Raw genomic sequence first — 57,671 nt, 5'->3', positions numbered from 1 at the left:
CCACAAAGGGTTGGGCGAAGCCAAATTTGTTCAATTACAAGCGGTATTGGAGATGACGCAGCGTTATCTCGCTGAAACCCTAAAGCGCGGTGATGCGCTCACTAGTCCGCAGCAAACCAAACTCTATTTATCGAGCGTGCTGCGCGATCGCCAGCGAGAAGCCTTCTATATATTGTTTTTGGATAACCAACATCGTGTGATTCGCGATGAGATTTTATTTGAAGGGACGATTGATGCGGCGAGCGTTTACCCACGAGAAGTGGTTAAGCGGGCGCTACACCATAATGCCGCTGCGGTAATACTGGCGCACAACCATCCTTCTGGGGTTGCTGAACCGAGTCAAGCCGATCGAAGGATCACCGATCGCCTACGTGATGCACTCGGTTTGGTTGAGATTCGCGTGCTGGATCATTTTGTTGTCGGTGATGGCGAAGTGGTCTCTTTTGCTGAACGCGGCTGGATATAGTCAACACTTATGGTTTGCGGCATTTTTAAGCTTGTGAGTTAGCGAGAATCTGCTAATATGCCCCGACATTTTTTAACCCTGATTCAGCTCGCACCGTAAAAAGATCAGCAAATCCTGCGAAAAGGATCTGTTCGGGTCTTGAGCAATGTGCGGCAAGTTAGTATAATGCGCGACCTTTGATAGCCTTGTATGGATATTCCATAACGGTTTTTAACCTCAACTTCTGATTTTGGAAAGAGAGAGGTTCGGCCACCAAGGTTGATATCGAGCTGAAACGATTTGGAGAAGACATTCATGTCACGAGTATGCCAAGTAACTGGTAAGCGTCCTGCAGTTGGTAACAACCGCTCACACGCAAAAAATGCTACTAAGCGTCGTTTTCTGCCGAACCTACAAACTCATCGTTTCTGGGTAGAGAGCGAAAAACGTTTTGTTAAACTACGTCTAACTGCTAAAGGTATGCGTATTATCGATAAGAAAGGCATCGATGCTGTTCTTGTAGATATGCGTGCACGTGGCGAAAACGTTTAAGAGGAATTGAGCAATGGCTAAAGGCATTCGCGAAAAAATCCGCCTAGTATCATCTGCAGGTACAGGTCACTTCTACACCACTGATAAGAACAAGCGCAATATGCCTGGCAAGTTCGAGATCAAGAAATATGATCCTGTAGTTCGCCAGCACGTTGTGTACAAAGAAGCAAAAATCAAGTAATTGATTTAGCTCTTGTTTACAGTGTTGTAAAAAAACCCAGCCTTTGGTTGGGTTTTTTTCTGCCTGTTATTTGGGTTTTGGCTGCCAATAACAGAAAGGCCAAGGTATAGAGCTCCTCTTATACTCAAACTACTTGGTGTTGCAGCTTCAAGTAGCAAGGGGATGACTAGGATCTCACTAAGCACTTTGTTAATCTCAAAACGTTTGCTTATCGCAAGGAGTGATTATGCGCGTTTCTCCCAATCGACGTCGCCGTTGGAACAACATTCTGATTTTGTCTGTAATTGCTTTTATCGCGGTGATTAATCTGCCGACCGTGATTAAAAGCTATTTATTGCCCGATCCGGCGAGCCAGTTTCCAAGCTTACTGAGAGCGGACGCCACCTTACAGGCGTTGCATTTCCCTGCGTTTTCATTAGAAAAAAGCCGCGAAGAGTGGCAGTCGGAGCCTGAGTTGAGTGTTGATGGGCAAGAATTAGTGCAGCGTTGGCATGCACTCACTGGGACAGAAGTGGATGAGGCGACGTATCGCGCCCTGCAACCAACGTTGCCAAACGCACAAACGATAGAAGTGTGGTATGCCGATCGCGAAGAGCCACAAAGGATCACCTTCTATCAAACCCCACAATTTTGGTTGCTAAAAAACTGGCAAGATCGTTGGATTGCGGTCTCGGCCGAAGCGAGTTATCTATTCCCTGCGCCATTGTAAGAGGTTGTCATGCCTGAATTACCTGAAGTTGAAGTCAGCCGTTTAGGGATCTCCCCACATTTGGTCGGCGGCACCATTCAATCCTTAGTGTTACGTACGCCCAAGTTGCGCTGGCCGATCCCTCAAGAGCTGAAACAGCTTGAAGGGCAGACTATTCTCGCGATTCATCGCCGCGCTAAATATCTGATTATTGAAACCGCCGTCGGCAGTGCGATTGTGCATTTAGGTATGTCTGGCTCACTGCGTATTTTGGATGGCGATTTTCCTGCTGCGAAACACGATCATGTGGATCTGGTGATGACCAGCGGCAAACGGCTGCGCTATAACGATCCGCGTCGCTTCGGGGCTTGGTTATGGTGTGCGCCTGATGAGAGCCATGAAGTGCTCGGGCGTTTGGGGCCTGAGCCTCTGACCGAAGCTTTTAACGCTGAATATATGATGGACAAAGCGCGCAACAAACGCATTGCAGTCAAAGCTTTCATCATGGACAACGCCGCAGTCGTGGGGGTGGGGAATATCTATGCCAATGAATCGCTGTTTACATCACGCCTCCATCCACTGCGCCCCGCTCATTCGCTGAGCTTAGAGGAGTGGCAAACCTTAGTGGCGAACATCAAACAAGTATTGCAAGTGGCGATTAAGCAAGGCGGCACCACGCTGAAAGATTTTACCCAAAGCGATGGTAAGCCGGGTTATTTCGCGCAAGAGCTGCAAGTGTATGGCAAAGCCAAACAGCCTTGCCCCCATTGTGGAGAGCCGATTTGCGAGCAGAAAATTGCTCAGCGCAATACCTTTTTCTGCCCGCAGTGCCAGCATTGATATACCCAAACGACTTAGAGTTGCAGGTAGCCAACACAGCTGCAGCTTCAAGTAGGAAGGAGATTGAGGGGTGCGAGCTTGCATCCCTTTGAAGCGCTAGATTTTTTTCTTTTGATGTAGAGCGTTAGCGACAATAGTGGGCACAAACTCATCCACATTGCCGCCGTGGATCGCCACTTCCCGGACTAAGGTTGATGAGATAAACGCGTGCTCTTCGGCGGGCGTTAAAAACACACTCTCTAAGCCCGGCATTAAACGGCGATACATATTGGTGAGACCAAATTCGTATTCAAAATCGACTGTGGTACGCAAGCCGCGGATCAAGACATTCGCTTTTTCGGCTTTGGCAAAATCAACTAACAATCCGGAAAAGCCTTTCGCGCTGACGTTATCCAGATGAGAGGTGACATGGCGCGCGAACTCGACCCGTTCTTCGAGCGTGAACAGAGTGTTTTTACTCGGACTGGCGGCCACGGCGATGATCACTTCATCAAACATTTGCGCGGCGCGCTCAATCAGATCCAGATGACCGTTAGTGATGGGGTCAAAAGTGCCGGGGTAAATCACTCGGGAAAGACGTTTTTGGCTCACAATCCGTTACTCATCAATCAGGGAAGTGGCCTCATCCTAACAAAAAGCCTCACATTTACCTATGAAGTCGGTATGATGAGCACGCAAAATTTCACACCTTATCGAGCACAATGAAAAAGTTACTGGTTATTCGCAACGATAAAATTGGCGATTTTATGCTGGCTTGGCCAAGTTTCGCTATGCTGAAAGCTTCTCTGCCGGATTGTCATATCACCGCGCTGGTGCCGAAATACACCGCCGCACTGGCAGAACTTTGTCCATGGATTGACGCGGTGATTATCGACCCCGGCCAACAGGCGGATAAAGCGCAGCATAAGCAGTTGGTGCAAAGCTTAAAAGCGCAGCAGTTTGATGCTTCTATTAACCTGTTTTCGACCATGTATAACGCGCTCTTAGTGTGGAAAGCACGCATTCCTTACCGTTTAGCGCCCGCGACCAAATTGGCGCAGATTTTCTATCAGCACCGCATTAAGCAAAAGCGCTCGCAATCAGCCAAGCCGGAATACGAATACAATCTTGATTTGGTACGTGCCTTTTTGCGTGATATCGGCCAGCCGATTATTGAACCAAACGCACCGTATCTGACCTTTCCTGCTGAGCAGTTGGCGGCGCAGCGTATCAAACTCGCTGAGCAGCTAGAGCTTAATCCGGCTAAGGCGTGGCTTTTTGTTCATGCTGGCAGTGGCGGCTCCGCGAATAATCTCTCTTTGGCGCAATACTGTGAGTTAGTGACAGGCGTGATGGATGAGCACAAACAAGTGGTACTCACCGCAGGACCTGGCGAAGAAGAGAAAGCGGCGCAATTGCAAAGCTTACTTGCTGAGCAAGGAGTGCCTGCAGCCTTGTACGCCAAAAATGACGGGCTGGTGGATTTCACTCGCTCGCTGGCGTGCGCGCAGCTTTTCATTGCGGGCTCGACAGGGCCTTTGCATATCGCAGCAGCCTTGGATGTGCCGACGGTCGGATTCTTCCCAGCCAAGCGTTCAGCAACACCACTGCGCTGGCGACCACTCAACTCGCAAGGTAAGCACATCGCTTTTTGCCCGCCACCTGCAGATGATAAAGCAAACCAAGAGAACATGAGTCGGATTGATATGAAGAGCGTATTGACTGAGCTTACGCCTTGGCTGCGTAGTGTGCAGCTTTAATCATTAAAAAGGGAGCTGCGGCTCCCTTTGTCTTTCTTACTTTACTCGATAGATATCGGCTTAGCGTTTGTAGTGCTCGTCATTATCCCGTGCCCACAAATCAGCGTATTTCACAAAGGTGGAGTGTGCAGAGAGCAGTGCAATTAAAAATCCCTGTTTTCCATCTAAAAAACCGCGCTTGAGCAGATACATTTTCAAAAAGCAGCCCACAGCATGGAGGATGCCTTGAGAAAGGGTGGCCTTTTTGCCTTTCGCTTGACGTTGATCCGCCCACGCTTTGGCGTAACCCGCGGATTTCACCAGATAATGATGCACATCGTTATAGGTGTAGTGAATCGCATCGCCCGCTAAAGTTTCGACTTTCATGCTTGGCTCAACGTGCACCTTTTCATGCACTAATGCGTCATTGTAGCGAGTCAGTTGAGTTGGGTAGAGGCGCAGTACGCGATCGGGGTACCAACCGCTATGACGGATAAAACGGCCAAACACCCAACTGAGACGTGCAAATTGATACAAGGTATCCGGCTTATTAGCGGCAACGGCTTGCAAAATGCTCTGCTTGAGATCAGGAGTCACTCGCTCATCGGCATCCAGCCACAGCACATAATCCGATTGGACATAAGATTGGGCCTGTTGGCGCTGTGGGCCAAAGCCCGGCCACTTCGCATTCACGTAAAATTTTTCAGTGTAACGGCGCGCGACCTGCTCGGTTTCATCGTTACTGCCAGAATCGAGCACCACGATCTCATCGACCCAGTCGTACACGGTTTGTAAGCACTCATCCAGATGACGCGCTTCATTTTTTACTATCAATGCGACAGCAAGCGTTGGTTTACTCACGAAAAATCCTCGTTACGAATAAATCTGGGTATAAAAGGTGTATCAATCGTTCACCTGTGTGGCCATGATGTCAGCAGATGCACGCTCAAACATCGCAATCACTTGTTGCGCAGTGATGCGCTGCATCGCATTGGGGTCTTTAACCCGCGTGCGCCAATCAACCTGCTGCGGCGTTTTACCGGTTTCCGCAAGTAAAGCTTCTTGGTAAGCGGAAACGACATAGTGGCGATAATGGTATGGACCTGTGCGCTCAGGATTATGGTGAGCGTAGAGACCAATGATTGGTGTATGCATGGCATTAGCCATATGCGCTGGGCCTGTATCGGGGGCGATCACCAAATCGGCCTTTGCGAGCAGTGCGAGCATCTGTTGCAGCGTGCTTTTTCCCACCAAGTTTAAGACGGGGTGAGCGAGTGCTTGCTCCACTTGCGCGGCCAGATCGCGCTCAACTTGTGCTGGGCTTCCGGCCAAGATCACTTGCCAGCCTTGTTGTTGGGCATGTTCAATAACTGCTGCATAGCCCTCTGCCGTCCAATTCTTATAAGCTTTGCTTGCTCCGGGCACCACAACTAAGCGAGGCTGCTCGGGCTGAAACTGCGCCTCAGCCCATGTCAGATCGTCAGGTTGGCAGGTGAGTGACCACTTAGGCTCAATATCGCGAATACCTAAGTGCTCAACGAATGCCAATAAACCATCTAAGACGTGCATTTTGTCCGGTGAGGGAACTTTGACATTGGTAAACCAAGTTTGAAAATCTTGGCTGCGCGCTGCATCAAAACCCAGTTTATAGCGCGCTTTGATCCCCAAAGTCGCAATGCTGGCGCGAAAAGCGTACTGCATGTGCAGTAGTGCATCAAAACGCTCGGACTTTAATTGCTGCCAAAGCTGAGTGTAAGCACGCCATCCGAGTTTTTTATCAAACACGATGACCTGAATATCGGGCAGATATTGGATAAGTTCTGCTTCCAGTTTACCCGTCACCCAAGTGATACGTGTTTGCGGCCATTGGCGTTGAATCGCTTGTACGGCAGCTATCGTATTACAGACATCACCAATCGCCGATAAACGCAGGATACAAAGAGAGTGTGGGGCTGATTGAAACAGTGCCATAGCCAAGCCTATTCGATAAACCTATTCGATAATTGAGCCAGAATTATGCAGAGCTGACCAGAAAATGTAAAATGCAGCACGCCAGATGCAGAGCAAAACTGCAAAACTACCGGATAACGATAGGAATCGCCCCTTGATACAGACGTTCAACGACGCGCAGCAGAAAGTTTGGTTTGACGATGCGCTTTTGCATGAAGACCCAAGTCAATGCTGCAACCCCGAGTTTTGGCAGCAAAATGGCAAAGTGCTCGGTAGCGCGACAGGGCGAGGCACCACGTGGTTTGTGCAGTTGCAACAGACACAAGGTGCTTTGCGTCATTATCGCCGCGGTGGTTTATTTGGCAAACTAGTGGCCGATTCTTACGGGTTCACCGGTTGGGAAAAGACCCGCAGCTATCAAGAATTTATGCTGCTCAATCACTTGCGCGATGCTGGCGTTAACGTGCCGCGCCCGATTGCCGCTCGCGTACAAAAACACGGGCTGCTGTATAAAGCCGATCTCTTAAGTGAAAAAGTGCCGAATGCCCGCGATCTGGTGAGTATCTTGCAAGAAAGCCCGATCAGCGATGAACTCTATTGTAAAATCGGACGTGAGATCCGCAAAATGCACGATGCGCAAGTCAACCACACCGATCTTAATATTCATAACATCTTGATTGATGACCAAGAGAAGGTATGGATTATTGATTTTGATAAGTGTTATGTGCAATCAGGTCATAGTTGGAAACAAGGAAATCTCAAACGATTGAAGAGGTCGTTTGAGAAAGAGATAGTTCAAAGTAATATCATCATCGAGTTAGGTAGTGTTGATATACTGTGTAATACAGCCCTGCAATAGAGTAAAAAAATGTTAAAAGCTTCCGTTATTGTGTCAATGTATAAAGATGTCGAGGCATTAAACTCGATACTATATGCACTTAGTAAACAGTCTATTTCTGAATTTGAGGTAATCATTGCAGAAGATGGAGATGATCCTCAGGTCGCCAACTTTTTGAATTCTATGCCTTACACTGATCTTAAAATTGTACATATTACTCAAGAGGATATCGGCTGGCGTAAGATGACCGCTGTAAATAAAGCAGTTGCACAAGCAAAATCTGATTATGTAATTTTCTTGGATGGTGACTGTATTCCACACTTTAAACATGTCGAAATTCATTTAGAGCAAAGTAATAAGGGTAGTGTACTGATTGGTCGTCGAGTCTTTTTAGGAGAAAAATACTCTAAATTAGTACGTCAAGAGCCCAATAAAATTGGCAATCTGCAAAATCCACTAAATTATCTATTTAAAATAGTCTCTTTGCATAAAGATAACATTCGTAATTATGAGGTTGGTTTAATCAATCCTTTATTGCATAAACTGTATAAAAAGAAATATCTTAACTTGGTCGGATGCAATTTTTCATGTTTTGTTCATGATTTCAAATTAGTCAATGGATATAACGAAGAACTACCAGGGGTTGGTGCCGAAGATGATGATTTAAGTCACAGAATGATGGCAATAGGATTAGAGATGCGAAATATAAAGTTTCTCTCGCCAGTATATCATCTTGACCATCCTGCTCGCCGTTCACTTGCTAATGTAAATAAAGAGATAACAAAAAAAAATATCGAAAATGGAATATATTATTGCAAGAAGGGGATCGACCAATATTTATAGGAGTGAATGGTAAAAGTAGGTGTACTTTTACCATATCCTTATAATTTAAAGTAATCCATAGCTTCTTCTATAAAATTCTTTACACACTCTTCTGAACGACGATGTTCATTTTTTACATGTTCTTTTACGAAGTGTTGAGTATCTCTTGCCCACTGTAGTTGCTCTTTACTAAAGCCATAAGCTATACCATAACGATCAGTTATGTTTGGATACCATTGTTCAATGCTAGTGTGTGGATCTGGTACTACGATAGATTCGCATCCACATAGATTTGCGAAAATAGAATAAGCAGTGTAGTCGTCATAGCTAATAAAACGTTTGGCCTTTTTAAATAAAACTGCTACTTCTTCATGGCTTAAAGAATCAATTAGAATTGAGTCTTCAGGATGAACTTTAGTCTTATTTTTTCCTTTGCGGATAGCATGACAAGTTAAAGTTCTATCTGTATATGGCAGAGCCCCTTCTTCGTTATATAGGTCTGTTGGGTAATAGATTACTTTTAACTCATTTTCAGATGTTTTTGAATTTGGTAATGAGAAATCTTTGATAGCTGAATTAAACTTAATGATTAATTCATTTTGACCATAGTTTATCTTTCCACTAAAATGGGCTGGTTGGTGAAGTAACCATCTAACAACATTTTTTGCATTTAGTGGATTGTTAGAGACTATTTCAGGATAAACAACAATCGCCTCAGATAAATTTATATCTTGCAAAGAATTTAGAACGGGAGTTTTCCACTGTGGCTTGATTGTATAATTCTTTGTTTTTCTATAATGTTTTATACTATTTTTTATACCTAATATGGAATATTTTCCAACATTAAGATTTAAGCTATTCGGCACTAAAAAGGCTTGATGTTCTGTAGTTGTATTAATTAGATGTACTAAGCGATGTAGAACAACTACCCCACCATTTTTGCTATCAAAATTCTGCGAATAAACGAGTATAATCATTTTTTATTACCAGAATAACTGTCTAAAAAATCACATGCTATATCAATTATTCGATTCATATCTTCTTCTTTAAGATTAAAGTATAGCGGGAGTCTAACTAATTTCTCACTTTCTTTTGTTGTATGGATATCTTCACCATGAAAATAGCTAAATTTTCTTCCCGCTACTGTGCTATGTAGAGGTAAATAATGAAATACCGTCAGAACACTATTATTCTTCATATGAATAATAAATTTATCTCTTATATCAACATTATGTAGTTTTATGTAAAACATATGAGCATTGTGTTGACAGTTCGCCGGGATTGATGGGAGTTCGATTACGCCAGACTCTTGATATTTAGAAAAGGCATTTAGATAGCTGTTCCAAATATTGAGGCGAGTATGATTGATTTCTACAGCCTGCTCCATTTGAGCATACAGATATGCCGCTTGTATTTCGCTTGGCAGCATGCTGCTACCTATATCAACCCATGTGTATTTATCCACCATACCTTTGAAAAATAAACTTCTGTTAGTTCCTTTCTCTCGCAAAATTTCTGCACGTTGAATAAAACGTTGGTCGTTAATCAGGAGTGCGCCTCCTTCTCCTCCAGACGTGTAGTTTTTTGTCTCATGAAAACTAAATGCGGCCATATGACCAATAGAGCCCAAAGGTTGATCTTTATATGTAGACATCATCCCTTGTGCGGCATCTTCTATAACAAATAGTTTATACTTATTCGCGATTGCCATTATTGTACCCATATCACAGCTGACTCCTGCGTAGTGGACTGGTACTATCGCTTTTGTTCTAGCGGTAATGGCTGATTCAATTTTGGTTTCATCAATGTTCATAGTGTCTGGGCGAATATCGACAAAGACAATTTTGGCTCCACGTAGGACAAATGCATTTGCAGTACTAACGAAAGTAAAGCTTGGCATAATCACTTCATCACCAGCTTGAATATCAATCAGTAAAGCAGCAAGCTCGAGTGCATGAGTGCAAGAAGGTGTGAGTAAAGCTTTTTTTGTTTGAGTATGCTTTTCAAGCCATACCTCACATTGTTTTGCGAATGGTCCATCCCCAGATAACTTATCACCAGAAACAGCTTGAGAAATATATTTTAGTTCATTGCCAGTCACTGGTGGTTTGTTAAATGGGATAAAATGCATATTGCTAGACATAGTGAACTCTTAAGTCTCGAGTGTATAGTGCGATATAATTTACCCCAAATGATTGTTGAGAAATAGTGTTTATGAATTTTGAGTTAAGACATTGGGATAGTGATTTTTTTTCAAGACAGATCGGCGATGTCAGTTGGTCAGATGAACCTAGTTGCAGTGAGAGTGGGAGACTAGACTTAATCACAACGAAGGTATCCTCTACTGAAGAGGATAAGATACGTATTTTAAATCAAGCTGGGTTTACTCTGTGTGAGGGAGAGGCTCTATTTTTAAAACCGCTTCGGCAGGTAAAAATTTTAACCGGAGTAGAACGTTTGGGTGTCAATGACTTACCAATGTTAAGAAATATTACAGATGGCTTATATCTATCGAGTCGTTTTAAAGCTCCATGGTTTACTGAAGAAGAAAAAGACAGCTTTTATAGAGAGTGGCTCAGAAAAGCGGTTTTAAGTCAGTTTGATGACCTATGCATGGTTAAACGAGTAGATACAAAGATTGCTGGTTTTGTAACAGTGAGAGTTGAAGGAGAGCATGCATCAATTGGTCTTATTGGTGTATTGCCTGAATATCAAACCCTTGGTTTAGGTAAGGCTTTAATTGAATGTGCTGAGTCTTATGCTTTTGAGCATGGATGTAAGCACCTATCTGTTGCAACGCAACTGAGTAATATTAAAGCGATGAATCTCTACATGAAATCAGGTTATTCTTTACAGAAGACAGCTTATTGGTTCTATAAGTGATGTATTATCTTATCTATAGTATTTTGGATAGAACCAGACGATTCTGAAAATACATAGTAAGCATTTTTCCCTGATACTTCACGGTAAGATATATCAGAAAAAAGAGATATTACGGATTGAGAGAGTTCTTTTGAGGACTGTATTACTAAAAGTGCATTATTTTCTTTAAGTCTTTTGGCTATCTCTAAAAAATTGTAATAGCTCGGCCCTGTTATGATTGGCTTTGATAAAGCAGCTGGTTCCAGTAAATTATGGCCTCCAACCTTATCACCTAATAAACTCCCACCTATAAAGCATACATCAGATGCCTCCATAAGGATCAGCATCTCACCCATGGTATCTCCTAAGTAAACCTGAAAGGCTTTATCTAACTGTCGATTATTTTGGTTAGTTCTGCGAGCTGTATTGAACATCCGCTGGGATAAATTAAATACATCGCTAAATCTTTCCGGATGTCGAGGGACCAATATCAGTAGTGCATTAGGGTACTCTTTTAATACTTTACGATGAGCATGAAGTATTTGTTCGTCTTCACCATTATGTGTACTTGCAGCTATCCAGATAGGACGGTTATCACCAAGTTGATTTCGTAAAGTTTGACCTTGCTCTTTTATTTTTGAGGTGATCTCTATATCGAACTTAATCGATCCTGTGATAGAAACTTTTTCTTTTTCTACCCCTAGTTTAATAAAGCGTTCAGCATCATCCGGATACTGACATAAAACTTGAGTTAAGCTTTTCGCGAGTAAATTAAATATGGGCTGAACTCTTGCGTATCGTTGGCAAGAGCGTTCAGAGAGACGAGCATTAATTACAGTAATAGGAATTCCTGCTCTGGCTACAGTATGTAGTGTATTTGGCCAAAGTTCAGTTTCCATGATAAGTAGCTGGCTAGGATTTATGGAATTGATAAAACCACGTATGGCAAATGGGAAGTCGAAAGGCATGTAGCGATGTTCAGCAATATCTTGGAGTTTAGCCGCTTGTTCGGCACCGGTCGGAGTTGTAGTGGTAATAACGATGGACTGGTCAGGATACTGTGATTTTAGGTTTTTTATCAGTGGAGAAACTGCAAGTGTTTCTCCAACAGATACAGCATGGATCCAAATAGGCGACTTCGTATCTTTAAGTGGCGGAGTGAAACCAAAGTGCTCTTTCCATCGGACGCCAACGCAAGGTTTCCCTTGCTGCTTTCTATATAACCCCCACATTAAAATGGGACAAATGATGGTCAGTAGCAAGGTATAGAGGCCACGGATTAACACGCTATTGTTCCTTTTTTTTAACCAAATCATCTGGCTTAATGTGAGTCCATTTTGAACGAGGGCGATCTATATATTGAAAATGTTCATTAGTAAAACTACCTTGAATGCAAACGTATTTTCTATCTTTTGTGCAGAGATCTGTTCTATCTTTTAATAATTCATCAAATACGCCTGGTCCTGTCGAATAATAAACCCCCATTTTAGGTTCATAGTTATCAATATTATGTATAACTTTTTCAATAGCTTTGTTTAGAACACTATTATTAGGGGCGGAGGCAATAAAATAGTTCGTAAAGCGAGTATTGTTATCAATTTTTATATAAATAGCTTTTTGCTCATCACCGATGAGTTTATCAAGTGGCCATACTAGCGTGGCATCAATATCCATATACACACCACCATAGGTATTGAGTACCACTAAACGCCATAAGTCAGCTTGGGCTGCACCGTTAGTGAGGCGAGAGTAAGCATCATAAACTTCTGGTGATGCATGTTCTTTTAAGAATTCCCCACGTGCTTCGGTACTCACATAGCGATAGTCACAGTTGAGCGACATGAGACGGTTAAACAGATAGTTAAGGTAAACCGGTAGTGAAGCTTGATCGGTAAAGTTGGTTTGCCAAATAGTGCGTGGAATGGGGGCATTGGCGCGCATTTTTAGCTTAGCTGGTGAGTAAGCGGGAATCGTAAAACGCAGCTTTGGAAACACCCAATGAAACGGGTAAGAGAGCATCTTAAATAGGTTGCCAGTCAGGCGAATTAGTCGGTTGGCAATCACTTTAGCGGTGTTGTTCATAAGTGTTTATATCTCATTAGCGAGTGCCGATTTCGCATCGGGCACGATAAATAGGTTTAGCGCTTCAATGACACGAGAAGGCAATAGAGAATTGAGGCAATCCATATGGCCCAGAGGGCATTCTCGCTTAAAGCAAGGGCGACACTCAATATCTGTATGCACCATCGCCAGTTTATTGGTCAGTGGTGGCGTGTATTTTGGGGAGCTAGAGCCGTAAATGGCGACAATATTACACCCGACGGCTGCAGAAACATGCATTAATCCTGAGTCATTGCTCACCACCGTATGACAAGCAGCAAGCAAGTCAACCGCTTCAATTAACGAGGTTTCTCCAGCAAGGTTGGCACAGTATGCTTGTTGCTCTAAGCTTAATGCTTGTTGTATTTGGGTTGTGACCGGATGATCTTTCGCTGAGCCAAACAACCACACCTGAAAACCTTTTTCAATCACATAACGAGCGACTTCGGCGTAGTAGTGATCGGGCCAGCGTTTGGCTGGGCCAAACTCAGCACCAGGACAAAGACCGATAATTGGCCGCGTTGAATCTAAGCCGAGTCGCTGACGCGCCGTCTGCTGCGCTTTATGGTCAACGGTGAGTTTTGGTCTTGGACAGTGTTCCAATGAAACGTCTGCTCGCATTGTCGCTTTTGGATGAGCTAATGCGACGTACCTTTCAACCATGTATTGAAAAACACGCTTGTCCGGACGTAAGTCATTAAGCAGCCCATAACGAAATTCACCTTTCCAGCCAGTACGGCGTGGAATTTTGGCGAATACCGGAATCAGAGCAGATTTTGCTGAATTGGGCAGCACATAAGCCTGAGAGTAGTGTTTGTCTCGTAGCTCATGGCCAATAGCGCGACGCCCAAGTAGATTGAATGCACCGTGTCCGATTGTCATTTCAATCGCCTGATTGACTTCGGGCATGCGTTCTAAAATCGGTTTGCACCAAGCTGGCGCTAAGACATCAATCTTTGCGCTAGGATGTAACTGCTTGAGCCGTTTATATAAGCTCTGTGACATCACCATATCACCGACCCAAGAAGGGCCTATTATTAAGAAAGTCATAATCCAGTCTATTTTTTGTATTTTCTAAATATTAAACCAGAGACAAGTCGAGTTTTGTTAGGCATAGGATAAACTTACTGTCTATTTTTTGTCTTCTTGAAAAGGTAATTCCCTTTCACTTTTCGCCACAGACCAAAAGTGTCGGTTCTTGGAAAAATCGCAATCCGACGTATTTGATAGGGATCTTGATGCATCAAAAGTGGACCACTGTTAGTCGCTACGGCAAATGGGTAGGCCAGCTCCTGAGCGAGTTGTTTAGAGGTTGCATCATGGTCACCATAAGGATAAGCAAAGGAGGTCAGTGGCTCTCCGATTAGTGCCTCAAGTTCGAGTTTGTTGCGCAATATTTCTTCGCGTTGTTCCGATTCACTGAGCTTACTCAAAAAGGGATGAGTCATCGTATGACCACCAATTTCTACTAATCCAGAGTCATGTAACGCTTTAACTTGATCCGGTGACATCAAAGGGACCACTTTTTCTGGGTTGTCACTCACTTCGACATCCCAGCGATTAAAATTCTCGCCAGTTACCACATATACCACGGCTTTAAATTGATACTTGTTGAGCAGCGGCAGCAACAATTCATAGTTGTCGCGATAGCCATCATCGACGGTAATTATGATAAAACGCTTACCTGGTTGTAAGCGATGAATAAATCCCTTCTCAGAGAGATCTTTGAAGGTCAGAGTTTCAAAGCCCATTTTTTGAAGCAACCGAAAATGTTTCTCAAGCTGCTGAACATGCAAATAAGTACCATGTACACCTTTTTCGCTGTCATCACGAATAAAGCGGTGGTACATGATGATGGGGACTTCTCGTTGTAACTTGTTGACATAAACCGTTTGATAAAGGCTTTCAAGCTCATTCACAATCACTTGTAAATCATAGTTAAGCTTGATCTGTTCAGTGATCTCTTGAGCGCAGTGCGGTTGACTTAGGCCTTGCTCAATCAAAGCGGGGATCTGCTGGAAATCTATCGCCAGATCTTGTGGGCCGATATCGCCAAAATTGGTTGCCATGGCTTGGTTTAGATTGTCCAGTTCGATAATGCCCACGCAGCTTGCTTCACCAATCGCAAGTGTCGGGCGGCCACACAGGAGTGCCTCCATCGCGACTCGTCCTGCACCAATCACCAAATCTGATTGAGCCATGATCTGTTCAACGTTAGTGGAGTAGCCGGGAAATGAGACTTTATCTTGCAGTGCGCTAAAACGCTCAGTTAACGGTGTACCTGTGATCACTTGTACTTGGTAGCGGTCGAGGTCTAAACACTCGGTTAGCAACCTATAGCAAAGTTCACCTTTAGGGCCACTGAGTCGGCCAATGATAGAGATAACCGGCTTAGGATTATTGGGCGCTGCGCAACGTTGAAAGGTACTTGTTTCTATCCCATTACGGCTTACGTGCAGTTGGCTCTCTGGTACACTGAGATCCGTGATTAATTGTTCTCGTATTGCTTCGCAAACAGGCAGTGCTTTATCTCCCATCGCATGGAATTTTTTGCGCGAAGCATGTACTGGTTGACGACCATGGACCGTGGTCACCATTGGAGTATTAGTCAAACGGCAGGCAATATGGCAACTCCAGCTTGACGCTCGAGAGTGAGCATGGACTAACTGGATCTGATGTTTCTTAATCAGGTAAACCAGATAGGCGACATGCCAAAAGCGCCGTGGGATGCTGCGTTTATTAAAGCGCAGTTTAAAGAACAGGCCATCGTGAGCTTTGGTGAGTGTATCGGAAACATAAAATACCTGATGGCCACGTCGAGTGAGCTCATTACCTACACTAGTGGCGTACACCTCGGCTCCCGTTACTTCGAGTTGGGATAGGGCCATTAGAATGTTCATGATTCGATAGTTCCTTATGTTATTTATTTTTCTATAAATGCTTCTTTGTAGCCATTGATTGCAACGAACTGTTTCTTGATTTTTGTTTCTTCGAAAAGATCCATCGATTGCTGTAATCGAGGAAGCTCTTGATGAATTACATGCAATATAACTGCTTGATGAAAAATGTTTTTGATACATTTCCCCGTTGCAACAAGCCGATATTCAATGTCTGTATCTTCACCTATGCAGGGGTGTTCATATCGGTTGTCGAAGCCATTTACGGATAGGAAATCTTCTTTATTGAGCGAAAAGTTACATCCAACAATACCTTTTTTTTTGTTATTTAGTATATGAAAAATATAAGGGTTTTGTATCCGAATTCCTTTTTCTATGTTTTTGCCTTTTCCTATTAAGTAGTTGATGAAAATAGAGAGGAAATTTTCTTTGAAAAATTTATGAGGGTTGTCACATGAATATAATTGCGTTCTGTAGATTTCAGCGAGATCGACTCTTCTTCCATTTAATATCGTGTTTTTAGAACTGTTATTAATATGATCTTCAACGAAGTTCTCTTGAGGGATACAGTCTCCATCGATAAAAATCAAGTACGGACTTGATGTTAAAGAAACCGCTTTGTTCAATATGCGGTTTTTTCTAAATCCGATATCATCATGTCGAATATGAATGATCGGAATTGGACTGTTATCTTGAATTTTTTTAATATCATCTGCACATTCCTCTTTCGAACCATCGTCTGCAATAATGACTTCAAAAAGGTTGTGCTTATATTGTGGAGTTAAAGCATTAAATATGCATCTCAACGCATTTGTGTTATTGTAAAATGAAATTATTAATGATGCTTTGTATTTAGTGCTCATCAGTCATACCTTTCTTTTTGATAGACATAGCGCCAACAAAGAGAATAAGACAATTGTCTGATACTCTAGGTAGCTGGTATAAAAAAATGACATTATTAAATGTGTTAATATTAAACTAATGCCCGCTTGGGTCCATGGAGTAGGTGCTTCTTTTAGTAAGTGCAATATAATTGAGGTTAGAAGTGATATATATAATGATAAATAGAACAAGCCAAGTTTATTTAACATATCTATATAAGAATTATGGGAGTCAGAAAATGAAAAATTATTCATGGTTTTTAATTTTATTTCTTCAATATCATAATTTTCACTCATGAATTTATAAAATTCATCATTAAAATGGAGTAGACCACTGCCTAAGATAATGTCCTCTGGCTGATGATTAAATTTAAATTTAAAAAACTCTAGTCCTGATTGCCACATTGTGATACGTGAAATGTTTGAAGCGTCACTCGTCGTGTTAGTTATACTTTCTAATCTGTTTTGTGCTGTGATACCAAAATCCGTTTTCTGTAGACTAAAAAATAGTAAACATAATGAAAAGAAACTAAATAACAAGACCTTTGGTCGAGTGAATAAGATAAGTATAAAGCTCGATATAACTATAGCAAGAATCGGAGCTCGACTACCGGATAATATTAAACAAATGACTGACGAGGAAATGAATAATATAAAAAGCAACTTAAATAGTTTTGATGAGTCGCGATCCAATAGAAATGGGAGAGTAAATATTATTGAATATGCTAGTATTTCTCCCCATCGACCTATATCCCAGAAGCTTCCTATTCTTTCACCATTCCAATTGTTAATGCCAATGTCAAACCAGAGTGATAGTGAATAACATATAGCAGCTAGGATACCAAAATAAAATAGTGATATATTTAATTTTACATTACTTCTTGCCAGATGGGTGATTGTCGGGAATAAAAGAAAAATAATTCCTTTTTTTAAGAAGTTGAACATTTCACCTATATCAAAGTTTGTTAAGATTGAAACTATCAGACCCGTTAAAAATAGAGAGATTGATAGTTTTTCAATAATTCCAAATGACTTTTTTAAAAGTTTAGAATGTCTGGTTAATTGATAAATAAAGATAATTAGAATTGATGTAATGCCGATGTTTATTCCAGCTTTAGAAAAGCCTAAAGATAGGAATAGTAGTGATATAGGCATAAAATATATAAGTGATAAGCTCATTAAATTAATCATCATTAAGAAGCAAAGGAAGAAAACCTCCTTTGCAATATATTAATTAATCAGCGCCATATATTCAGCGACACCTTCAGCCACTGTTTTGAACTGTACATCACAGCCAGCAGCGCGAAGTTTGGTAAGGTCAGCCTCGGTAAACTCTTGGTAAGCACCTTTAAGATGGTCTGGGAATGGAATGGTTTCGACTTCGCCACGACCATGGAATGCGATCACCGCTTTCGCTACTTCGTTGAACGATTCCGCTTTACCAGTACCACAGTTAAAAATGCCGGATACGCCATGCTCTAAAAACCACAAATTGACCGCAGCGACATCACCGACATACACGAAATCACGTTTGAAGTGCTCACTGCCAGCAAACAGTTTCGGGTTTTCACCCGCATTCATTTGATTGTTCAAATGAAAGGCAACCGAAGCCATCGAGCCTTTATGCTGCTCACGAGGGCCGTATACGTTGAAGTAACGAAACCCCGTTATTTGCGATAAGGTTTCACCGTGTTGTTCCGCATCTAACCATAGGCGGCGTACATAGTTATCAAATTGCTGCTTCGAATAACCGTAAACGTTGAGTGCACCTTCATACTGCGGCTCTTCAATAAAGGTATCGGTTTCGCCATAAGTGGCTGCTGAAGAGGCATACAGGAAGGGGATTTCACGATCTAAGCAGTAGTGCAGCAGCTCTTTAGAGTATTCATAGTTGTTGAGCATGACATATTTACCATCCCACTCTGTGGTCGCAGAGCAAGCTCCCTCATGAAAAATGGCGTCAATGGACCCAAAATCATCACCGGCCATGATCTGAGCTAGGAAGTCATCTCGATCCATATAGTCGGCGATCTGTAGGTCAACCAGATTTTTGAACTTACGACCATTTTTCAAATGATCGACGACCAGAATGTCAGTGATACCACGCTCATTAAGCGCTTTGATAATGTTGCTGCCAATCATGCCAGCGCCGCCAGTTACGATAATCATTATGAATTCCTATAGATGCGAACAGTTGCACGCATTATAGCCCGTCATTCTAATGCTGTAATCACAAAATCTATCTCGTCTCTTTCCAAAGCTCGCCCGTCACAGCGTTTTGGTTTAGACTCGTGCAATGAAAATTCGTCGATCACGCTATTGGGAGTATTACCCAAGGGCGGTAGCATTCTGTAAATGTGTATGTAGACGCATCGTAATAAGCCTCTAACAAAAAATGGACGTAGAATGAAGATATTAGTTACAGGTGGCGCCGGTTTTATTGGCTCTGCTGTTGTTCGTCATGTCATCCAGAACACTCAAGACAGTGTCGTAAACTTAGATAAATTGACTTATGCAGGCAATTTAGAATCTTTAGTGTCAGTGGCTGGTAGCGAACGTTATGCTTTTGAGCAAGTTGATATCTGTGACCGTGCTGAGCTAGATCGTGTTTTTGCAGAGTATCAACCCGATGCGGTTATGCACTTAGCGGCTGAATCTCATGTTGACCGCTCTATTGATGGTCCAGCGGCCTTTATCGAAACCAATATTATTGGCACCTATACCCTCCTCGAAGCGGCTCGTCATTACTGGAGCAATTTAGAGAGTGAACGTAAAGTTGCGTTTCGTTTTCATCACATTTCAACCGATGAAGTGTATGGCGATTTAGAAGGTACGGACGACCTCTTTACCGAAACGACCGCCTATGAACCAAGTAGTCCTTATTCTGCGTCTAAGGCATCCAGTGACCACTTGGTGCGCGCTTGGCTACGTACTTATGGTTTACCCACTATAGTCACCAACTGCTCAAACAACTACGGCCCCTATCATTTTCCAGAAAAGCTCATTCCATTGATGATTTTGAATGCACTGGAAGGCAAAGCCCTGCCTGTGTATGGCGATGGTATGCAAATTCGCGATTGGCTGTTTGTCGAAGACCACGCACGAGCATTGTATAAAGTGGTGACTGAAGGTCTGGTGGGTGAAACCTACAACATTGGTGGACACAATGAAAAAGCCAATATTGAAGTCGTAAACACACTCTGTGCATTACTTGAAGAGTTGGTACCGAATAAGCCCGCGGGTGTTGCGCACTACGCCGACCTCATTACTTACGTCAAAGACCGCCCAGGGCATGACGTTCGTTACGCGATTGATGCGTCGAAAATCGAGCGAGAGCTGGGTTGGAAGCCAGAAGAGACCTTTGAATCCGGTATTCGCAAAACCGTAGAGTGGTATTTACATCACCGTGAATGGTGGAGCCGAGTGTTGGACGGCTCATACAGTCGTGAGCGTTTAGGTACCGGACAATAACAATCAATGAAGTTGGCAATAGCATGAAAGGCATTATTTTAGCGGGTGGCTCAGGCACTCGTCTCTATCCCATTACCCGCGGCGTATCAAAGCAGCTGCTCCCCATTTACGACAAACCGATGATTTACTATCCGCTTTCGACACTAATGTTGGCGGGAATTCGTGACGTTTTGATTATTACCACACCTGAAGATAACGAAAGTTTTAAACGCTTATTGGGCGATGGCCGTGATTTTGGCATTCATCTTCAATATGCCATTCAACCGAGTCCTGATGGTTTGGCGCAAGCTTTCTTAATTGGTGAAGAGTTCATTGGTAACGACTCGGTTTGTCTTGTGCTTGGCGATAACATTTTCTATGGGCAATCGTTCAGTAAAACTCTGCGCCATGCGGCATCGCGTGAGCACGGTGCAACCGTATTTGGTTACCAAGTCAAAGACCCCGAGCGTTTTGGTGTGGTGGAGTTTGATGAGCAGATGCGCGCGATTTCAATTGAAGAAAAGCCTCTGAAGCCTAAGTCAAACTATGCGGTCACTGGACTGTATTTCTATGACAGCCGAGTGGTAGAGCTTGCCAAGCAAGTGAAGCCGTCAGCGCGTGGTGAATTAGAAATCACCACTCTTAATGAGATGTATCTGAATGATGGCTCGCTCAATGTCGAGCTACTAGGCCGTGGTTTTGCTTGGCTAGATACGGGCACCCATGAAAGCTTGCATGAAGCTTCCTCCTTTGTAGAAACGGTGCAGCACATTCAAGGGTTGAAGATTGCGTGTTTGGAAGAGATTGCTTGGCGTAATGGTTGGCTCACCTCTGAGCAGCTTCTTGAGTGCGCAAAGCCGATGCTTAAAAATGACTATGGCCAGTATTTGGAAAGATTAGTCAAAGAGGAGCGCCACGGATGATGCGTGTTCTAGTGACGGGCAGCCGTGGTCAAGTGGGGCACTGCTTAGTCCAGCAGCTCAGTACCATGAAAGAGGTTGAGTTTTTAGCGGTAGACCGCGACCAACTGGATATCACCCATTCCGCTCAAGTGGATGCGGTGGTGAATGAATTCAAGCCTAACATCATCATCAATGCGGCGGCGCATACCGCCGTTGACCGTGCAGAGCAAGAGATTGAGCTCTCTTACGCGATTAACCGAGATGGCCCTCACTACCTAGCCCAAGCGGCACAGAAGGTTGGTGCGGCGATACTGCACATTTCGACAGACTATGTCTTTTCTGGTGATAAACCGAATCCATATCTCGAAACTGACCCTACCGCACCACAGGGCGTGTATGGCGAAAGCAAATTAGCGGGAGAAATCGCGGTCGCTCAAGCCTGCCCTCGGCACATTATCTTGCGCACGGCTTGGGTGTTTGGTGAGCATGGCAATAACTTTGTGAAAACCATGCTGCGTTTAGCACAAACACGCGATGCCCTAGGCGTGGTAGCAGACCAGTATGGTGGCCCGACGTATGCGGGAGATATTGCCAACGCGCTACTGATGATGGCGAAAGCGATTGTGGAGGGGAAATCTACCGCTTTTGGTGTATATCATTTTTCTGGATTACCGCATGTCAGTTGGCATGAGTTTGCTTGCACTATTTTTGATAAAGCCCGTGACCAAGGGATATTGAATAAATCCTTGCAAGTCAATGCAATTACTACGCAAGAGTACCCAACCCCGGCGAAGAGGCCGGCTAACTCTCAGTTAGACACCCAGAAAATCCATCAACACTTCGGTGTAGTTGCCAGCGATTGGCAGGCCGCATTGAACCATCTCATCGACTATAAGAGTGAAGAATAATGAAAGTGATAGAGACAGACATTCCTGATGTCAAAATCATTGAGCCCACGGTGTTTGGTGATGAACGCGGATTTTTTATGGAAACGTGGAATCAAAAGCGTTTTGAAGAGTTGGTGACGGGTAAGCCAACCCAGTTTGTGCAAGACAATCATTCAAAATCTAAAAAAGGGATTTTACGAGGTTTGCATTACCAAACGGAAAACACGCAAGGCAAATTAGTGCGTGTGGTTTCTGGTGAAGTGTTTGATGTCGCGGTAGACATTCGTAAAGACTCGCCGACTTTTGGGAAGTGGGTGGGTGTGTATCTGTCTGCGGAAAACAAACGTCAGCTTTGGGTTCCTGAGGGTTTTGCGCATGGCTTTTATGTGACTAGTGATGAGGCGGAGTTTGTGTATAAATGCACGGATTATTACAACCCGACAGCTGAGCATTCGTTATTGTGGAATGATCCGGACATTGCAATTGTGTGGCCACTGAGTGGTACTGAACCTCAGTTATCAGTAAAAGACCAATTAGGATGTAATATTTCAAACGCAAAGATATTAGGTTAATAACGTGTTGAATTATATTATAAGACCATTTTCTGTTTTAATAAAAAACTGGGAGTTAACTAAACAATTGACTGTCCGAAATGTATCTGAACGATACAAAGGATCTGTGTTAGGTAGTATGTGGGGTATCATTAACCCGCTTCTTATGTTATCAGTATATACATTTTTCTTCAGTGTGGTATTTAACGCACGTTGGGGGGGGAGCGGTGTGACAGACTCAAAAGCAGAATTTGCTATTATTTTGTTCTCTGGATTGATGCTATTTAATTTTTTTTCTGAATGCATTAATAAAGCTCCGTCACTTGTGCTAAGTAACGTCAATTACGTGAAAAAAATTGTATTTCCACTAGAAATACTAGCTTGGGTTAATGTACTCAGTGGTATTATAAATTTTCTAGTGGCATTTGTAATATGGCTGGTCTTTTATTTGGCTATCTTTGGTGTTCCACACTTAACAATATTGTTATTTCCATTTGTATTATTACCTTTATTTTTATTATTGCTTGGTTTATCTTGGTTATTATCATCTGTCTGTGTTTATATTAGAGATGTAGGCCAATTGATACCGCCTTTAACATCTGTGCTGTTATTTATGTCACCAATTTTCTATGCTTTAAAAATGATTCCAGAAAGCTATAGGTTCATATTTATGATTAATCCAATAACCCCAATAGTTGAAGAAGCGCGACAAGTTCTTATTTATGGTGAGAGCATAAATTTAATTTCCTGGGGATGGTCTATGAGTTTAAGTTTATGTGTGCTCTACCTGGGCTATTTCTGCTTTTCAAAATTTAAAAATGGTTTTGCTGATGTCCTCTAGTAATTTGGCAATAAAGGTTGACGGATTAGGTAAGTGTTTCCATACATATCCAACGTCAAAAGATAGACTCAAGCAGTTTATTATTCCCCCTGTAAAACAATTTCTAGGCAGGGATAACACACCTTACTACTCAGAATTTTGGGCACTTAGAGATATATCATTTGAAATTGAAAAAGGTGAATCTTTTGGTATCGTAGGTAGAAATGGCTCAGGTAAAAGTACACTATTGCAGATTATTACTGGAACGCTTTTCCCAACAGAGGGTAATTTAGCTGTTAATGGCAGAATCGCTGCTCTCTTGGAGCTTGGCTCAGGGTTTAACCCTGAGTTTACTGGTCGAGAGAATGTTTATCTTAATGGAATGTTGGTTGGTTTATCAAAGCGTGAAATAGATGAGCGTTTTGATGATATTGCAGCTTTTGCTGACATTGGTGTTCATCTTGAACAACCAGTTAAAACCTACTCCAGCGGAATGTTAGTAAGACTGGCATTTGCGGTTCAAGTGCAATTAACACCAGATATTTTAATTGTCGATGAAGCCTTAGCCGTCGGTGATGCTTTATTCCAAAAACGTTGTTATCAACGTATGGAACAACTGACGAATGATGGTGTTACACTTTTGTTTGTATCACATGATCAAGAATCAGTGAGGACATTAACAGAAAAAAGCATTCTACTTAATAATGGTAAGATTGTAGATCATGGAACATCATCTGAAGTACTAATTTCATACCGTAAGCTACTGCATGAGCAAGAGCAAGATTATTATAAGAACATAGTTAATAATATTGCTTTAAAACAAAATGATAAATTTCAATTTGATAATAAATCTTTTGGAAGTGGACAAGCAGAAATAATTAAAGTCTCAACTTTTAATGATCAGGGAATTCCAAGTAAAGTGTTCTCTGTTGGAGATAAAGTTAGAATTAAAGCTGAATGTAAGGCTAATATTGAAATCGAAAATTTGAATGTTGCTTTAAGAATAAGAAATAAACAAGGAATAAAAATTACATCATGGGGGACTCTTAATCAGGATATTGACCTGTTGGAGTCTGGTTCATCAGGTGAAATATTCTGGAGTCGAAAGCTAAATAAAGATGAAATATTCGATGTTTGGTTTGAGTTTAATTGTATATTAGGTGCAAACCTATATGAAATTCAAGCATCGATAACTCATGAGGAAAAGCCTGATTACTCTATGCAAACACAATTACATTGGGTTGATGAAGCTGCTTTTTTTCAAGTAGTGAATCATGAAAGTAAAGCTTTTTTCGGTGGCTTAGTCGATCTAAATATAAAGGCGAATTGGGAAGATATAAATGGCTAACACAAATCCTGCTGACTATAATAATGCGTACAATGAATACTGGTCATCACCTGATCGAATTGGTGAGACAAGCGGTGACCTGAAAAAAATCTCTAATCAAATTATTGAAACATGTGGATTCGGCAAAGTTCTTGATATCGGTTGTGGTGAAGGAAAGTTAGTTGCTGAATTAGTCAATTCAGGAGTTGATGCTTTTGGGTTGGATATATCAGATGTTGTGATTGAGCGCGCAAATAGTCGTTTAAAAGGAAGATTTAAGCAAGGTTCAATTTTAGAACTGCCATTTCAAGATAACCATTTTGATACTGTTGTTTCAACTGATTGTATGGAGCACCTGACTCCTGATGATGTCCCAGCAGCATTAAAAGAAATTTGTCGAGTTACAGGTAAATATGTATTTCTTCAAATTGCCACGACACAAGATAGAGATGGCCACTGGCATTTAACTGTGGAAGGTCGAGAATGGTGGGAAACTAAGTGTTTAGAAGCAGGTTTTCGTAAGCACCCAGGTTACTATAGATTGAATGCTTATGAGGCCTTGAATCAAGAGCCGTGGCAAATATACGTTCTGCTAGAAAAAATCCCTCAGCAAGCCATTCGTAAGTATTCTATGGAAGAGTTGAACAAACAACGAATTTTGCACATGGATATGCTACGTGAGGTTGGGCGTAGAGGTGATGCACATTGTATTCGATATCACAAGGCTGCTGAATATGTTCGTCCAGGAGATACTGTATTAGATTTAGCATGTGGCCTTGGTTATGGAAGCCATATTATTTACCACAATAGTCATGCGAAGCGTGTCATAGGCATGGACTTAAGTGAATCAGGCATTGAATATGCTCAACAGAATTACCAAGTTGATGGCCATGTTGAATTTTCATTAGCAGACGCACAGAATATTGAGAATTTACCGGATAATTCAGTTGATTTTATTACAACGTTTGAAACGATAGAACACCTACCAGAGCCTAAGAAATATTTGGCTGAGTTAGAGCGGGTGTTGAAACCATCAGGTAGGATGCTAATTTGTGCCCCAAATAACTGGGCTGATGAAACAGGTAAGGATCCAAATCCTCATCATTTTCATGTATATACTTGGGAGCGGTTAAAAGAAGAGTGCGGCACTCACTTTATCTTAGAGAAAGGCTTTGTTCAAACTGCTGGTGGTGCAATGAAGTGCCATCACTCGCCACGTGCCTGGCATGAGGTTCCTGTTGAAGGTTTCGATTGCGAAGCTGAGTGGATTCTTCTGCTTTGCATGAAGGACCCAATGAAAGGCCACTCCTTATCATATAGTGAAACTCAGTGGGTATTACCGAAATCAGAAGATTTCAATGTTGTTAATTTTGCTAGAGATTATGAAAATCCATGGATAGTTCGAGGAACGGTGACTAGAGGTCAACGTTTATTAAATAAGGATTTGCTTGCTTCTAAACAACTTGAAATATTGTCAACTACTCCGTCTGATTCAGTTGATTATGCTGCTTCATTATGCGGCTATATATATTCTGTCATTGAAAATGAAGAGTATGTTAAGAGTAGTGTCGTTGATAGTATTTCGAAAAAAATTGATGAATACTTAGACTTGCAGAAAAAGACTCCGCACCACATCCGCTGGAATGTATCTATCGCATATGCGGCCGCTTTGCTATATAAGCACTTAGGTGACATTAATAAGTCTCTAGAGTATTTTAAACTTACGACTCAATTTGATGTGGCTGAGTTTAGTCCGTTGCTAGGAAATAAAACTGTAGATGCTTATTTTGAAATGGCTAAACTTCACCTTAGCATAAATGAAAATGAAAAGGCAAAAGTAAATCTAGAAACTATTATTCAAGAAGTAATCCGCCTTTCTCAATTAAACTGGTTGAATATTATTGGTACCTGTGAAAGTCCTTTCCCATTTGGTATGCCAGAAATGTCTCAACTGCTTGATAAAGGTGCTAGAGCGGCTTATATGCTTGATAATTTTGATAGTATTGATGCTCGTCCTGAGCTGATAGCTACTGAAGCCAAAGGTTACTTTGAACGTATTATCTCAAATCATGAATTGATTATTTCAGAACAAAACAATTCTCTTAAAAACTTGTATGCTGAAGTTGCAAGACTCAAAAGAGATAACAACGTATATATAACCGAAATACAACGTCTAAATAAGGTTAATGATAATTTTTCAAAAATTGATACTCGAATGCGCCAATCCATATTTTACCGAGGGCTTCGATATGTCTATCGAAGAGCTAAAGTTATCTTAAAATAATATGAAGGTATTTAAAGTGACGAAAGCACCCACATTTTTATTCGAATTAGGCACCTCTTTAGAAATATACAAATAATTGCTGTTGATTAAATCATTATAAATAATCATATTGGGCTTGCAGTCAATATACGTAATGATCGTTACCTTGACTAATATCGATAGCTGCGTCATCGGGTAAATAAAAATTGAAGTAAAGTATATGATTAATAATAAAGTTGGAATAGTTATTGTTTCCTACAATGCACACAAGGCTGTTGAGCTAACATTGAGCAGCTTAAGTCGTGCATATAATGAAACAAGTTATAAAGTAATACTTATAGACAACGCGTCTAAACAAGAAGAACAAATTCTTATAAAGGCCTCATTTGACAGATATGCCGATGATGCCAATAAAAACTGGTTATTTATTCAGGAAGAGGAGAATAGAGGTTTCTCTGGTGGTAATAATGTTGGTATCAAGAAGTTTTTAGAAGATTCTGAAGTTGATCGTATTTGTCTTTTAAACAGTGATGTCATTGTTACTGATCATTGGTTAGATAGATTAGCAGAGAAGAATGAAGATGTCGTCAGTGCGGTTACCAACAAGGCTGATAGCGAGCAGTGTGTCCCATGTGATTACGACTTTTCATTATCAGATGCATTAGGTACGGATGAAATAGGTGTAAAAGAAAGTGTTTATCAGGCAATAAATCAATATTCAAACAAGCGCTATAGTGATTTTCAATATTCTGTTGTTGACTCTGATATTACTTTTTTCTGTGTGTTGCTCAATAAATCAGCTATACAAAAAGTAGGTTTACTTGATGAGACATTCTTCCCTGGTGGTTATGAAGACGATGACTATTGTATCAGGTTAAAAGAAAGTGGAATAACACCTAAGCTATGTCGTGATGTTTTCATTCATCACTGGGGATCGGCTTCATTTGGCCAGCTTCAGCACACATACTTCCAAGAAAAAGCAGATAGAAATCGCAGTTACCTAGAGAAAAAGCACGATATTACTTGGGCATATAGAGCAGAAAGGCCATTCATGTCCTATTTTCAAGATATTAGTTTTTGCTTAAGAAATAGGAGTAAAATAGAGAGTTTCTCATTTTATGATCAGAGATTTGTCAAAGAGCTTGATCTTTTAGTATCAAACTATGTGAGTGAAAGTAAAGCTATTTCAAAACTAGTTGATACCGCAATTGATAAATATAATGTACAGTACAATGGAAATGCCAATATTTTTGAATCAATTCAGGCTGATTGGGATTATATTAAGAAGCATAAGACATGTTTATTTAAAAAAACTCCTTCCGAAATGGACTTAGCTAACTTTAACAAGAAGTTTGATACTTTCCTTACTAATATAAATGACTGCCAACTACAGACAATTATTAGTTACAAGTTCCTGTGTGAAAATGCACCTGATTTGGTTTCAGGAAAAAAATTGAATGAATTAAAGATAGGTTTTTTGGGCTCAATAAAAAGAGCGTTGAAGACAGTTGCTAACTTCAAGGGGGTTGTTTTCTTCGGTGGATACCCATATGAAGATAAGTTAAATGATGGTTATTTCCAACGTATTAAAGCCATCGATGAGCAAATTCAAGATCGTTGGCGCGTTTATGTAGACCACAATCAAGACGGCCATTGGTGGTCGATACCGAGCAAGCAGGTCATTTCTGTTAATATACATGGTTCCAGAAAAAATAAATTTTTAGCTCGAATGCTAACATTATTATTAACATTACGCTGTCGTAAAATTTATTTCCATAGTGTACTACGTATGCATGATAGTCGTTTTGGCTATCTGATGTATTTCCCTTTTATAAAAAAAGCAATTGATATCCATGGTGTTGTGCCAGAAGAGTTTCGTTATTATGGTGACTATTATAGTGCTTGCCTATATGAAAAATATGAAAAAATTGCGGTAAAAAATGCCAATATTGTATTAACAGTTACAGATACAATGAAGCAATATCTTGCTGATAAATATCGTATTGACCTTCAGGTAAAAGGGGTTACCTTACCTATATTCCAAAATGCAAATAATGATGAGTGTAACAAGTCATCTGACAGCGAGCAGTTAAAAGTTATTTATGCAGGTGGTTTACATAAATGGCAGCAAGTCGACAAGATGTTATCGGCGATTGAACAGGTAAGAGATAAGTTTAAAATCTATTTCTTCTGTCCTCAACCAGAGGAAATATCTCAAAGACTTTCACTAGAAGCATTCAAATCAGCTAATATTGAAATTGGATGTAAAAGTCCTGATGAGCTTCGACATTTCTACCAAATTTCAGACTTCGGATTTATTCTTCGAGAAGATATTATTGTTAATAATGTTTCCTGCCCAACCAAACTCATTGAGTACCTCGACTATGATATCATTCCAGTTATTGAGACCCCCAAAATAGGTGATTTTGATAACTATGGCATGCAATATGTTGACATACGAGAATTTGTGAAAGGAAATATTCCAAACGAAGTTCAACGTCAAGAAATGATTTTGAAAAATCGAGATGTAGTGAAAAAATTAAAACAGGCTAAAGTCTCTGGTAGTGACGAATTAGTTAGATTTTTTAATAATAAATTTGTATCAAAAGGAAATATGTTTAAATTTGCTAAGAAAGTCAAACATCATTTGAAATCCAGTCCTAGAATGACTCATTTAGCATCAAGAGTATGGCACAAGTATAAGCAAATAGCTCAAATTGACGTTCAGACTATTAGCCAATTTGATTTGTCTACAGTAATATCCTACGAAGACAAGTTCGATGTTGTTGTACAAGTAGATAATTTTGTTGCTGGTGGATTAGAAAATGTGGTCATTGATGTCAATACTGAATTTGAAAAAGCTGGACTTAAATGCTGTCTAGTAGTTTTCGGAGAAACTGGTCCAGCGCTCGACAAGGCTATTCAAAGTGGTCTTCGAGTAGTAAGTATGCCATTCGATGAGTATGTTTATGAAGACTTTCTTAGAAGAACATCCCCAAAAGTTGTCATGACGCATTACTCATTAATGGGACTTGAGATTTGTAAACAGCTTGATATTTACACTATTCAAGTCATTCATAATATGTATATGTGGTTCTCTTATCAAGAGAAGGAAGTCTTTAAGTCTGCTTCACAATATACCGATTGCTATATTTCCGTGTCTAAGATAGCTTTAGACTATGCAATTAAAAAGTTAGAATTGCCGGAAGAAAAATGCATTGTTATTCCAAATGGCGTTGATTTAAATAAATTTTCTACTCTGACTTCAGAGGAAGAGAGAGAAGCACTTTATCAGAAGCTAGGATTAAAAAAAGATGACTTTATCTTTTTGTCTGTTGGTTCTATCAATCATCAAAAAAATTCTGCATCTTTGGTTAGGTCATTTGCAAAAATAGCTGAAAAGGCTCCAAAAGCTAAGCTAGTTATGGTTGGCCCAGTATATGAGCAGAAAGTGTACCAAGAAGTCAACGAAGAGATAAGTAAGCATAACCTGAAAAATAGGGTTATTCATGTTGGTCATGATAGTCATATTCAGAAATATTATTCTATTGCTAACGTTTTTGTTCACTCTCCATTTTTTGAAGGGGCACCATTGGTTATCTTAGAAGCCATTGCTGCTATGTTACCGATAATTACAATAGAAACACTCATACCGGATGACTTAAGGGATGAATCTCATATATTAACTGTAAAACCTCACATTGATTTATTTAAGTTTAATCTAGGGATTACTGAGTTGAATTCGTCCCCTATAATTGAAAGTGAGTTCTCTCGATTGATGCTTAAATTCTATGAAGACTATCCAGGTTTAAAAGTTAATGCAGCCCTTGATGGATACGATAAAAGTAAGATGTTTAAACGTTATATTGACTTGGTGAAGAATAAACTATAGTAATGTAAGGCACATACATATCCTTGTGCCTTTAGCATTTGAGATACTATGAAGAAGAGTATATATATTTTTTTAAAAAACATCTATTGGTCAATGCCCTCATCGGCACGTAACCTACTGAATGGTTTTCGGTATAGTTTTGTTCGCTATTTGAGAACAAAACTACTTACATCTTCAAAATCAAATTTAAGTGGCTTGATTGATGAAGATGAATTTAAAAAAATGCTAGGTGAATTTGCCGAAATTTATATATTTGAACTAGCAGTTGATTGGGGTATTGATTTATATCAACGTCCTCAGCATCTAGCTACAGCACTTGGTTCTGATCAGAACTGCTTAGTTATATATAAGACCCAAGGTGATAATATTAACGGATTCAAGCAGATAGAAAAAAATGTTTGGCTCACTAACCGATTAAAATTTGTTGATTCTTTAAAGGCTGTCAAGAGAATATATTTTTCTACATCTATATTCAATCGGCAAAATCATATGATCGCGATGCGTGATCATGGAAAAGTAATATATGAATATATTGATCATATCAGTGAAGAAATTTCTGGCGGTAAAAAGGAAATTAACCATTTAATTAAAATTAGGAATTTTGCGTTTGAAGGCGGTGTTGATCATGTTGTGGCAACAGCTGATGCACTATTTAATGAAGCCTGCAGTTATTTAAGCCCTGATAAAGTAACTTTAATCCCTAATGGTGTTGATATTGAACACTATCAGCACCATATAGGGAAAAATACTGTTGCAGTTCAAGATATAAGTAATTTTTTTGATAAGTATGAAAAAGTGGTGGGATATTTCGGAGCTATTGCACCTTGGTTATGGTACGATTTGATAAAGCAGGTTGTAGACAGTCATCCTAATGTAGGATTCCTCATGATTGGGCCTGATTATGGAGGTTGTCAGTCTCTCCTTCCTAATCATAACGACAATTTTCTTTGGATTGGCCCTGTCAGCTATCAATATCTTCCCTCCGTGGCTATGAGTTTTGATGTTTGTTGGATCCCATTCCGATTAGGAGAAATTGCAAAAACAACATCACCTCTTAAACTCTTTGAATATTTTGCGATGGGTAAACCAGTCATCGTGACTTCTGACATGATTGAGTGTGTTAAGTATCGAGAAGTGTATCATGGTGCAAATATCTCTGAGATTAATCAGGTATTACCTATAGCACTACAGCGAGTAAATGACTCAGATTATTGTCAGAAATTGAAACTTCTGGCGGCTCAGAATAGCTGGAAGAATCGTGCTCTGGCTTATCATTCAATTCATTTTCATTAACACATACTTATGGATTTGATCTATTTTTCACCAGTACCTTGGAATAGTATTGCTCAGCGTCCCCATTTTTTTATCAAGCAAGCTATTATTTTCGGTTTTAAAAATATAATTTGGATTAACCCTACTCCATCAAGATTTCCTCAGTTATCTGACTTTAGACGTTTAGTTTCACCGTTTGAGGCAAATAGTTTCGAGGTTCCTGATAATATTAAAATAATAAATCCTAGACTGGTTCCAATTGAACCAGTTAATTTTATATATAGAAAATTAAATAATAGGAAAATGAACAGTATTGTTCATGAAATAAAATCCCATATAGAGTCTGACATTTGTCATGTTGTCATAGGTAAGCCCTCATTACTTGCTATCCATTTACTTGATAATTTTGAATATAAGAGTAGTGCATTAGATGTAATGGATAATTTCCCTTGTTTCTTCAAAGGTATTGCCAAACGAAGTGTTAGTAATATATTGAACAATATAATAAGTCGAGTTGATAAATGCTTGTACTCATGTTCAGCATTGAAAGAAATATATGCGCTTCCCGATGAGAGTTCATTGCTTACGTTAAATGCATGTGATAGCCAATTTTTTGAAGCTGCAAGTAAGTTTCAACGCCTAGAAAAAAAATCAGGAAAATTAATTTTTGGCTATGTTGGAACAATTGCTGCTTGGTTTGATTGGGAGGCGGTATGTGGGTTAGCAAAACGCTATCCTGAATCAGAAGTCCGTATTATTGGGCCTAATTATGTGTCCATTCCTAATGGACTGCCTAAAAATATCAAGCTATTTCCTGCAGTTGAACATTCTGCGATCGGTGGCGTAATTTCTGATTTTGATTACGGTATTATCCCATTTAAAGTTAATGAACTTACCGATTCAGTTGATCCCGTAAAGTATTATGAATACCGAGCTTATGATTTACCTGTGATTAGTACACGATTTGGACAAATGTCCTCCAGAATTGAGGCTCAAAGTGTGTATGATTTTCAAACATTTGCAATTGGGAAAACTATAAATGCTGAAAATACTGTCACTTGGCCAGAACGATTCATACCATTTTTTAGTCAGTTATCCTTATGAAACTTAAATTAATAAGTAAGCTATGATGTACTCCATCATACTAGGTTAATAATATGCAAAAATTTAAAGTATTATCTGTTTTTGGAACACGTCCAGAAGCAATTAAGATGGCGCCGGTTGTAGAAGGGCTTAAACAGGATAACCGTTTTGAAAGCAAAGTTTGTGTAACAGGTCAACATCGTCAGATGTTGGATCAAGTACTTGAACTGTTTGGTATCCAGCCAGAATATGACCTGAAAATAATGAAAGCAGGCCAGGATCTTACTGATGTGACGTCTTCTATACTACTTGGATTGCGTAGCGTTTTGCAGGAGTTTAAGCCAGACTACGTTTTAGTACATGGTGATACTGCTACGACTTTGTCGACTACTTTGGCAGCATACTTCCAACAAATTAAAGTAGGTCACGTTGAAGCAGGGCTTAGAACCAAAAATATATACTCTCCATGGCCTGAAGAAGGGAATCGTAAAGTTACTGGCAGCCTAGCAAATTTACATTTTGCTCCGACTTCTACCTCTCAGAATAATTTGCTAGCAGAGAATGTTCCTGCAGATACGATTGTTGTAACGGGAAATACGGTGATCGATGCATTATTTATGGTTCGTGACAAGTTAAATAATGATCCGGAACTGCAATCTTGCTTTGTAAAGCAGTTTGATTTTCTTAAAACAGGACGACGTGTTGTCTTGATCACTGGCCATCGCCGAGAAAGTTTCGGAGGTGGGTTTGAACGTATTTGTCAAGCTGTCTCTGAGCTTGCAACCAAATTCATTGATGTTGATTTTGTCTACCCAGTGCATCTCAATCCGAATGTACGAGAGCCTGTTAATCGCTTTCTCTCTGGCCAACCAAATATATTTTTAATTGAGCCTCAGGATTATCTACCATTTGTTTATCTTATGGATCGTTCAGATGTTATATTGACAGATTCGGGTGGCATTCAAGAAGAGGCTCCGTCACTGGGCAAGCCTGTTTTAGTTATGCGCGATACGACAGAAAGGCCTGAAGCGGTCGAGGCTGGAACTGTAAAGTTAGTTGGTACCGATGTAAGCCGTATTGTCAATGAAGTTTCTATTTTACTTACTGACAATCAAGCTTATAAGAAAATGAGTGTCGCACATAATCCATACGGTGATGGTGCGGCCTCCCAACGAATTCTTGATGCCATAGCACGAAAGTTAAACTAGATTATTGGTAACTAGTTTATTAAACCGTTATCTTTAGATGAGTATTTTTCTATAAACTTTAGCTGGTAACGAATTGAACTACACCAATACCAAATAAAATGTTTAGAAAATACGCTTCTATTTTGATGTGATGCATAGTGAGTGGCTTTAATGTTTGGAATATAAAAAACATTAAAGCCATTTTTATTGGCTCTTGTACAAATGTCTGCATCTTCAAAGTACATGAAGTAACGTTCATCAAAGCCATTTAAGGCATGATAGCAAGCAGCTTTAAATAGAAGGAATGAACCTGCCGCCCATTCAATTCTGATTGGTTTATCAATCACACTTTTATCGTATATGTCGCTTCGCTTAATACCTAAAAGAGATTTAATTGGGGCAAGCAGCTTTGGATAATGACGAATCGAATTATCATAGACAGTAAAGTGTTTATCTCTATAAAGGTTTATTGCAACAATGTCTGTAGATAATGACGCAGCTTCAATAAGTAGTCGGTCAATACTTTCTAGTGTAATTTCGACATCTGGATTCAAAACTAAGAAGAAGTCATTTTCATGCATCTCGAGTTTATTTTTTGCATAGTGATAAACTTCATTGTTATTAGCACCGAAGCCCTTAAATGATGTACCCTGTAATAAGGAAATGCGATTTTGAATACAATATGCCGTGAGTTCTGGTGAGGCTAGAGTGTTAGACTTTAAAATTACATGGTGCTTTGTTGCCAATTGCTGAAGTGTTGGATTATTTATGATCATCTGATCATGGTTGTGGTTAACAACAGAAATAAAAAGTTTCATTAACAGCAAAACTCATTTGGTTTATAACCCGTAGGTGCATCAAGTAAAAGACGCTTAATACATTCCACATCAAAATTATGACAGCATACATCAAGTTCCGTGAGTAGGTCTTCCATTGCATCCCAACTCAGTTTTTCTTCACATGCCGTCATGATCTTTTGATGGCTAGTACCTTCCACATTCTCTCCGATAAGTAGCTCTTCATAGAGCTTTTCTCCTGGGCGCAAGCCAGTAAACTTGATCTCGATATCGCCTTCATCACTTCTTCCATCGCAGAATTCTTTCATTCCCATAAGATGAATCATACGTTTGGCGAGATCGACGATTTTTACTGGTTCACCCATATCGAGGACAAAGACTTGCCCATTATGACTCATCGCCCCAGCTTGAATGACAAGCTGAGCGGCTTCTGGAATCAGCATGAAATATCGGATGATATCAGGGTGAGTTACCGTTACTGGTCCACCTTCGCGGATCTGTTTTTTGAATAGAGGTACGACCGATCCTGAAGAGCCTAAGACATTCCCGAAACGTACCATGGTAAAAATGGTTGCACTGTTTTTATCGGCTAGGGCTTGTAGAACCAGCTCTGCCATCCGTTTGCTTGCACCCATGATATTCGTTGGCCGCACGGCTTTATCCGTTGAAATCAGAGTAAAGTTTTTTACGCCAGCGTCTATAGCAGCATTGGCACAGGCTAATGTTCCAAAGACATTGTTGCGAATGCCTTCGATAACATTATCTTCAACGAGGGGAACGTGTTTATAGGCTGCAGCATGGTAAACCGTTTCAACTTGATGAGCTTGCATGAGTTTTTTGACGCGATTTTCTCGTTGTACTGAGCCAAGTGCCGCAACAATTTTCGTATTGAGTTTTAAGTTCTGTTTGATCGCTTGTAATTCCTGATCGATGGCATACAAGTTATATTCATTAAGTTCAAATAACACTAAGGTTTTAGGTTTTTGAGCCAAGATTTGTCTGCATAACTCTGAGCCAATCGAACCTCCCGCTCCAGTGACCATGACGGATTTTTCAGTAATGTTTTTTTGTAACAGCGCTAAGTCGGGTTCAACCGGTGCGCGGCCAAGCAAATCGGCGACATCGAGATCTTGTACATCAGTAGATTTTGCGCGTCCCGCAGCAATATCTTCCACTGAGGGAACAGATTGAATCTCAATAGGCCAATGAGAGAGGCGTTCAAGCAATTTTATACGTGTATTTTTACCGATATTATTTATGGCGATCAGCAGTTTTACAGGTTCGTAAAGATTTCTGAGTGATTCAAATTCGCTGCTGTGATGTACACGCACCCCAAAAATAATTTGTCCCGCTTTGGCTGGATCATCATCTAAGAAGATTACCGGGTGGTACTCATCACCTTGAATGAGAGCATAGGCAAGATCTCGCCCTGTTGAACCTGCACCATAGATAAAAACATTTGGTTTCTGACGCTTGTAATAATGGTAATAGATGGTGCGAATAAAAATTCTAGGCCCACCTAAAGTCAGCGTTGCTAGGCCGGCATAAATAAAGGGGACGCTGCGGGGAATAAAGGCCTGAAAGAAAAAGCCGCTCAGTGCTAGCGTCACCGCAGAAATGATGACAGACAAAAAGATATAGCCGATCGCAGGCAGCATCATATAACGTAGCACTGCGCGATACATACCGAGTCGGACAAAGCAGTAGAGAGTGACCCCTACCGTTGTCATCATGCTCAGAAACTCTGGGAAGCTAAACGTGAATGCTAAAGTATCTAAGCGTAGTGCGATGGCTGCATAAAGGGAAAACATCAGCGCAAATACATCATATAGCAACGTTATCATACGCTTATGATGACGCTGTGCGCTTAAGAGCAGTTGAATAGGGGTAAACATTGCTTAGCAGCTCGCCTTATAATTAGCCAACCCAACGGGTTGATATTGTTATGCGTTATATTAGTATCGCCCGAATTGTAGTTTGCTTGAGTAGCGTTTGCCAGACTCATGATGCTGATCGTTGACATAGTTTTGTAAAAAGATAGGGTAAGATGGAACCAGATAATCAAACACCATTAAAAATACTTGTGACTGGAGCATCTGGCTTTGTCGGTTTGCGAGTACTCACCCAAGCGCAAAATATAGGGTATGCACTGGTTGCGCAATCGCGCAGCCAACAACCCTATTCATTTGAGCAGGTATTGCTTGATATCACACCAAATACAGATTGGGAGAGAGCTTTAGTCGGTGTCGATTGTGTAGTTCATTGCGCCGCTAGAGTTCACCAAATGCAAGAAACAGAAGCGGATGCCCTTAAAGCGTATCGTGATGTGAATACACAAGGCACTCTGAATTTGGCGAAGCAAGCAGTATCTGCTGGAGTCAAAAGATTTATCTTTTTAAGCTCAATTAAAGTCAACGGTGAGCAAACCAAAGCTGGGTCTGCTTTTCAGCATGATGATCAACATATTCCCTCTGACCCTTATGGCTTAAGTAAATATGAGGCGGAACAACAGTTATTAGAGCTCGCAGCAGAAACTGGACTTGAAGTTGTGATCATTCGTCCCCCGTTAGTGTATGGCGAAGGGGTTAAGGCTAACTTCCTTTCTATGATGAATTGGGTCAAAAAGCAGATTCCCTTACCTCTTGGTGCGGTGGGGAATCTGCGTAGTCTGGTGTATTTAGACAATTTAGTCGATCTAATCTTAGTTTGTTGCCAGCATCCCAAAGCTGCAGGGGAGATTTTTTTAGTTTCAGATAACCACGATGTTTCTTTGACCACGCTTCTTAGAACTATCGCCCAAGCAATGCAGATTCGACCCCGATTATTACCCATTCCACAAACCGGACTGCAGTGGTTACTGAGGCTATTGGGTAAGCCAGAGCTGGGGCAGCGCTTATGCGGTAACTTACAACTGGATATCGCTCATACCCAAAAAACACTACACTGGTCGCCACCTGTGAGTTTCGAACAGGGCATAGCGCGCACGGTAAATTTCTACTTATCTCAATCATCTAAGTGATAAAGACATGGTTATTCGATTTCTTGATTTTATTTTTGCTCTAGTTGGGCTGTTGTTACTCTGGCCTGTGTTATTGATTGTGTGCATTTTGGGCTATTTTGATACTGGCTCCCCTATTTTCTGCCAACAGCGAGTCGGTAAGAATCAGCGTCCATTTACCCTCATTAAATTTCGAACCATGCCAAAAAATACGGCGTCGGTGGCAACCCATTTGGTTGGTGCTTCTTCTGTCACTAGGCTCGGTCAGTTTCTGCGCAAAACCAAGCTTGATGAGCTTCCACAATTGATCAATGTGCTTAAGGGGGAAATGAGTTTAGTTGGGCCTCGACCTTGCTTGTTTAATCAACAAGATCTGATTGTTGAACGAGAATCCCGAGGAGTGTTTACCGTTCTCCCTGGCATTACGGGACTGGCTCAAGTAAACGAAGTGGATATGTCGACACCAGTAAAGCTTGCAGAGCTTGATCAACAGATGATTCAAACGCTGAATTTAAAAAACTACTTTACGTATATCATTCAGACCGTTTTAGGCAAGGGAGCGGGTGATCGCGTTAAACCATAACAATCAAGCCGTCCAGTTGGACGGCTTGGATATTTATATGCGGTTCGGTTACTCTTGAACAGAAAGAGGCGATGGAGTGGTTTTTGCGAGTTGCTCCGTGTCATCCCCTCCCTCTAACCGCCATACCAACCTTTGGTTTTGCCCGCCGTAATATTGATTGACGGCGTTATCTAACCAACCGCGGACATAGTTAATCGAAACAAATAGACTTAGGCGTTCGTAGGGTAGGGCTTCGCCATTCAATAAACGGGTATTTTTGGTGTCGGCCATGGCGGCGATAATGCCCACCAAATCACCTCGGCTATTAAACGTGCCACCTCCGCTCATGCCAGCCTGAATGGGCGCGTCCATAATGCTTGCTGGGCACTCTTTAAAGTAGCGATAATTCACAAAGTTAAGATCCATACGATAATGACCGTATCCAGAAATCACATTACCCGTACTATTAACACCGTAAGTGGTGACGGGTTGATCTTGATAAACCAGCCCCATTTTAGGAAAGTTCTGGCCGCGGTTATCGGATTCTACCAAGGCAATATCACAGGTGGGGTGATAGGCGATCACTCGGTCATAATTCAATTTGGCGACATGAGCTGCCGTGAGGCTTAAATTCTCGGTGATCGGCACGCTTGAGCCATAGCCGAAATAGATCAGAGGGATGCCCGTCATCTCAAAGTCGATTGCTGGGGCATTGCCATTTGCCACTTTGTGCAACTGACCATTGCTGTGAGCACAACCTGTGAGAGTCAGTGCGATAGCCAAAGGGGCAACAAACAAACGAAAAAAAGTTTTCGATGAAAATGCATCAAAATTGAGAAGGTGCATAGAGCCCTCCTGAAAATTCTCATTGTGATAGTGAGATCAAGATGCGCATTCAAGATCGATTTTTACTGCTCCTTATGAGTGTAGTTGCCTCTGCAAAATTTGCTATGCGTCTCATTTTGTCATTCATTTAGTGATTTATGAGTCATTAAATGGTCAAAATGCAACCCTATGAAATAAAGATAAAATTATTAGTTACATGTCATAAAAATGACGGTTTTTGTTGCAAAAAAAATCTTAGTTTTAAGGTAATAAAAAGCCCTGCATGAAAGCAGGGCTTAAAACATCAGGGTTTAGGCTTACTCGGCAATCGGCTGAATAGGGCGGGTAAACCAAGGTGCGCGAGCATCGGTCATATCAAACAGAGTATGTTGACGTCCTAACATCTGTCCGCCATCGCGTTGCAGTGGCAGCCAAGAAATGTTCACGCGCTCGGTACTTGGACGAATAGTCATCAAATCCAATGGAATCGAAATATAGAAACCCTTGGAGAAACTCCCTTCACCAAACTCTTCAGCAGAGAGATCTGTCTTAGTCGCAAAGGCTCCAGCTACCACACCGCTGGCGAACTGCTTAGAGAAATCGATCGTAAAGCCGATATCCTCTGTCAAATACCGTCCCGCACTCAGTTTAAGCAAGGTGTTATCCAGCAATGACCAAAATTGCGGCTGCCAATAGAGGGTCGCATGTCCAGTCACCGTACCCGTTTGCACTCTGTACTCCTGTTTGCCATCTTTTTGTCGCTCTTGCTCATACAGACCAAAAGTCGAGCTAGGATCGCGCTGCTTAACATAGTTACCGTTCACTCCGATCGCCCAATTCTTACCAAGTGGACGATACAAAATCTCACTACCTACACCAGCAAACATGGTTTCCAGATAGCCGGCATACGCCTGACCATAGAATTGATTCCATTGGTCAAAGTAAGTCAGCTGCAAATTATCCACCCGTACCACTTCTTCATAGTATTGGCGCGACAACGTACGCACACGTTTCAAATCCGTACCATCGGGCGGCACCGTGTATTTGTACTTGTCGTAGTTATCGGTCAGGTTGCCATAAAGCGTGCCTGAAAATAGCCAGTGATCGCCGGCTTTATAACGGGCATTTGCATTGACCCCAATCGCGTAGAGGTAGAAATCTTCTGAACCACCGAACGACTGCTGTAACACAGGAGAAAAACCAAAACTCCAGCGCTCGATTTGCGCGGCTTTTAGGTCACCCGAAATCGGGGCCGGGTTACCGGTTTGTTTGGCATCATCCAATTTGGCATCCGGATAATCGCGATCGGCAATGCGCTTGAAGGCGGCACTGTTTAAGCGAGTCTCGGTTAATGGCTGATCTTCACCCGTTTCAATAATGCGATAAGTTCTGGCATCAATGCCCGTATTGGCAATCAAAGTGGCGGCTCTTTGCTCTGCCTCTTGGCGGTCACGGTATTTCACCTGTGCCCCTTTCACCGTAACGCTATCTGCCGCTTGATACACTTCCACCGATTGATAGCCAGCCACCGTCGCCAAATCTTGGCTTAAGCGTTGCCATTCTTCATCCGTGAGTTCGGTTTTGCTTGGTGCTGGCTGGTAAGTCGGCGCGGGAGAATCGACCCATGTGGGTGTAAGAGCGGCGACGTTAGTACCGAAAGTCACCCCCGCAGTAAACGTATTGCCGCGTTCATAACTCAGGCGTAAATCTGCCCAGTCAGTGAGCGCGTAAACCACCCCAAAGTTCCATGGTGTATCGACGGGCATCGACTGCTTGCCGCGCGTGACCGGAAAATCACTGCGGTAGTCATTGCCATCGTATTCCACCTTTAGGCGTAGCGGTTCAAAAGGCGTTTGATATTCCACGCCTCCAAACAGCGCAGTACACCCCGTAAACATTCGGCCGAGATCAAACATCCCGCCTTTGCCGCCGTAGCTACCATCACGCCCACAGTCGGGTGTCTTGGATTTATCGCCAGTGAGATTGGCGCGATTACCTAAATAACCCCAGCCAACACCCAAAGTAAAATCGAGCGAGCCAAAATTCTTGCTCGCCACCAAGTACTCGCCATCAAATAGGCCTGTACCGCCGACATCGCGCAGACCCAGCGAAATCTCAGGTAGCCAGTAGCTCTCTTCCCATAGGCGCAATTTGGCATCAATCGATTTATCCGTGTACTTAGTGTCACCGCTAAACCCTGAATCGCCACTGTACAGCAGCTCATGCACTTGGGTATAACGTACCGTTGTTTCTAGCCACGGGAACAGTTGCAGCGAAACCGCGTAGTGAATGTAATCATCATTGTTGGTCACCGCGAGGCTCAGTTCGCCTTCGGGCATCATGCGCGCACTCGGCATTTGAATCAGCCCCGCGCCGCCAAAATCCGTTTGCGAATGGCGCAGCTGCGGATAGCTGAATTCATCGGCGTTGGCATACCTTGGCACCAACAACGCACTGCTGACCACAACGGCAAGCAGTGAGAGAGAAGTATTAAGTTGAGGACAGCGGCCAGTTTTCATAGCGGTAATCTATTTCTCAGCAGTTCGATCACTAACTGATTAGCGTCAGTGCTTGGAGTATCAGGATAAAAAGAAGAGTCGTGCAGCGGCATAGGCACGTACACAATGGCCCCAGGGGCAACTTCAGCAAAGGTCATATTCCAATACGCCACCGAATGTTTTTGCACCACGCCATCGGGTTGAATCACCACAATTTCACTGATCTGCTCATCGACTAAACCGGCGGCTTGCGCATAATCCTTAGCCGATTGACGACCTCGCCACGTGACATCTCCGGGCTTTTTCACCGCCCCGTAAACGGAAACTTCCGCCACTCTCGGATTGAGCGTTAATAACCATTGGCCGTTTAGGCGTGGGTTATCTTGCGCGGCAAGCCGTGTCCAATCAGGATCGATTGGGGTAAAAATACGCTTTGCAAACGCAGAAAGGCGTAATTGATCGCGCAGCGTTTCCCATAACACTTTTTGCGTCATGGGCGCGGCAGATTGCTGATGCGCCAACACCAGTAGCACATGCTGCTTAAACGAGAACGGATGACTTAAATCGAACAGCCCTGCGCTTGACCACTCCACATCCAATGTACTGAGTTGATAATGTTCCAGCGTTTGCATGACCGCTTGATCAAGGCGAATTGGCTCCTCAAAGCGCAACTGAGTGGCGTTGCCAGCAAAGCGCGTTTCTAGCGTAGTCACCAAAGGTGCGGCAAACAGTGAGTGAGCACTGAGCCCGCCGACCAACGTAATCAAGGTTACCCAACGTTTCAGCATTAGATGCCTCCTTGATTCAAATAAGATTTACCCACCGCGAGGGCATAACGGTTCAAGCCCGGAGCCAATTGTTGCTCGGTCGCGACGACCGCCCCTGAAGTCGGGTCGATCCAGTAATAGTTGTGATACTGCTGATCCAGCGCTGCAATCGTAATCTGCTCATTGAACAGCAGCAGAGAGCGAGATTCGCCATTGGGCAACTGCTTGATTTGCTCGCCTTCACTCACAAAACGAGATTGCGCCAAATAGTGAAAGTGATAGCCGGGTTGCCAGCTCAAATAGAACTCCCAATAGCGCGGCGTACTCGCGTTATGTAGCCCTAATAGCAAAGGATCGACAGAGTGAGATTCAATATTGACTAAATTTCCGCCACCCAAATTAAGGGTTTTGGTAATTCGTCCCCCTTCGGTCACCACCATTTCCTGCCCGGCCGAGATCCATTTCAACGCGGTATGTGTATTATTTTTCGCCGGTTCAGCCCAAGCCAAAACCATTAAAGCCAGCGGGTTATCATTTTGCTGAATATAGATACTTGCGTAAGGAATACTGGCGACTTTTTCTGCGGAAATAACAGGCTGTTCTGGCCCGAAAATGGCGAGTTGCAAAGAGTCAGATAAATGCTGCGCATTCTTTGCACATCCGGAAAGAAGAAATAACTGACAAAGAAATAAATAATATATTTTGCGCATGAGAGGTTGATCTAAAAGTTTATAAGAAAACAACCGCATTACGCGGTTGTTTTAAAGGTCAGATTACTGCGCCGCTGTAACAGTGGTCGTAGTGCCTGTACCTGAGTTGCTTGATGCTACTGCAGCAATTGCAACCGCCGCTGCAGTGATACCCACTGCCGTTGCTGTTACTGTACCTACTGCCGCTGCACCTGCAGTACCACCGCCTGCTGCAGAGGTAGAAGCTGTAGTGGTAGTAGAAGTGCTAGAAGTTGTTGTTGCTTCTTCTGTTGCTGCTACTGCTACACCACTAAATGCAAACATCCCCAACAACACAAGTGCTGTTTTTTTCATAGTCTTCTCCATGAAAGATATTAATTACATCGATGTATATCCGCCTTAATCGCGGACGACGCAAAAGATAAACAGAATTGCTTTTAATGTAAACAAAATAAAGGGGTCTACAGTGAAAGATATTAATAATAAGGATGTAATTTGCGAGTGGAAATGAACTAGTAAATTGACAAAATATAAGCTTCACAATCCTAGGCAACCTCTGTATGATTCCGCGTCAAATTACGCCATTTTAGTGGCTTTTCGGCTCATTCGAAAAATTACATTTTGCTGATGTTTTAATCATCAGTTGGGTTTTTTGTGAAATTGCTCGCAATAAATAGACCTGACTCATAAAAATAAGGAATATCCGCGTTGGGAGGAACGACACCTCAGGGCGGTAGCATAGGAAAAAGCTGCAAACAGCTTCAAGTTATTTAAATCGGAATCGCAAGGTTGTTCGCGTGTCAAAGAAGTATCTACTTTTACTCATTCTCTCTGCTGGGCTAACCGGTTGTAGCATTCCCGGCGCTCATCTTCCTACGGGCGATAAAAATGTCGCTTGGGAAGCAGAAGAACAAGAGTCGTTCTCAGCGTTAGTCAACGTTTACCCGGTCACGCCTACGCTGATCAAAGAGCTTAAATACCAACAACAAGCGGTGGTCACGCAACCTAACCTCACTTTAGAGCAAGACATTGCTCACTATGAGTACCGCATTGGTGCGGGGGATGTACTGAACGTCACGATTTGGGATCACCCAGAGCTGACCATTCCTGCCGGCTCATACCGCAGTTCTGCTGAAGCCGGTAACTGGGTACACGCCGATGGCACCATCTTCTATCCCTACATTGGCCAAGTCAGTGTAGCGGGGAAAACCGTGACTGAAGTGCGTACCGTGCTGGCGGAAAAACTCGCCAAGTTCATTGAAGCGCCGCAAGTGGATGTCAACGTGGCGGCCTTCCGCTCGCAAAAATCCTACATCACAGGTGAAGTCACAAGCCCAGGCCAGCAGCCGATTTCCAACATTCCTCTGACCTTGCTTGATGCCGTTAACCGTGCTGGTGGTATCACGAAAGACGCTGACTGGCGTAACGTCACTTTGACTCGTAATGGCGTGGAAGAACAAATTTCACTGTACGCACTGATTCAAAAGGGTGACTTAACCCAAAACCGTTTACTGCGTGATGGCGATATCGTGCATATTCCGCGTAACGATGCACAAAAAGTGTTTGTGATGGGAGAAGTGAGCCAGCCACAAATGCTCAAGATTGACCGCACCGGGATGAGCCTAACCGAAGCCTTAAGCACAGTCGGCGGCATCAATGAAGCAGAAGCCGATGCCACGGGTATTTTTGTTATCCGTAGTAACCAAAAGCACAGCAATCAAAACGGTATCGCGATGGGGCAAGACGAGCCAATCGCCAACATCTACCAACTCAATATTCAAGATGCCACCGCGCTAGTGATGGGCACTGAGTTTGAACTGCGTCCTTATGATGTGGTGTACGTGACTGCTGCGCCAATTTCACGTTGGAACCGCTTGGTGCGTCAGCTAATCCCAACCATCAGTGGCTTCAATGAAATCACCGAAGGTGCGCTACGCGTTAAAAACTGGCCTTAATCTCTTTCGGTCGGTAATCTTTTTCGGTCGGTAATTTCTTTCGAACGGTAACTGAAATTCCCCTCTGCAATAGAAGGGGGTGGATTTAAATTCCCTCCCCTTTTAGGGGAGGGTTAGGGTGGGGTAGTTCACCAGCACCAATGCCTTGGTGATAAAGGTTGAGTGAAGTGGGAAACAATACCAGGGAAACCGCATGAAGGTCGTTGATATATAAGGGCTGCGGTGATGCTTAGAATTAGCAACCAATGCTTCCTTAATCTCAGTTTTTTGATGTAACCCGATGAAATTTAAGATCACCTTGTAGATCATTTCAGTTGTTTTGTAATTGCTCCTAGACAATACAGGAGCCTAAATATGAGCGAGTTAATCAACCCATTTATGCATTTCCAAATCATTAAAGACTACCGACAAGAAAGCAAAGTAGAACACAAATTATCAGACATTATTTTGCTGACAATTTGTGGTGTTTTGTCGGGTCACGATGGCTGGGATGGCATTATCGATTTTGGTAATGCTCGCTTAGATTTCCTTAAACGATATGGTCACTTTGAAGCTGGAATTCCTTCTGCGGATACCCTGTCTCGCGTGATGGGTATGATTAATCCTGTCGCTTTGCAAAGAAGCTTCATTGCCTGGATGAAGGACTGCCATACACTGACGGATGGTGAAGTGATTGCCATCGACGGTAAAACATTACGCGGCTCTTATGACCGCTCAAAAGGCAAGGGAACGATCCATATGGTGAACGCTTTTGCTACAGCAAATGGAATGAGCATTGGGCAACTGAAGGTTGATTCTAAGAGTAACGAGATTACCGCGATCCCCAAGCTACTTGACTTGCTGGATGTAAAAGGCTGCTTGATTACAATTGATGCAATGGGCTGCCAAAAGAAAATAGCGCAGAAAATCCTTGATAAAGAAGCGGATTATTTATTGGCGGTCAAAGGCAATCAGGGAATGCTTGAGCAAGCCTTTGATGATTATTTTCGAATGGACATGCTTCAAGATTTCGACGGTAGTTCTTATAGTACTCAAGAAAAAAGTCACGGAAGAATAGAAACGAGAGTGGCTTTAGTGAATCGCGATTTGTCGGTTTTGGGTGATATTGAACATGAATGGCCTGGGCTTAAATCAATGGGCATCGTGGCTTCAATTCGACAAGAATCGGCAGTAGCAACAGAGCAAGATGTGAGTATTCGTTACTACATATGCTCTAAAGAATTGGAAGCTCAAACGTTACTTGAAGCGACACGTTCTCACTGGGGTGTAGAGGTCATGCATTGGTCACTTGATACTGCATTTTGTGAGGACAATTCGCGTATTAGAGCGGACGATCGAGCAGAGGCTTTTGCAAGGATCAGGCAGATATGTTTGAACCTATTAAAGAGTGAAACCACGTTTAAAGGTGGTATCAAACGTAAACGGATGAACTGCGCAATGGACGAAAAGTACCTAAGTAAGGTTCTTGAAAGCCTTACGTGACGGTGATGTTCATGCGGTTTCCGTGGAAACAATACCCCCTCCCAACCTCCCCCTAGAAGGGGGAGGAGCAAAACACTCTCCTTTGGGGAGCTTAAATTCCCTCTGCAATAGAAGGGTGTGGATTTAAATTCCCTCCCCTTTTAGGGGAGGGTTAGGGTGGGGTAGTTCACCAGCACCAATGCCTTGGTGATAAAGGTTGAGTGAAGCTGGAAACAATACCCCCTCCCAACCTCCCCCTAGAAGGGGGAGGAGCAAAACACTCTCCTTTGGGGTGCTTAAGTTCTCTCTGCAATAGAAGGGTGTGGATTTAAATTCCCTCCCCTTTTAGGGGAGGGTTAGGGTGGGGTAGTTCACCAGCACCAATGCTTTTGTGATAAAGGTTGAGTGAAGCAGGAAACAATACCCCCTCCCAACCTCCCCCTAGAAGGGGGAGGAGCAAAACACTCTCCTTTGGGGAGCTTAAATTCCCTCTGCAATAGAAGGGTGTGGATTTAAATTCCCTCCCCTTTTAGGGGAGGGTTAGGGTGGGGTAGTTCACCAGCACCAATGCCTTGGTGATAAAGGTTGAGTGAAGCTGGAGACAATACCCCCTCCCAACCTCCCCCTCGAAGGGGGAGGAGCAAAACACTCTCCTTTGGGGAGCTTAAATTCCCCTCTGCAATAGAAGGGTGTGGATTTAAATTCCCTCCCCTTTTAGGGGAGGGTTAGGGTGGGGTAGTTCACCAGCACCAATGCCTTGGTGATAAAGGTTGAGTGAAGTGGGAAACAATACCCCCTCCCAACCTCCCCCTAGAAGGGGGAGGAGCAAAAGCTCCCCGCAGAGGGAAAGCATGTACAGGTATCAAAAAATCGCGGTGTGGCGGTTGAGAAAATAACAAACACAATTAAACTCAACAGCCCCAATTGTTCACAAAACCAAGAAACACCATGTTCAACAACATATTAGTCGTCTGCGTTGGCAATATCTGCCGTTCACCGATTGGTGAACGATTACTAAAACAACAACTGCCTCATAAAAATATCGCTTCTGCTGGTCTCGCCTCTGAAAAAAGCCGACTTGTCGGCAAATCGGCTGATGATATGGCAATCCAAGTCGCACAAGAACACGGTGTCTCGCTGGATGGCCATCAATCACAACAGCTTACCCCACAGCTTTGCAGTCAATTTGATCTCATCCTCGTGATGGAAAAAGGGCACATCAACGCCCTGAGTGACATCGCGCCCGAAGCGCGTGGTAAAACCATGCTGTTCGGACAATGGATTGGTCAACGCGACATTCCCGATCCGTACCGCCAAAGTAAAGAAGCGTTTGATCATGCCTACGCGCTGATCGAACAAGCGGCCGCGGCTTGGGTAAAAAAACTCTAACCGAACGGGATACTTAACCTGCTCATTCACACCCTTTGTTGGGTGTAGCGGCGTTTTGACCTGAAAACCGACAACCCTAAACAGAAACTCCCTAAAAACAGCAAAAACTATGACAGCACAAACATCAAAGCGCACCATCGACTCCGCCTCTGACGAAATCGATCTGGGCAAACTTTTTGGCTTACTGCTTGACGGAAAATGGATCATCCTCGTTACCACAATGGTTTTTGCCGTTTTTGGGGTCGCGTTTGCCATTCTTTCCACTCCCATTTACAAGGCGGATGCCTTAATCCAGATCGAAGCCAAAAAAGGCGGCGGCATCTCATCGCTGGTGGGCGGAGATATGGGCGAACTGTTCAGTTCGGATTCTACCGCGACCACGGAAATTGAAATCATCAAATCGCGGATGATTTTGGGCGACACCGTTGAAAAATTTAACCTCACTACCCTCGTCACGCCGGATTATTTCCCCCTCATCGGCAAAGGCATAGCCCGTTTAAGTGGTCGAGTGAATCAACTGCAAGTCAGCCGTTTTGAACTGCCGGATTTCGCTACCACGTTAGAGCATCAAATCGTGGTGCAAGATGCCGAGCAAGGCACTTACCAGCTGGTGCGTGGTGATGGCAAAGTGATTTTGCAAGGCGTTGCGGGTGAGCTGGCGGAGCAAGATGAGTACCGTTTGTTTGTCACGGGGATCGAAGCCGAAAGCGGTTTTGCGTTCAACATCGCCAAAATCAATGAGCTGGATGCGATTAACGAGCTCAAGCAAAACCTCTCGATTGCTGAAAAAGGCAAACAGACGGGCATTGTCGAGCTGTCACTGACCGGTGAAAACCCAGCGCAGATCCGCGCGCTGCTCAATAACATCAGCCAAAACTACTTTTTACAAAACGTGAAACGTAACTCGGCTGAAGCCGAAAAAAGCCTGAGCTTTTTACAAGGCCACCTACCGGATATCAAAACCGATTTAGAAAGTTCAGAAGATGTACTGAACCGCTACCGTCAAGACAACGAATCCATTGACCTAAGCCTAGAAGCGAAAGCCACGCTGGATGTGATGGTTAAGCTAGAAGCTCAACTTAACGAACTGACCTTTAAAGAGAGTGAAATCAGCCAGCGTTTCACCACTGACCACCCAGCCTATAAATCGCTGCTGGATAAACGCCAAGTGCTGCTCAAAGAACGTGAGCGAATTAACCACCAAGTACAAAAGCTGCCCAGAACCCAGCGCGAAATCCTACGCATGACGCGTGATGTGGAAGTAAACCAGCAAATCTACCTGCAATTGCTCAATAAAGTGCAAGAGCTGAATGTGATTAAGGCGGGCACGGTCGGTAACGTACGAATTTTGGATAACGCACAAGCCTATGCCAAACCGGTCAAGCCGAAAAAACCGCTGATTGCCGTATTGGCCACCTTATTGGGTGCGATGGCGAGTGTCGGTTTCGTATTGGTGAAAGCGGCGCTGCACCGCGGAGTCGAAAACCCAGATGATATTGAAGCTTTAGGCCTTTCGGTTTATGCGAGTGTTCCGAAGTCAGATATGCAACAAGGCTTTGAAAAGCGGATGAAGCGCCGTAAAAGCGATGAGCTTACGCTACTGGCCGAATACAACCCTGCCGATCTCTCGATTGAAGCGCTGCGTGGTCTACGCACCAGCTTGCACTTTGCGATGATGGAAGCAAAAAACAATATCCTGATGATTTCAGGCCCTGCGCCGGGTATTGGTAAATCATTCGTTTCGACCAACTTTGCCGCAGTCGCGGCGAAAACCGGCCAAAAAGTGCTATTGATTGATGCCGATATGCGTAAAGGCTACCTACAAAAGCCGTTTGGTTTGCCGTGGGAAAATGGCCTTTCTGATTACCTTGCCGGCAAGTTAGCCCTAGAAAGCTGCATTAAAACCTGCCCAGTGGAAAACCTAGCGATTATCACCCGTGGCCAAGTGCCGCCCAACCCTTCAGAACTGCTGATGCATAAGCGAATGGAAGAGTTGCTGCAATGGGCCTCTGAGCATTATGACCTCGTGATTATGGATACCCCGCCTGTATTGGCCGTGACTGACCCAAGTATTGTTGGTGCCCACGCCGGTACCACCTTAATGGTGGCGCGTTTTGGCCAAAATACCGCGAAAGAGATTGATGTGGCCCGTCACCGCTTTGAGCAATCCGGTATTGAAGTGAAAGGGGTGATTTTCAACGCCGTCGAGAAGAAAGCGTCAAGTACTTATGGGTATGGGTATTACAACTATAGCTATGGTGATGATCAGAAAGCCTAAGTTTTTACTTTAGGAGTTACTCATGTATCTGTTGGTTATGGCCGATCTGGGGTTTTTATGACTAGATCAGTTTCCAAGCGCCAAGAGTTTCCGGTGGGGCGGACAGATGTGATTAAACATTCTAAAAAATGAAACAGTACTAAAAGCGATGAGATATGACTTCTGAGAATCTGCATTTTCAGTACTGCGCACGGCTTTGATCGTTCATAGGATGAACCTTATTTCGTGAAAATTTAAGTGTCTTCAATATTCACGGGTATATATTAAATGTCTAACTCCCGAATTGTTAAAAACTCTGTTGTTCTATATCTACGTTTACTAATAACGATAGTTCTAGGTATATTCACTACACGAATAGTGATCAATGCTCTAGGTATAGATGATTACGGTATTTATGGTGTTGTCGCAGGGTTAATCACTATGTTTGGTTTTATGAATGCGGCTATGTCGTCTTCAACTCAGCGCTACCTATCATTTGATTTGGGTTTAAAGGATGCCATAAAGCTACAACAAACATTTACTACGTCTGTAAATATTCACTTATTAATCGGTGTTGTTACATTTTTGCTTGCAGAAGTGGTAGGACTGTGGGCAGTGAATCATTTACTAGATATACCTATAGATAGGCTTAGGGGTGCAAATATAGTATTTCAATTCTCTTTAGTAGCTTTCTTTTTTGGAATAATACAGGTTCCTTACCAAGCAGTGACTATCGCATATGAGCGAATGAATGCCTATGCTTGTATTAGTATTATTGATGTGCTTTTAAAACTTATCGCAGCATATCTGCTAACCACGGCAACTATTGATAAGCTTGTTCTTTACTCTCAGTTATTGGCATTTATCTCTGTGCTTTCTTTTATTATGTATGCTTCCTATGTGCGTATACAGTGTAAAGAAATTAAGTACCTAAAATATTTTGATGAGAAATATTACAAAGAGATTTTAAGCTTTTCTGGTTGGAATTTATTTGGGAATATAGCGGCTGTTGCACGTGGTCAAGGTATAAACGTGCTGATCAATATATTTTTTGGTGTGGCTTTGAATGCAGCTTATGGAGTCTCCATGATGATGCAAGGAGTACTGACACAATTTGCTGCAAGCATACAGCAGGCAATAAACCCACAAATAATTAAAAGTTATGCTAAAGGCGAACTAGAAAGAACGGAGCGATTAATGCATCTTAGCTCCAAGTACTCATTTTTTGTTATGCTCATCCTTATAGCACCTTTGTATTTGAATTTAGATTATGTGTTAGATCTTTGGTTAGGTGTAATTCCTGACTATAGTGCTAATTTTATTAGATATTTGTTTGTTTTCATATTGATAGAAGTGCTTTCAAATTCCTTGATGATTGGTTTGCAAGCAACTGGGAAAATAAAAAAATATCATATTACTGTTGGATTTATAGTGTTTTTAAATTTCCCACTTACCTATTTAATCTATACAGTTTACAAAGAACCTGAGATGGCTTTTTTAGTTTTAATTTGTACATCATGTATTTCACTTTATGCACGGTTACTCTTTGTGAAAAATCAGCTTGGATATTCTATTCTAAATTTTACAAAAAAAGTTTTATTACATGTTTTTGTGATACTTGTTCTATCTTTTCCTTTGCTCTATCTCAATCAGGTTGATAGCTTTACCAATTTTTTTAAGGTGTTTACTGATTCGATAATTTGTAGTTTTTATTTAATGCTTACTATTTATCTGTTCGGTTTAAACAAAGAAGAAAGATTATTTATCAAAAATACACTAAGAAAGATTCTCAAAAATGGTTCAAATTAAAGATATTGTAAAGAATAACTTATGTACTGGTTGTGGTGTCTGTGTAAGTGAACAACCAGATAGGTTAAAAATGGTAATAAATGAGGAAGGATTCTGGGTTGCTAAGCAAATAGGTAATGGAACAGAAGATGCAGTTAGAGTATGTCCCTTTAATCCTAAACCAGAAGAGGAAATTTTAGATGAAGATGCCATCGCTAATTACTTTCTGCCCAAAGATAACAAATTTGACAAAAGAGTAGGTAGTTACATTAATAGTTATGCCGGCTACTCAGTTAAGCATCGAGAAACCTCATCATCTGGTGGTCTTGGTACATATTTTTTTGAGTATCTACTAAGAAATAAGATTGTAGAAAAAATATTTGTTGTCGCCGAGAGAAATGGAGGATATGAATATCAATGGTTTGATGATATAGATTCAATAACTAGAACGTCAAAGACACGTTACTGCCCTGTGACTCTTGAAAAGCTTTTTTTAGAAATTGATAATATTGATGGAAAGATTGCTGTATCAGGTGTGCCAAGCTTTATCAAAGCTATTCGTTTGAAGCAATACTACCATCCTAAATATAAAGAAAAGATTGCCTTTTTAGCTGGAATAATCTGTGGTGGATTAAAAAGTAAGTTTTATACAGACTATTTGGCACAGAAAGCGGGCATTAATGGAGAATATAGCCACCAAGAGTATCGTATTAAAGATACGAATTCTCATGCTTTAGATTATTCATTTGGTGCAAAAGAACTTGCAACTGGGGAATTTAAAACTGTAAAAATGTCTAAAGTAGGGAATACGTGGGGAAGTTCATTTTTTAATGCCCCTGCTTATGATTTTTCTGATGACCTTGTTGCAGAATTAGCAGATGTTTCTTTAGGTGATGCTTGGATCAAACCGTATCAAGATGATGGTAAAGGCAACAATGTTATCGTAACGAGAAGTAAGATTGCTGATCAGATTGTCCAAGAGGGTTTGGCATGCGGTGAATTGATTATGGATTCGATTTCTATTGAGCTTTTTAAGTCTTCGCAAGCTGGTGGTTTCAAGCATAAGCAATTAGGTATGAAACAGAGACTAAAGTTACAAAAGCCAAAAATGGACTTCTTACCTTATAAGAGATCTCGACTTCTCGAAAAAACACCACTCGAATACACTTTGGTGCAACATCAAAGGCTAATAACACGTGATACCAGCACAAAAGAATGGCTAAAACACAAAGAAGTTAATGCTTTTGATGCAGCTTTAGATATGAGTATGAAAAAACTAAATAGACTTACTCGTGTTTATCATCTAGTCCAAAGAATTAAGAATAAAATAGGTTTAAAAACAGTTTAATGAAAATAGCAATTCTAACGCAGCCTCTACATAACAATTACGGTGGTTTGCTCCAAGCTTTTGCATTACAAAAGTATTTGAAAGAGCAAGGTAATGAAGTTATGACCGTTGATTTTGCATGGAATCAAAAGTTACGTTATTTCGGTGTTAAATCCATTCTTGGTAATATTATTCGTAAGTATATTTTACGAAGAAATATTAGAAGTATTTTTCCTATCACTAATGAAGAAAAGCGTAGAATAGGCCAGCATACAGATAGATTCACAGCTGAGTACATACGTACTACGCAAAAAGTCTACTCCGTTGATGAAATCTCCTACATAAAAAACTATCAATTTGATGCGTATGTTGTTGGTAGCGATCAAGTTTGGAGGCCTGCATATTCACCTGGCATGCCAGCGTTCTTCTTATCTTTTTTAAATAAGAGTGATGATGCAAAGCGCATCGCTTATGCAGCATCATTTGGTGTCGATAACTGTAGTGAATTTAGCCAACAAGCGTTGACGGAGTATGCTGTTTTACTAAAACAATTTGATGCCGTTGCGGTTCGTGAGGATAGTGCTGTGGATTTATGCAAACAGCATTTTGGTGTTGTTGCTGAGCATGTGCTTGACCCTACCTTTCTATTAGATAAAGAAGTGTATAGTCAACTTGTTAAGCAAGACAAATGCCCTGCTAGTAACGGTAATATGATGGTTTATGTTCTTGATCAATCATTAGATAAGAAAGAAATTATTCAGGCTGTAGCCAATGAACGTAGCTTGACACCCTACACTGTTATGCCGGACGAACAAGGCGTTTATCCCCCTGTTACGCAATGGTTACGTGGTTTCATGGATGCAGAGTTTGTCGTAACCGATTCTTTTCACGGTGTGGCATTTTCGATTATTTTCAATAGGCCATTTATCGCGATAGGAAACCATGATCGTGGATTGGCCCGTTTTACTTCTGTTTTAAAAATGTTTGGCTTGCAAGAGCGGCTTATATTCAGCATTAATGAATTAACGACTCAGCTTATCAATCAGCCAATAGATTTTTCCAAAGTCAATCGCTTAAAAAACGAGAAACAGCAGTTTGCTATGGATTTTTTAAATAATGCCTTGTCAGGAAAATAATATGATCGGCTCTATGTCAAGTTATTCAGCACCTAAGGTTTCAGTAATTATGCCGGTATATAATACTGAGCTGTATGTTGAACGGGCAATGATTAGCTTGATGGAACAAACCCTTGATGATGTTCAATTCATCATTATTGATGATGGTTCAAAAGATAACTCTCTGAATATCATCAAACAGGTGATTAACCGTTACCCCGAGCGACAACGGCAGGTAACCTTAATTAGCCGTGAGAACCGCGGCGTTGCTGCCTCTCGTGCTCAAGGGATGGAGCTGGCTACTGGCGATTATGTTATCCATCTTGATAGCGACGATTGGGCTGAGCTCAACTGGTTAGAAGCTATGTATACGAAAGCCATTGAAGAAAATGCTGATGTGGTTGTGTGTAATTACCATGCTGTTTATATAGATAAATCAACTTATATAAAACAGTCGATTGGTGTGGATGGTGTTGATTGTGTTAAAAAACTATTTACTGGTAATATAAGCAATTCCAATTGGAATAAATTGGTTTTGAGAACTATCTTTATCAAAAATGGAATATATTTTCATTCTGGATATGATTTGGGAGAGGATTTCTTTGTAACGGTTAGAGTTTTTTTAAATTCAAAAAAAATATCATCAGTCAATTACTCTTTGTATAATTACAATCAGTGTAATATTGCATCTCTTACTCATAACTTGAGTTTTAAATCCCTAGATGATTATTGCGAAGTCGTTGATGTAATTAATTCTGAATTAATATCCAAATCTTTGGATAAAGTTATTTCCAAAGAGTTAATACATCTTAAATTAGAACTGAAAGCATTACTTGCTTACTATTCAAGGTGGGATTTGATTCGAATTAAAAAAGCACTTGAAATTTATCCAGAAACCAATGGTTTTATTTTTAAATCTAATTATAAAAGGTTGAAACTATATAGGCTTTTAAATTTACTTGGTGTGTTTTGGTTGATTGATTTAATAAGGAAATAACATGAAATCAAATGTGTTAAATAATATTTTGATTTCTCTTTGTTTGGTTTTGTTAATTTTTCAGCCTAGTGTGCCATATCTTTCTTCCGCTGGTGCTGTCATTACAGTTTTAATATCGCTGGTGAAAATTATTTTCTCCACTAAATCACCAGTAAGAGTAAAGCATTATATTGTTAGCTTTTTTGTTCCCATAATTATTTTTTATTTTTTAATTCTTTTTTATTCGGCTGCAAGGGTTTTATTGGATGGGTTATATGATATTAGTTTTTTCCGTGTATCTTTAAATCAAACTATTTTTTTAATTGCAGTTTTTTTATTTGTTATATCTTTTGACGATTATTCTGATAAGTTTGAGAAATATATATTTATACTATTTGTAGCCAATCTTTTTTATGCTGTGCTTGCAGTTGATTTTTTTCCATCTTTGCTTGATTTAGCCGTAAAAGTGAAGGGGGAAAGTAGTGATCTAGTTGATAAGAATTATCTGAATTTATATAGGATTGCATTTTTTGGCAGTGACTCTCATTATGGTATCTCTGCTTTATATTCTTTAGCCCTCGTTTGTTTTTCTTTCTATATGAAAAAAGCAAATATAAATAGTATCGTTGGAGGTTTTTTTCTATTGTTTTTGGCAGTAGCAGGTGTTATTGCAGGTAGGACGGCATTCATCTTTATACTTGTTTCATTTTTTATATTACTTCGTAATAGTATCAAGATTACCTTTTTATTTCTATTTTTCTCATCGCTGAGTATTTATTTAGTTACCATGTATTTAGATCTTCCAGAGCATTTTGTTAATTGGATGTTTGAATTGTTTATAAATTTAAGTGATGGTAAAGGTGTGCAGACTGAATCATCAAATCACCTCTTAAAAATGTATAGTATTAATATCGATGTCAATCCAGTTTTTGGAAATGCAAAGTTTTTACTTGATAATGGTAGTTATTACGGCGGAAGTGATGTCGGATATATACGACACTTTTTGTTTGGTGGTTTTTTAATTTGTATCTTAATATACTTATTGCCGGTTATTATTTTGTTGAAAAATAAACTTGATCTCAAGATAATGATTGCATTTTTATCAATGTATATATTGGAGTTGAAGGGGAGTGCAATATACGAAACGCCTATGATGGTTTTGTTTATTATTATTTCATTTCTATCATATAAAGAAAAACAGAATTTTTATAAATCCCGTTCAGTTTATTAAACTATTTTATAATGAATTTGGAATTATATGGATAATAAAAGATTGTTATTCATCGCTGATGCCTTTTTGGGTGGCGGCGTAGAAATTGTAATGCTTCGTTTAGCAAGGCAAATGATAATTTTGGGGTTTGAAGTCCATATTCTTTTTATAAGAAATAGTGATTTTAAGTTCGAAGTTCCTGAAGGGGTCAAAGTTCATTATTATTTTGACAAACATGAGAAATTTATAAAAAAGTCGTTCATTAATCCTTTTGAATATATCAGGTTTAAACGATTTTATCTAAATTTGGAAAATGAGCTTGGTAGTTTTTTTGCTTGTGTATCAAATCAACCATACTCATCATCTATTCTGATAAAATCAGGTATAAAAAATGTTTTTTTTGTAATACACAGCTCGGTCGAGCTTCAATTAAAGAATGCAATCTCAAGGAAAGATCTACCTTCTCTGTTGAGGTTTATAAGGTTGAAATATTGGTTTTCTTTATTGAATGAAAAGAAAATAATTTGTGTTTCGCAAGGTATAAAAGAAGAAATTCTAAAGCAGAAGCGAATAAGACCTATTGATATTCATTCGATATATAACGCCTTTGATAAAGAGTATATAATTTCTCGATCCCAAGAGATAAATG

Annotated in this window: 51 protein-coding genes (2 of these 51 cut by a window edge); 32 read left to right on the top strand and 19 right to left on the bottom strand. The window is 41.3% G+C overall.

From position 1 onward, the window contains the following. From radC to mutM, 5 genes are all read left to right on the top strand, one after another. Nucleotides 1–466 carry the 3' portion of a RadC family protein gene (radC, locus tag R4537_RS17840; RefSeq protein WP_000053459.1) on the top strand. Its footprint begins 209 nt before the window's first position, so the window shows 466 of its 675 coding nt (coding positions 210–675); the start codon falls outside the window, past its left edge; the stop codon is at nucleotides 464–466. A gap of 294 nt (nucleotides 467–760) precedes the next feature. Then, nucleotides 761–997: a 50S ribosomal protein L28 gene (gene rpmB / locus R4537_RS17835; protein WP_000091951.1), complete on the top strand. Its 237-nt coding sequence runs from the start codon at nucleotides 761–763 to the stop codon at nucleotides 995–997. Between the two features lie 13 nt (nucleotides 998–1,010). Next, entirely contained in the window at nucleotides 1,011–1,178 is a 168-nt protein-coding gene (gene rpmG, locus R4537_RS17830) for a 50S ribosomal protein L33 (RefSeq protein WP_001051801.1), read from the top strand. A 226-nt stretch (nucleotides 1,179–1,404) separates the two neighbouring features. Further along, the gene (locus R4537_RS17825) at nucleotides 1,405–1,887 is read left to right on the top strand and encodes a hypothetical protein (protein WP_033931555.1); all 483 of its coding nucleotides are present in this window, start codon (nucleotides 1,405–1,407) and stop codon (nucleotides 1,885–1,887) included. A gap of 9 nt (nucleotides 1,888–1,896) precedes the next feature. After that, entirely contained in the window at nucleotides 1,897–2,706 is an 810-nt protein-coding gene (gene mutM, locus R4537_RS17820; RefSeq protein WP_001114646.1) for a bifunctional DNA-formamidopyrimidine glycosylase/DNA-(apurinic or apyrimidinic site) lyase, read from the top strand. 96 nt (nucleotides 2,707–2,802) lie between these two features. On the opposite strand, the gene coaD is transcribed toward mutM, so the two are convergent. Continuing rightward, on the bottom strand, nucleotides 2,803–3,297 hold the full coding sequence (coaD, locus tag R4537_RS17815; RefSeq protein WP_000078886.1) for a pantetheine-phosphate adenylyltransferase: 495 nt from the start codon (nucleotides 3,295–3,297) through the stop codon (nucleotides 2,803–2,805). A gap of 110 nt (nucleotides 3,298–3,407) precedes the next feature. Between coaD and R4537_RS17810 the strand changes: the two genes are divergently transcribed. Next, a complete protein-coding gene (locus R4537_RS17810) occupies nucleotides 3,408–4,445 on the top strand; it encodes a glycosyltransferase family 9 protein (protein WP_071178160.1) in 1,038 nt (345 codons plus the stop codon). A gap of 60 nt (nucleotides 4,446–4,505) precedes the next feature. Here R4537_RS17810 and R4537_RS17805 read toward each other — a convergent pair whose 3' ends face one another. After that, complete coding sequence (locus tag R4537_RS17805; protein ID WP_071178161.1) at nucleotides 4,506–5,285, bottom strand: glycosyltransferase family 2 protein; 780 nt, start codon at nucleotides 5,283–5,285, stop codon at nucleotides 4,506–4,508. 42 nt (nucleotides 5,286–5,327) lie between these two features. Beyond that, nucleotides 5,328–6,395: a glycosyltransferase family 9 protein gene (locus R4537_RS17800; RefSeq protein ID WP_071178162.1), complete on the bottom strand. Its 1,068-nt coding sequence runs from the start codon at nucleotides 6,393–6,395 to the stop codon at nucleotides 5,328–5,330. A 133-nt stretch (nucleotides 6,396–6,528) separates the two neighbouring features. Here R4537_RS17800 and R4537_RS17795 point away from each other — a divergent pair, with 133 nt between their 5' ends. Together R4537_RS17795 and R4537_RS17790 are read left to right on the top strand one after the other, a co-directional pair. Beyond that, nucleotides 6,529–7,233: a 3-deoxy-D-manno-octulosonic acid kinase gene (locus R4537_RS17795; protein ID WP_071178163.1), complete on the top strand. Its 705-nt coding sequence runs from the start codon at nucleotides 6,529–6,531 to the stop codon at nucleotides 7,231–7,233. A 9-nt stretch (nucleotides 7,234–7,242) separates the two neighbouring features. Continuing rightward, nucleotides 7,243–8,055, top strand: coding sequence for a glycosyltransferase (locus R4537_RS17790; RefSeq protein WP_071178164.1), 813 nt, complete (start codon nucleotides 7,243–7,245; stop codon nucleotides 8,053–8,055). Nucleotides 8,056–8,093: 38 nt separating this feature from the next. On the opposite strand, the gene R4537_RS17785 is transcribed toward R4537_RS17790, so the two are convergent. Further along, nucleotides 8,094–9,011, bottom strand: coding sequence for a WavQ (locus R4537_RS17785; protein WP_071178165.1), 918 nt, complete (start codon nucleotides 9,009–9,011; stop codon nucleotides 8,094–8,096). Next, nucleotides 9,008–10,177: a dTDP-4-amino-4,6-dideoxygalactose transaminase gene (rffA, locus tag R4537_RS17780; RefSeq protein ID WP_235859090.1), complete on the bottom strand. Its 1,170-nt coding sequence runs from the start codon at nucleotides 10,175–10,177 to the stop codon at nucleotides 9,008–9,010. Before rffA ends, R4537_RS17785 begins: the two co-directional genes overlap by 4 nt. A gap of 71 nt (nucleotides 10,178–10,248) precedes the next feature. Here rffA and R4537_RS17775 point away from each other — a divergent pair, with 71 nt between their 5' ends. Continuing rightward, complete coding sequence (locus R4537_RS17775) at nucleotides 10,249–10,917, top strand: GNAT family N-acetyltransferase (RefSeq protein ID WP_235859091.1); 669 nt, start codon at nucleotides 10,249–10,251, stop codon at nucleotides 10,915–10,917. Here the strand turns inward: R4537_RS17775 and waaA are convergent. From waaA to rfaD, 7 genes are all read right to left on the bottom strand, one after another. After that, nucleotides 10,908–12,182: a lipid IV(A) 3-deoxy-D-manno-octulosonic acid transferase gene (gene waaA, locus R4537_RS17770; protein ID WP_071178166.1), complete on the bottom strand. Its 1,275-nt coding sequence runs from the start codon at nucleotides 12,180–12,182 to the stop codon at nucleotides 10,908–10,910. The two genes, R4537_RS17775 and waaA, sit on opposite strands and share 10 nt — an antisense overlap. Nucleotide 12,183: 1 nt before the next feature. Next, nucleotides 12,184–12,978 carry a glycosyltransferase family 32 protein gene (locus tag R4537_RS17765; protein WP_001066206.1) on the bottom strand — a complete coding sequence of 265 codons (795 nt, stop codon included), beginning with the start codon at nucleotides 12,976–12,978 and terminating at the stop codon, nucleotides 12,184–12,186. 6 nt (nucleotides 12,979–12,984) lie between these two features. After that, nucleotides 12,985–14,046: a lipopolysaccharide heptosyltransferase II gene (gene waaF, locus R4537_RS17760; RefSeq protein WP_071178167.1), complete on the bottom strand. Its 1,062-nt coding sequence runs from the start codon at nucleotides 14,044–14,046 to the stop codon at nucleotides 12,985–12,987. A gap of 74 nt (nucleotides 14,047–14,120) precedes the next feature. Next, nucleotides 14,121–15,896, bottom strand: coding sequence for a bifunctional glycosyltransferase family 4 protein/polysaccharide deacetylase (locus tag R4537_RS17755; protein ID WP_071178168.1), 1,776 nt, complete (start codon nucleotides 15,894–15,896; stop codon nucleotides 14,121–14,123). A gap of 23 nt (nucleotides 15,897–15,919) precedes the next feature. Then, on the bottom strand, nucleotides 15,920–16,756 hold the full coding sequence (locus R4537_RS17750; RefSeq protein WP_071178169.1) for a glycosyltransferase: 837 nt from the start codon (nucleotides 16,754–16,756) through the stop codon (nucleotides 15,920–15,922). A gap of 3 nt (nucleotides 16,757–16,759) precedes the next feature. After that, entirely contained in the window at nucleotides 16,760–17,953 is a 1,194-nt protein-coding gene (locus R4537_RS17745) for an O-antigen ligase family protein (RefSeq protein WP_235859092.1), read from the bottom strand. Between the two features lie 51 nt (nucleotides 17,954–18,004). Next, entirely contained in the window at nucleotides 18,005–18,943 is a 939-nt protein-coding gene (gene rfaD, locus R4537_RS17740) for an ADP-glyceromanno-heptose 6-epimerase (protein ID WP_033933068.1), read from the bottom strand. A gap of 237 nt (nucleotides 18,944–19,180) precedes the next feature. Here rfaD and rfbB point away from each other — a divergent pair, with 237 nt between their 5' ends. The 11 genes from rfbB to wecB all read left to right on the top strand — a co-directional run bounded on the left by rfbB (nucleotide 19,181) and on the right by wecB (nucleotide 34,429). After that, nucleotides 19,181–20,245, top strand: a complete 1,065-nt coding sequence (gene rfbB / locus R4537_RS17735) for a dTDP-glucose 4,6-dehydratase (protein WP_071178170.1) — start codon at nucleotides 19,181–19,183, stop codon at nucleotides 20,243–20,245. 23 nt (nucleotides 20,246–20,268) lie between these two features. After that, the gene (rfbA, locus tag R4537_RS17730; RefSeq protein ID WP_000676094.1) at nucleotides 20,269–21,147 is read left to right on the top strand and encodes a glucose-1-phosphate thymidylyltransferase RfbA; all 879 of its coding nucleotides are present in this window, start codon (nucleotides 20,269–20,271) and stop codon (nucleotides 21,145–21,147) included. Next, entirely contained in the window at nucleotides 21,144–22,034 is an 891-nt protein-coding gene (rfbD, locus tag R4537_RS17725) for a dTDP-4-dehydrorhamnose reductase (RefSeq protein WP_029628155.1), read from the top strand. Before rfbA ends, rfbD begins: the two co-directional genes overlap by 4 nt. Next, a complete protein-coding gene (gene rfbC / locus R4537_RS17720; protein WP_000864155.1) occupies nucleotides 22,034–22,585 on the top strand; it encodes a dTDP-4-dehydrorhamnose 3,5-epimerase in 552 nt (183 codons plus the stop codon). Before rfbD ends, rfbC begins: the two co-directional genes overlap by 1 nt. A 4-nt stretch (nucleotides 22,586–22,589) precedes the next feature. After that, the gene (locus R4537_RS17715; protein WP_033933083.1) at nucleotides 22,590–23,405 is read left to right on the top strand and encodes an ABC transporter permease; all 816 of its coding nucleotides are present in this window, start codon (nucleotides 22,590–22,592) and stop codon (nucleotides 23,403–23,405) included. Then, nucleotides 23,395–24,732, top strand: a complete 1,338-nt coding sequence (locus R4537_RS17710; RefSeq protein ID WP_033933084.1) for an ABC transporter ATP-binding protein — start codon at nucleotides 23,395–23,397, stop codon at nucleotides 24,730–24,732. The genes R4537_RS17715 and R4537_RS17710 overlap by 11 nt, the downstream gene beginning before the upstream one ends. After that, complete coding sequence (locus R4537_RS17705; protein ID WP_071178171.1) at nucleotides 24,725–26,995, top strand: class I SAM-dependent methyltransferase; 2,271 nt, start codon at nucleotides 24,725–24,727, stop codon at nucleotides 26,993–26,995. Before R4537_RS17710 ends, R4537_RS17705 begins: the two co-directional genes overlap by 8 nt. Nucleotides 26,996–27,194: 199 nt before the next feature. Beyond that, the gene (locus R4537_RS17700) at nucleotides 27,195–30,866 is read left to right on the top strand and encodes a glycosyltransferase (protein WP_033933086.1); all 3,672 of its coding nucleotides are present in this window, start codon (nucleotides 27,195–27,197) and stop codon (nucleotides 30,864–30,866) included. A 48-nt stretch (nucleotides 30,867–30,914) separates the two neighbouring features. Further along, nucleotides 30,915–32,159 carry a glycosyltransferase gene (locus R4537_RS17695; RefSeq protein WP_033933087.1) on the top strand — a complete coding sequence of 415 codons (1,245 nt, stop codon included), beginning with the start codon at nucleotides 30,915–30,917 and terminating at the stop codon, nucleotides 32,157–32,159. 9 nt (nucleotides 32,160–32,168) lie between these two features. Continuing rightward, complete coding sequence (locus R4537_RS17690; RefSeq protein WP_033933088.1) at nucleotides 32,169–33,242, top strand: glycosyltransferase family protein; 1,074 nt, start codon at nucleotides 32,169–32,171, stop codon at nucleotides 33,240–33,242. 53 nt (nucleotides 33,243–33,295) lie between these two features. Beyond that, nucleotides 33,296–34,429, top strand: coding sequence for a non-hydrolyzing UDP-N-acetylglucosamine 2-epimerase (wecB, locus tag R4537_RS17685; RefSeq protein WP_071178172.1), 1,134 nt, complete (start codon nucleotides 33,296–33,298; stop codon nucleotides 34,427–34,429). An 11-nt stretch (nucleotides 34,430–34,440) separates the two neighbouring features. On the opposite strand, the gene R4537_RS17680 is transcribed toward wecB, so the two are convergent. Both R4537_RS17680 and R4537_RS17675 read right to left on the bottom strand, forming a co-directional pair. After that, nucleotides 34,441–35,226 (bottom strand): glycosyltransferase family protein, encoded by a 786-nt coding sequence (locus tag R4537_RS17680; protein WP_071178173.1) that lies wholly within the window; start codon nucleotides 35,224–35,226, stop codon nucleotides 34,441–34,443. Continuing rightward, complete coding sequence (locus R4537_RS17675) at nucleotides 35,226–37,100, bottom strand: polysaccharide biosynthesis protein (RefSeq protein ID WP_071178174.1); 1,875 nt, start codon at nucleotides 37,098–37,100, stop codon at nucleotides 35,226–35,228. The genes R4537_RS17680 and R4537_RS17675 overlap by 1 nt, the downstream gene beginning before the upstream one ends. Nucleotides 37,101–37,252: 152 nt before the next feature. Between R4537_RS17675 and R4537_RS17670 the strand changes: the two genes are divergently transcribed. Both R4537_RS17670 and R4537_RS17665 read left to right on the top strand, forming a co-directional pair. Then, nucleotides 37,253–38,224 (top strand): UDP-glucose 4-epimerase family protein, encoded by a 972-nt coding sequence (locus tag R4537_RS17670; protein ID WP_071178175.1) that lies wholly within the window; start codon nucleotides 37,253–37,255, stop codon nucleotides 38,222–38,224. Nucleotides 38,225–38,231: 7 nt separating this feature from the next. Then, nucleotides 38,232–38,786, top strand: a complete 555-nt coding sequence (locus tag R4537_RS17665; protein ID WP_000236732.1) for a sugar transferase — start codon at nucleotides 38,232–38,234, stop codon at nucleotides 38,784–38,786. Nucleotides 38,787–38,834: 48 nt separating this feature from the next. Here R4537_RS17665 and R4537_RS17660 read toward each other — a convergent pair whose 3' ends face one another. The 5 genes from R4537_RS17660 to R4537_RS17640 form a co-directional block, all read right to left on the bottom strand. Next, on the bottom strand, nucleotides 38,835–39,611 hold the full coding sequence (locus tag R4537_RS17660; protein ID WP_071178176.1) for a S1 family serine peptidase: 777 nt from the start codon (nucleotides 39,609–39,611) through the stop codon (nucleotides 38,835–38,837). Between the two features lie 296 nt (nucleotides 39,612–39,907). Further along, nucleotides 39,908–42,109, bottom strand: a complete 2,202-nt coding sequence (locus tag R4537_RS17655; protein WP_071178177.1) for a YjbH domain-containing protein — start codon at nucleotides 42,107–42,109, stop codon at nucleotides 39,908–39,910. Next, nucleotides 42,106–42,876, bottom strand: coding sequence for a capsule biosynthesis GfcC family protein (locus R4537_RS17650; protein ID WP_071178178.1), 771 nt, complete (start codon nucleotides 42,874–42,876; stop codon nucleotides 42,106–42,108). Before R4537_RS17650 ends, R4537_RS17655 begins: the two co-directional genes overlap by 4 nt. Then, a complete protein-coding gene (locus R4537_RS17645; RefSeq protein WP_071178182.1) occupies nucleotides 42,876–43,565 on the bottom strand; it encodes a YjbF family lipoprotein in 690 nt (229 codons plus the stop codon). The genes R4537_RS17650 and R4537_RS17645 overlap by 1 nt, the downstream gene beginning before the upstream one ends. A gap of 63 nt (nucleotides 43,566–43,628) precedes the next feature. Continuing rightward, the gene (locus R4537_RS17640) at nucleotides 43,629–43,898 is read right to left on the bottom strand and encodes a hypothetical protein (RefSeq protein ID WP_000750467.1); all 270 of its coding nucleotides are present in this window, start codon (nucleotides 43,896–43,898) and stop codon (nucleotides 43,629–43,631) included. Nucleotides 43,899–44,341: 443 nt separating this feature from the next. On the opposite strand from R4537_RS17640, the gene R4537_RS17635 reads away from it, so the two are divergent. The 10 genes from R4537_RS17635 to R4537_RS17590 form a co-directional block, all read left to right on the top strand. Then, a complete protein-coding gene (locus R4537_RS17635) occupies nucleotides 44,342–45,499 on the top strand; it encodes a polysaccharide export protein (RefSeq protein WP_000039770.1) in 1,158 nt (385 codons plus the stop codon). Nucleotides 45,500–45,853: 354 nt separating this feature from the next. Further along, nucleotides 45,854–46,981, top strand: coding sequence for an ISAs1-like element IS1358 family transposase (locus tag R4537_RS17630; protein ID WP_071179253.1), 1,128 nt, complete (start codon nucleotides 45,854–45,856; stop codon nucleotides 46,979–46,981). 927 nt (nucleotides 46,982–47,908) lie between these two features. Next, entirely contained in the window at nucleotides 47,909–48,349 is a 441-nt protein-coding gene (locus tag R4537_RS17625; protein WP_000482885.1) for an arsenate reductase/protein-tyrosine-phosphatase family protein, read from the top strand. A 109-nt stretch (nucleotides 48,350–48,458) separates the two neighbouring features. After that, nucleotides 48,459–50,627, top strand: a complete 2,169-nt coding sequence (locus R4537_RS17620; protein WP_071178594.1) for a polysaccharide biosynthesis tyrosine autokinase — start codon at nucleotides 48,459–48,461, stop codon at nucleotides 50,625–50,627. Between the two features lie 357 nt (nucleotides 50,628–50,984). After that, entirely contained in the window at nucleotides 50,985–52,415 is a 1,431-nt protein-coding gene (locus R4537_RS17615) for a lipopolysaccharide biosynthesis protein (RefSeq protein ID WP_235859101.1), read from the top strand. Then, nucleotides 52,402–53,742: a Coenzyme F420 hydrogenase/dehydrogenase, beta subunit C-terminal domain gene (locus R4537_RS17610; RefSeq protein ID WP_071178596.1), complete on the top strand. Its 1,341-nt coding sequence runs from the start codon at nucleotides 52,402–52,404 to the stop codon at nucleotides 53,740–53,742. The genes R4537_RS17615 and R4537_RS17610 overlap by 14 nt, the downstream gene beginning before the upstream one ends. After that, the gene (locus R4537_RS17605) at nucleotides 53,742–54,857 is read left to right on the top strand and encodes a polysaccharide pyruvyl transferase family protein (RefSeq protein ID WP_071178597.1); all 1,116 of its coding nucleotides are present in this window, start codon (nucleotides 53,742–53,744) and stop codon (nucleotides 54,855–54,857) included. Before R4537_RS17610 ends, R4537_RS17605 begins: the two co-directional genes overlap by 1 nt. A gap of 13 nt (nucleotides 54,858–54,870) precedes the next feature. Further along, complete coding sequence (locus tag R4537_RS17600; protein WP_338953985.1) at nucleotides 54,871–55,833, top strand: glycosyltransferase family 2 protein; 963 nt, start codon at nucleotides 54,871–54,873, stop codon at nucleotides 55,831–55,833. Nucleotide 55,834: 1 nt separating this feature from the next. Beyond that, a complete protein-coding gene (locus tag R4537_RS17595; protein ID WP_071178599.1) occupies nucleotides 55,835–57,043 on the top strand; it encodes a hypothetical protein in 1,209 nt (402 codons plus the stop codon). A 27-nt stretch (nucleotides 57,044–57,070) separates the two neighbouring features. Then, nucleotides 57,071–57,671, top strand: partial view of a glycosyltransferase gene (locus R4537_RS17590; protein WP_071178600.1) — the 5' portion only. The gene runs 557 nt beyond the window's last position; the window shows 601 of its 1,158 coding nt (coding positions 1–601); it begins with the start codon at nucleotides 57,071–57,073; its stop codon lies off the right edge, out of view.

It is taken from the genome of Vibrio paracholerae (assembly GCF_037672085.1).
GTDB classification, from domain to species: domain Bacteria; phylum Pseudomonadota; class Gammaproteobacteria; order Enterobacterales; family Vibrionaceae; genus Vibrio; species Vibrio cholerae.
This window is presented reverse-complemented; position numbering and strand designations above follow the sequence as displayed.

What these genes read in the sequence shown, in the direction of transcription:
- rpmB (WP_000091951.1), top strand. Translation starts at nt 761, where the DNA reads ATGTCACGAGTATGCCAAGTAACTGGTAAGCGTCCTGCAGTTGGTAAC.
- rpmG (WP_001051801.1), top strand. Translation starts at nt 1,011, where the DNA reads ATGGCTAAAGGCATTCGCGAAAAAATCCGCCTAGTATCATCTGCAGGT.
- R4537_RS17825 (WP_033931555.1), top strand. Translation starts at nt 1,405, where the DNA reads ATGCGCGTTTCTCCCAATCGACGTCGCCGTTGGAACAACATTCTGATT.
- mutM (WP_001114646.1), top strand. Translation starts at nt 1,897, where the DNA reads ATGCCTGAATTACCTGAAGTTGAAGTCAGCCGTTTAGGGATCTCCCCA.
- R4537_RS17810 (WP_071178160.1), top strand. Translation starts at nt 3,408, where the DNA reads ATGAAAAAGTTACTGGTTATTCGCAACGATAAAATTGGCGATTTTATG.
- R4537_RS17800 (WP_071178162.1), bottom strand. Translation starts at nt 6,395, where the DNA reads ATGGCACTGTTTCAATCAGCCCCACACTCTCTTTGTATCCTGCGTTTA.
- R4537_RS17790 (WP_071178164.1), top strand. Translation starts at nt 7,243, where the DNA reads ATGTTAAAAGCTTCCGTTATTGTGTCAATGTATAAAGATGTCGAGGCA.
- R4537_RS17785 (WP_071178165.1), bottom strand. Translation starts at nt 9,011, where the DNA reads ATGATTATACTCGTTTATTCGCAGAATTTTGATAGCAAAAATGGTGGG.
- rffA (WP_235859090.1), bottom strand. Translation starts at nt 10,177, where the DNA reads ATGTCTAGCAATATGCATTTTATCCCATTTAACAAACCACCAGTGACT.
- R4537_RS17775 (WP_235859091.1), top strand. Translation starts at nt 10,249, where the DNA reads ATGAATTTTGAGTTAAGACATTGGGATAGTGATTTTTTTTCAAGACAG.
- R4537_RS17765 (WP_001066206.1), bottom strand. Translation starts at nt 12,978, where the DNA reads ATGAACAACACCGCTAAAGTGATTGCCAACCGACTAATTCGCCTGACT.
- waaF (WP_071178167.1), bottom strand. Translation starts at nt 14,046, where the DNA reads ATGACTTTCTTAATAATAGGCCCTTCTTGGGTCGGTGATATGGTGATG.
- R4537_RS17755 (WP_071178168.1), bottom strand. Translation starts at nt 15,896, where the DNA reads ATGAACATTCTAATGGCCCTATCCCAACTCGAAGTAACGGGAGCCGAG.
- R4537_RS17750 (WP_071178169.1), bottom strand. Translation starts at nt 16,756, where the DNA reads ATGAGCACTAAATACAAAGCATCATTAATAATTTCATTTTACAATAAC.
- R4537_RS17745 (WP_235859092.1), bottom strand. Translation starts at nt 17,953, where the DNA reads ATGAGCTTATCACTTATATATTTTATGCCTATATCACTACTATTCCTA.
- rfaD (WP_033933068.1), bottom strand. Translation starts at nt 18,943, where the DNA reads ATGATTATCGTAACTGGCGGCGCTGGCATGATTGGCAGCAACATTATC.
- rfbB (WP_071178170.1), top strand. Translation starts at nt 19,181, where the DNA reads ATGAAGATATTAGTTACAGGTGGCGCCGGTTTTATTGGCTCTGCTGTT.
- rfbA (WP_000676094.1), top strand. Translation starts at nt 20,269, where the DNA reads ATGAAAGGCATTATTTTAGCGGGTGGCTCAGGCACTCGTCTCTATCCC.
- rfbD (WP_029628155.1), top strand. Translation starts at nt 21,144, where the DNA reads ATGATGCGTGTTCTAGTGACGGGCAGCCGTGGTCAAGTGGGGCACTGC.
- rfbC (WP_000864155.1), top strand. Translation starts at nt 22,034, where the DNA reads ATGAAAGTGATAGAGACAGACATTCCTGATGTCAAAATCATTGAGCCC.
- R4537_RS17710 (WP_033933084.1), top strand. Translation starts at nt 23,395, where the DNA reads ATGTCCTCTAGTAATTTGGCAATAAAGGTTGACGGATTAGGTAAGTGT.
- R4537_RS17705 (WP_071178171.1), top strand. Translation starts at nt 24,725, where the DNA reads ATGGCTAACACAAATCCTGCTGACTATAATAATGCGTACAATGAATAC.
- R4537_RS17700 (WP_033933086.1), top strand. Translation starts at nt 27,195, where the DNA reads ATGATTAATAATAAAGTTGGAATAGTTATTGTTTCCTACAATGCACAC.
- R4537_RS17695 (WP_033933087.1), top strand. Translation starts at nt 30,915, where the DNA reads ATGAAGAAGAGTATATATATTTTTTTAAAAAACATCTATTGGTCAATG.
- R4537_RS17690 (WP_033933088.1), top strand. Translation starts at nt 32,169, where the DNA reads ATGGATTTGATCTATTTTTCACCAGTACCTTGGAATAGTATTGCTCAG.
- wecB (WP_071178172.1), top strand. Translation starts at nt 33,296, where the DNA reads ATGCAAAAATTTAAAGTATTATCTGTTTTTGGAACACGTCCAGAAGCA.
- R4537_RS17680 (WP_071178173.1), bottom strand. Translation starts at nt 35,226, where the DNA reads ATGAAACTTTTTATTTCTGTTGTTAACCACAACCATGATCAGATGATC.
- R4537_RS17675 (WP_071178174.1), bottom strand. Translation starts at nt 37,100, where the DNA reads ATGTTTACCCCTATTCAACTGCTCTTAAGCGCACAGCGTCATCATAAG.
- R4537_RS17670 (WP_071178175.1), top strand. Translation starts at nt 37,253, where the DNA reads ATGGAACCAGATAATCAAACACCATTAAAAATACTTGTGACTGGAGCA.
- R4537_RS17665 (WP_000236732.1), top strand. Translation starts at nt 38,232, where the DNA reads ATGGTTATTCGATTTCTTGATTTTATTTTTGCTCTAGTTGGGCTGTTG.
- R4537_RS17660 (WP_071178176.1), bottom strand. Translation starts at nt 39,611, where the DNA reads ATGCACCTTCTCAATTTTGATGCATTTTCATCGAAAACTTTTTTTCGT.
- R4537_RS17655 (WP_071178177.1), bottom strand. Translation starts at nt 42,109, where the DNA reads ATGAAAACTGGCCGCTGTCCTCAACTTAATACTTCTCTCTCACTGCTT.
- R4537_RS17650 (WP_071178178.1), bottom strand. Translation starts at nt 42,876, where the DNA reads ATGCTGAAACGTTGGGTAACCTTGATTACGTTGGTCGGCGGGCTCAGT.
- R4537_RS17645 (WP_071178182.1), bottom strand. Translation starts at nt 43,565, where the DNA reads ATGCGCAAAATATATTATTTATTTCTTTGTCAGTTATTTCTTCTTTCC.
- R4537_RS17640 (WP_000750467.1), bottom strand. Translation starts at nt 43,898, where the DNA reads ATGAAAAAAACAGCACTTGTGTTGTTGGGGATGTTTGCATTTAGTGGT.
- R4537_RS17630 (WP_071179253.1), top strand. Translation starts at nt 45,854, where the DNA reads ATGAGCGAGTTAATCAACCCATTTATGCATTTCCAAATCATTAAAGAC.
- R4537_RS17625 (WP_000482885.1), top strand. Translation starts at nt 47,909, where the DNA reads ATGTTCAACAACATATTAGTCGTCTGCGTTGGCAATATCTGCCGTTCA.
- R4537_RS17620 (WP_071178594.1), top strand. Translation starts at nt 48,459, where the DNA reads ATGACAGCACAAACATCAAAGCGCACCATCGACTCCGCCTCTGACGAA.
- R4537_RS17610 (WP_071178596.1), top strand. Translation starts at nt 52,402, where the DNA reads ATGGTTCAAATTAAAGATATTGTAAAGAATAACTTATGTACTGGTTGT.
- R4537_RS17605 (WP_071178597.1), top strand. Translation starts at nt 53,742, where the DNA reads ATGAAAATAGCAATTCTAACGCAGCCTCTACATAACAATTACGGTGGT.
- R4537_RS17600 (WP_338953985.1), top strand. Translation starts at nt 54,871, where the DNA reads ATGTCAAGTTATTCAGCACCTAAGGTTTCAGTAATTATGCCGGTATAT.
- R4537_RS17595 (WP_071178599.1), top strand. Translation starts at nt 55,835, where the DNA reads ATGAAATCAAATGTGTTAAATAATATTTTGATTTCTCTTTGTTTGGTT.